The organism is Epilithonimonas sp. 33E, assembly GCF_059372615.1.
In genome coordinates, this window is sequence record NZ_CM182009.1 from 2,537,542 (window position 1) to 2,595,212 (window position 57,671).

Annotated in this window: 51 protein-coding genes, 1 pseudogene and 1 riboswitch (2 of these 53 only partly in view); of the genes and pseudogenes, 27 read left to right on the top strand and 25 right to left on the bottom strand. The window is 35.7% G+C overall.

Annotation, left to right across the window (positions count from 1 at the left end):
* Positions 1 to 898 carry the 5' portion of a pyruvate dehydrogenase (acetyl-transferring) E1 component subunit alpha gene (gene pdhA / locus AC5P2S_RS11645; protein WP_283418102.1) on the bottom strand. The gene continues 104 nt to the left of window position 1, outside the view, so the window shows 898 of its 1,002 coding nt (coding positions 1–898); the start codon lies at positions 896 to 898; its stop codon lies beyond the left edge, outside the window.
* Positions 899 to 1,217: 319 nt separating this feature from the next.
* On the opposite strand from pdhA, the gene AC5P2S_RS11650 reads away from it, so the two are divergent.
* Entirely contained in the window at positions 1,218 to 1,817 is a 600-nt protein-coding gene (locus AC5P2S_RS11650; RefSeq protein WP_283418046.1) for a phosphatase PAP2 family protein, read from the top strand.
* 10 nt (positions 1,818 to 1,827) lie between these two features.
* The gene (locus tag AC5P2S_RS11655; protein WP_494554958.1) at positions 1,828 to 2,307 is read left to right on the top strand and encodes a BlaI/MecI/CopY family transcriptional regulator; all 480 of its coding nucleotides are present in this window, start codon (positions 1,828 to 1,830) and stop codon (positions 2,305 to 2,307) included.
* Between the two features lie 48 nt (positions 2,308 to 2,355).
* Here AC5P2S_RS11655 and rbp read toward each other — a convergent pair whose 3' ends face one another.
* The gene (rbp, locus tag AC5P2S_RS11660) at positions 2,356 to 2,685 is read right to left on the bottom strand and encodes an RNA-binding regulator (RefSeq protein WP_283418044.1); all 330 of its coding nucleotides are present in this window, start codon (positions 2,683 to 2,685) and stop codon (positions 2,356 to 2,358) included.
* Positions 2,686 to 2,863: 178 nt separating this feature from the next.
* Positions 2,864 to 3,724 carry an aldo/keto reductase gene (locus AC5P2S_RS11665; RefSeq protein WP_283418043.1) on the bottom strand — a complete coding sequence of 287 codons (861 nt, stop codon included), beginning with the start codon at positions 3,722 to 3,724 and terminating at the stop codon, positions 2,864 to 2,866.
* 74 nt (positions 3,725 to 3,798) lie between these two features.
* On the opposite strand from AC5P2S_RS11665, the gene AC5P2S_RS11670 reads away from it, so the two are divergent.
* The 9 genes from AC5P2S_RS11670 to AC5P2S_RS11710 all read left to right on the top strand — a co-directional run bounded on the left by AC5P2S_RS11670 (position 3,799) and on the right by AC5P2S_RS11710 (position 14,543).
* Complete coding sequence (locus AC5P2S_RS11670; RefSeq protein WP_494554959.1) at positions 3,799 to 5,253, top strand: T9SS type A sorting domain-containing protein; 1,455 nt, start codon at positions 3,799 to 3,801, stop codon at positions 5,251 to 5,253.
* Positions 5,254 to 5,879: 626 nt separating this feature from the next.
* Positions 5,880 to 6,530: a response regulator transcription factor gene (locus AC5P2S_RS11675; RefSeq protein ID WP_283418040.1), complete on the top strand. Its 651-nt coding sequence runs from the start codon at positions 5,880 to 5,882 to the stop codon at positions 6,528 to 6,530.
* A 1-nt stretch (position 6,531) separates the two neighbouring features.
* Positions 6,532 to 8,283, top strand: coding sequence for a tetratricopeptide repeat-containing sensor histidine kinase (locus AC5P2S_RS11680; RefSeq protein WP_494554960.1), 1,752 nt, complete (start codon positions 6,532 to 6,534; stop codon positions 8,281 to 8,283).
* Between the two features lie 32 nt (positions 8,284 to 8,315).
* Entirely contained in the window at positions 8,316 to 8,876 is a 561-nt protein-coding gene (locus AC5P2S_RS11685) for a helix-turn-helix domain-containing protein (protein ID WP_283418038.1), read from the top strand.
* 69 nt (positions 8,877 to 8,945) lie between these two features.
* Positions 8,946 to 9,095, top strand: coding sequence for a hypothetical protein (locus AC5P2S_RS11690; RefSeq protein ID WP_494554961.1), 150 nt, complete (start codon positions 8,946 to 8,948; stop codon positions 9,093 to 9,095).
* Positions 9,096 to 9,098: 3 nt separating this feature from the next.
* Positions 9,099 to 9,641, top strand: a complete 543-nt coding sequence (locus tag AC5P2S_RS11695) for a helix-turn-helix domain-containing protein (RefSeq protein WP_494554962.1) — start codon at positions 9,099 to 9,101, stop codon at positions 9,639 to 9,641.
* An 88-nt stretch (positions 9,642 to 9,729) separates the two neighbouring features.
* On the top strand, positions 9,730 to 10,644 hold the full coding sequence (locus AC5P2S_RS11700) for a hypothetical protein (protein ID WP_494554963.1): 915 nt from the start codon (positions 9,730 to 9,732) through the stop codon (positions 10,642 to 10,644).
* 85 nt (positions 10,645 to 10,729) lie between these two features.
* Positions 10,730 to 11,620 carry an EamA family transporter gene (locus AC5P2S_RS11705; protein WP_494554964.1) on the top strand — a complete coding sequence of 297 codons (891 nt, stop codon included), beginning with the start codon at positions 10,730 to 10,732 and terminating at the stop codon, positions 11,618 to 11,620.
* A 295-nt stretch (positions 11,621 to 11,915) separates the two neighbouring features.
* Entirely contained in the window at positions 11,916 to 14,543 is a 2,628-nt protein-coding gene (locus AC5P2S_RS11710) for a copper-transporting P-type ATPase (RefSeq protein WP_494554965.1), read from the top strand.
* 188 nt (positions 14,544 to 14,731) lie between these two features.
* Here AC5P2S_RS11710 and AC5P2S_RS11715 read toward each other — a convergent pair whose 3' ends face one another.
* On the bottom strand, positions 14,732 to 17,551 hold the full coding sequence (locus tag AC5P2S_RS11715; RefSeq protein ID WP_494557028.1) for a TonB-dependent receptor plug domain-containing protein: 2,820 nt from the start codon (positions 17,549 to 17,551) through the stop codon (positions 14,732 to 14,734).
* A gap of 115 nt (positions 17,552 to 17,666) precedes the next feature.
* A riboswitch (SAM riboswitch) is annotated at positions 17,667 to 17,769 on the bottom strand.
* Positions 17,770 to 17,918: 149 nt separating this feature from the next.
* Here AC5P2S_RS11715 and AC5P2S_RS11720 point away from each other — a divergent pair.
* From AC5P2S_RS11720 to AC5P2S_RS11735, 4 genes are all read left to right on the top strand, one after another.
* A complete protein-coding gene (locus AC5P2S_RS11720) occupies positions 17,919 to 18,653 on the top strand; it encodes a DUF72 domain-containing protein (RefSeq protein WP_494554966.1) in 735 nt (244 codons plus the stop codon).
* A gap of 1 nt (position 18,654) precedes the next feature.
* Positions 18,655 to 19,347: an SIR2 family NAD-dependent protein deacylase gene (locus tag AC5P2S_RS11725; RefSeq protein WP_494554967.1), complete on the top strand. Its 693-nt coding sequence runs from the start codon at positions 18,655 to 18,657 to the stop codon at positions 19,345 to 19,347.
* A gap of 137 nt (positions 19,348 to 19,484) precedes the next feature.
* Entirely contained in the window at positions 19,485 to 20,996 is a 1,512-nt protein-coding gene (locus AC5P2S_RS11730) for a carbon-nitrogen hydrolase family protein (RefSeq protein WP_494554968.1), read from the top strand.
* A gap of 66 nt (positions 20,997 to 21,062) precedes the next feature.
* Positions 21,063 to 21,857 carry a DUF4197 domain-containing protein gene (locus AC5P2S_RS11735; RefSeq protein ID WP_494554969.1) on the top strand — a complete coding sequence of 265 codons (795 nt, stop codon included), beginning with the start codon at positions 21,063 to 21,065 and terminating at the stop codon, positions 21,855 to 21,857.
* Between the two features lie 66 nt (positions 21,858 to 21,923).
* Here the strand turns inward: AC5P2S_RS11735 and AC5P2S_RS11740 are convergent, their stop codons facing one another.
* Entirely contained in the window at positions 21,924 to 22,577 is a 654-nt protein-coding gene (locus tag AC5P2S_RS11740) for a CoA transferase subunit B (protein ID WP_494554970.1), read from the bottom strand.
* Positions 22,578 to 22,696: 119 nt separating this feature from the next.
* On the opposite strand from AC5P2S_RS11740, the gene AC5P2S_RS11745 reads away from it, so the two are divergent.
* Both AC5P2S_RS11745 and AC5P2S_RS11750 read left to right on the top strand, forming a co-directional pair.
* On the top strand, positions 22,697 to 24,484 hold the full coding sequence (locus tag AC5P2S_RS11745; protein ID WP_494554971.1) for an ABC transporter ATP-binding protein: 1,788 nt from the start codon (positions 22,697 to 22,699) through the stop codon (positions 24,482 to 24,484).
* 63 nt (positions 24,485 to 24,547) lie between these two features.
* A complete protein-coding gene (locus AC5P2S_RS11750; RefSeq protein ID WP_494554972.1) occupies positions 24,548 to 25,147 on the top strand; it encodes a hypothetical protein in 600 nt (199 codons plus the stop codon).
* 9 nt (positions 25,148 to 25,156) lie between these two features.
* Here AC5P2S_RS11750 and AC5P2S_RS11755 read toward each other — a convergent pair whose 3' ends face one another.
* Together AC5P2S_RS11755 and AC5P2S_RS11760 are read right to left on the bottom strand one after the other, a co-directional pair.
* The gene (locus AC5P2S_RS11755) at positions 25,157 to 25,858 is read right to left on the bottom strand and encodes a CoA transferase subunit A (RefSeq protein ID WP_494554973.1); all 702 of its coding nucleotides are present in this window, start codon (positions 25,856 to 25,858) and stop codon (positions 25,157 to 25,159) included.
* 256 nt (positions 25,859 to 26,114) lie between these two features.
* On the bottom strand, positions 26,115 to 26,510 hold the full coding sequence (locus AC5P2S_RS11760) for a hypothetical protein (protein ID WP_494554974.1): 396 nt from the start codon (positions 26,508 to 26,510) through the stop codon (positions 26,115 to 26,117).
* A 143-nt stretch (positions 26,511 to 26,653) separates the two neighbouring features.
* Between AC5P2S_RS11760 and AC5P2S_RS11765 the strand changes: the two genes are divergently transcribed.
* Positions 26,654 to 26,839: a hypothetical protein gene (locus AC5P2S_RS11765; RefSeq protein WP_494554975.1), complete on the top strand. Its 186-nt coding sequence runs from the start codon at positions 26,654 to 26,656 to the stop codon at positions 26,837 to 26,839.
* A 55-nt stretch (positions 26,840 to 26,894) separates the two neighbouring features.
* Here the strand turns inward: AC5P2S_RS11765 and uvrA are convergent, their stop codons facing one another.
* Positions 26,895 to 29,723: an excinuclease ABC subunit UvrA gene (gene uvrA, locus AC5P2S_RS11770; RefSeq protein WP_494554976.1), complete on the bottom strand. Its 2,829-nt coding sequence runs from the start codon at positions 29,721 to 29,723 to the stop codon at positions 26,895 to 26,897.
* Positions 29,724 to 30,003: 280 nt separating this feature from the next.
* Between uvrA and AC5P2S_RS11775 the strand changes: the two genes are divergently transcribed.
* Positions 30,004 to 30,798, top strand: a complete 795-nt coding sequence (locus AC5P2S_RS11775; protein ID WP_494554977.1) for a S1/P1 nuclease — start codon at positions 30,004 to 30,006, stop codon at positions 30,796 to 30,798.
* A gap of 2 nt (positions 30,799 to 30,800) precedes the next feature.
* On the opposite strand, the gene AC5P2S_RS11780 is transcribed toward AC5P2S_RS11775, so the two are convergent.
* From AC5P2S_RS11780 to AC5P2S_RS11825, 10 genes and pseudogenes are all read right to left on the bottom strand, one after another.
* Positions 30,801 to 31,289 carry a GNAT family N-acetyltransferase gene (locus AC5P2S_RS11780; RefSeq protein WP_494554978.1) on the bottom strand — a complete coding sequence of 163 codons (489 nt, stop codon included), beginning with the start codon at positions 31,287 to 31,289 and terminating at the stop codon, positions 30,801 to 30,803.
* 13 nt (positions 31,290 to 31,302) lie between these two features.
* Positions 31,303 to 32,220, bottom strand: a complete 918-nt coding sequence (locus AC5P2S_RS11785) for a UbiA family prenyltransferase (RefSeq protein WP_494554979.1) — start codon at positions 32,218 to 32,220, stop codon at positions 31,303 to 31,305.
* 165 nt (positions 32,221 to 32,385) lie between these two features.
* On the bottom strand, positions 32,386 to 33,312 hold the full coding sequence (locus tag AC5P2S_RS11790; protein ID WP_494554980.1) for a mevalonate kinase family protein: 927 nt from the start codon (positions 33,310 to 33,312) through the stop codon (positions 32,386 to 32,388).
* 94 nt (positions 33,313 to 33,406) lie between these two features.
* Positions 33,407 to 34,123: pseudogene (locus tag AC5P2S_RS11795) on the bottom strand (alpha/beta hydrolase).
* Positions 34,124 to 34,227: 104 nt separating this feature from the next.
* Positions 34,228 to 35,709 (bottom strand): MFS transporter, encoded by a 1,482-nt coding sequence (locus AC5P2S_RS11800; protein ID WP_494554981.1) that lies wholly within the window; start codon positions 35,707 to 35,709, stop codon positions 34,228 to 34,230.
* Positions 35,710 to 36,126: 417 nt separating this feature from the next.
* Complete coding sequence (locus AC5P2S_RS11805) at positions 36,127 to 37,308, bottom strand: thiolase family protein (protein ID WP_494554982.1); 1,182 nt, start codon at positions 37,306 to 37,308, stop codon at positions 36,127 to 36,129.
* A gap of 321 nt (positions 37,309 to 37,629) precedes the next feature.
* Positions 37,630 to 38,037 carry a hypothetical protein gene (locus tag AC5P2S_RS11810; protein ID WP_494554983.1) on the bottom strand — a complete coding sequence of 136 codons (408 nt, stop codon included), beginning with the start codon at positions 38,035 to 38,037 and terminating at the stop codon, positions 37,630 to 37,632.
* Between the two features lie 108 nt (positions 38,038 to 38,145).
* The gene (locus AC5P2S_RS11815; protein ID WP_283416863.1) at positions 38,146 to 39,222 is read right to left on the bottom strand and encodes a hypothetical protein; all 1,077 of its coding nucleotides are present in this window, start codon (positions 39,220 to 39,222) and stop codon (positions 38,146 to 38,148) included.
* 7 nt (positions 39,223 to 39,229) lie between these two features.
* Positions 39,230 to 39,955 carry a hypothetical protein gene (locus tag AC5P2S_RS11820; protein WP_494554984.1) on the bottom strand — a complete coding sequence of 242 codons (726 nt, stop codon included), beginning with the start codon at positions 39,953 to 39,955 and terminating at the stop codon, positions 39,230 to 39,232.
* Complete coding sequence (locus AC5P2S_RS11825) at positions 39,936 to 40,496, bottom strand: RNA polymerase sigma factor (RefSeq protein ID WP_494554985.1); 561 nt, start codon at positions 40,494 to 40,496, stop codon at positions 39,936 to 39,938. Before AC5P2S_RS11825 ends, AC5P2S_RS11820 begins: the two co-directional genes overlap by 20 nt.
* A 540-nt stretch (positions 40,497 to 41,036) precedes the next feature.
* Between AC5P2S_RS11825 and prfB the strand changes: the two genes are divergently transcribed.
* Complete coding sequence (prfB, locus tag AC5P2S_RS11830) at positions 41,037 to 42,149, top strand: peptide chain release factor 2 (protein ID WP_283416860.1); 1,113 nt, start codon at positions 41,037 to 41,039, stop codon at positions 42,147 to 42,149.
* Positions 42,150 to 42,237: 88 nt separating this feature from the next.
* On the opposite strand, the gene AC5P2S_RS11835 is transcribed toward prfB, so the two are convergent.
* Positions 42,238 to 43,566, bottom strand: coding sequence for a dihydrolipoamide acetyltransferase family protein (locus AC5P2S_RS11835; RefSeq protein ID WP_494554986.1), 1,329 nt, complete (start codon positions 43,564 to 43,566; stop codon positions 42,238 to 42,240).
* Between the two features lie 126 nt (positions 43,567 to 43,692).
* Here AC5P2S_RS11835 and AC5P2S_RS11840 point away from each other — a divergent pair, with 126 nt between their 5' ends.
* The 3 genes from AC5P2S_RS11840 (at position 43,693) to lolA1 (ending at position 47,530) form a co-directional block, all read left to right on the top strand.
* Entirely contained in the window at positions 43,693 to 43,983 is a 291-nt protein-coding gene (locus AC5P2S_RS11840; RefSeq protein ID WP_283416858.1) for a putative quinol monooxygenase, read from the top strand.
* Between the two features lie 142 nt (positions 43,984 to 44,125).
* Positions 44,126 to 46,747 carry a T9SS-dependent M36 family metallopeptidase gene (locus tag AC5P2S_RS11845; protein WP_494554987.1) on the top strand — a complete coding sequence of 874 codons (2,622 nt, stop codon included), beginning with the start codon at positions 44,126 to 44,128 and terminating at the stop codon, positions 46,745 to 46,747.
* 141 nt (positions 46,748 to 46,888) lie between these two features.
* A complete protein-coding gene (gene lolA1, locus AC5P2S_RS11850; RefSeq protein WP_283416856.1) occupies positions 46,889 to 47,530 on the top strand; it encodes an outer membrane lipoprotein periplasmic chaperone LolA1 in 642 nt (213 codons plus the stop codon).
* Between the two features lie 52 nt (positions 47,531 to 47,582).
* On the opposite strand, the gene AC5P2S_RS11855 is transcribed toward lolA1, so the two are convergent.
* On the bottom strand, positions 47,583 to 48,302 hold the full coding sequence (locus AC5P2S_RS11855; protein WP_379953609.1) for a DUF4294 domain-containing protein: 720 nt from the start codon (positions 48,300 to 48,302) through the stop codon (positions 47,583 to 47,585).
* A 38-nt stretch (positions 48,303 to 48,340) separates the two neighbouring features.
* Between AC5P2S_RS11855 and chrP the strand changes: the two genes are divergently transcribed.
* From chrP to rpe, 3 genes are read left to right on the top strand one after another with little or no spacing between them, the layout of a single operon-like run.
* Positions 48,341 to 49,417, top strand: coding sequence for a chryseobasin maturation metalloprotease ChrP (gene chrP, locus AC5P2S_RS11860; RefSeq protein ID WP_494554988.1), 1,077 nt, complete (start codon positions 48,341 to 48,343; stop codon positions 49,415 to 49,417).
* A 1-nt stretch (position 49,418) separates the two neighbouring features.
* Positions 49,419 to 49,874, top strand: a complete 456-nt coding sequence (locus AC5P2S_RS11865; protein ID WP_494554989.1) for a DUF4440 domain-containing protein — start codon at positions 49,419 to 49,421, stop codon at positions 49,872 to 49,874.
* Between the two features lie 9 nt (positions 49,875 to 49,883).
* Positions 49,884 to 50,534: a ribulose-phosphate 3-epimerase gene (gene rpe / locus AC5P2S_RS11870; RefSeq protein ID WP_494554990.1), complete on the top strand. Its 651-nt coding sequence runs from the start codon at positions 49,884 to 49,886 to the stop codon at positions 50,532 to 50,534.
* A 148-nt stretch (positions 50,535 to 50,682) separates the two neighbouring features.
* Here rpe and AC5P2S_RS11875 read toward each other — a convergent pair whose 3' ends face one another.
* The 3 genes from AC5P2S_RS11875 to purC form a co-directional block, all read right to left on the bottom strand.
* Positions 50,683 to 51,102 (bottom strand): nucleoside-diphosphate kinase, encoded by a 420-nt coding sequence (locus tag AC5P2S_RS11875; RefSeq protein ID WP_283416852.1) that lies wholly within the window; start codon positions 51,100 to 51,102, stop codon positions 50,683 to 50,685.
* Positions 51,103 to 51,480: 378 nt separating this feature from the next.
* Complete coding sequence (gene purF / locus AC5P2S_RS11880; RefSeq protein WP_494554991.1) at positions 51,481 to 53,001, bottom strand: amidophosphoribosyltransferase; 1,521 nt, start codon at positions 52,999 to 53,001, stop codon at positions 51,481 to 51,483.
* Positions 53,002 to 53,019: 18 nt separating this feature from the next.
* On the bottom strand, positions 53,020 to 53,742 hold the full coding sequence (purC, locus tag AC5P2S_RS11885) for a phosphoribosylaminoimidazolesuccinocarboxamide synthase (RefSeq protein WP_494557029.1): 723 nt from the start codon (positions 53,740 to 53,742) through the stop codon (positions 53,020 to 53,022).
* A gap of 197 nt (positions 53,743 to 53,939) precedes the next feature.
* Here purC and AC5P2S_RS11890 point away from each other — a divergent pair, with 197 nt between their 5' ends.
* A complete protein-coding gene (locus tag AC5P2S_RS11890; RefSeq protein WP_494554992.1) occupies positions 53,940 to 54,638 on the top strand; it encodes an SMUG2 DNA glycosylase family protein in 699 nt (232 codons plus the stop codon).
* 47 nt (positions 54,639 to 54,685) lie between these two features.
* Here the strand turns inward: AC5P2S_RS11890 and AC5P2S_RS11895 are convergent, their stop codons facing one another.
* Together AC5P2S_RS11895 and AC5P2S_RS11900 are read right to left on the bottom strand one after the other, a co-directional pair.
* Positions 54,686 to 56,539, bottom strand: coding sequence for an endonuclease (locus AC5P2S_RS11895; protein ID WP_494554993.1), 1,854 nt, complete (start codon positions 56,537 to 56,539; stop codon positions 54,686 to 54,688).
* Positions 56,540 to 56,687: 148 nt separating this feature from the next.
* Positions 56,688 to 57,671 carry the 3' portion of a DUF349 domain-containing protein gene (locus AC5P2S_RS11900; protein WP_494554994.1) on the bottom strand. Its footprint extends 831 nt past the window's final position, so 984 of the gene's 1,815 nt are visible here — the last part of the coding sequence; its start codon lies off the right edge, out of view — the gene reads right to left on this strand; its stop codon occupies positions 56,688 to 56,690.

Genomic DNA, 57,671 nt, shown 5'->3' on the forward strand with positions numbered 1-57,671 from the left:
ATTCTTCTACGAATTCTCTTGACTTTTCGTCAATAGCTTCCAATTCTTGTTCTGTAGCCCAATTGTTTTCCAAAAGTCTGCTTTTCACAATCTCGATTGGATCTTCCAACTTGTATTGTGCTACTTCTTCTTTAGTTCTGTAAGGCTCGGCATCTGACATAGAGTGACCTCTGTAACGGTATGTTCTAGCCTCGATGAAAGTTGGTCCGTCTCCTCTTCTTGCTCTCTCGATCGCTTCGTAAGCAGCTTCAGCTACTTTTTCCGGATCCATTGCATCTATAGGAAGACAAGGCATTTCATATCCTAATCCTAATTTATAAATGTCTTCGTGATTGGCTGTTCTCTTAACAGAAGTTCCCATTGCGTAGCCGTTGTTCTCACAAACGAATACTACAGGAAGCTTCCAGTTCATTGCCATATTGAAAGTCTCGTGAAGTGAACCCTGACGAACAGCGCCATCACCCATAAAACAGATGTTAACGGCTTTTCTGTCAAAATATTTGTCTGCGAAGGCGATACCAGCTCCCAAAGGAATCTGTCCACCTACGATACCGTGTCCACCATAAAAGCGGTGCTCTTTGCTGAAAATGTGCATAGAACCACCCATACCTTTGGATGTTCCGGTTGCTTTACCACAAAGCTCAGCCATAATTCTTTTAGGATCAACGCCCATTGCCATTGGATGGATGTGACATCTGTACGCAGTAATCATACTGTCCTTTGTCAAATCCATTGCATGGGTAAAACCTGCCGGAATCGCTTCCTGACCGTTATATAGATGTAAAAAACCTCTGATTTTTTGTTTTAAGTAAAGAGAACGGCATTTGTCTTCAAACCTTCTCCACATCGTCATTTCCTCATACCATTTAAGGTAGACTTCTTTAGAAAATTCTTTCATTGTTTTTTCGAAATATGTAGCAAAAATAAGAAAAAAATCCTTTTTTATTGTCAGCATAGAATTATATTTTTGTAATGCCTAATAAATATCACATTGGCGCGCATTTTCTGTGAAAGGGAAATTTTTCTACCAGAGGCAGTGCGTGAGCGATGGCAGCGGCTATCCTTTTTGTTTTTTGGGAACTATGTTCCTGAAAAACAAAAAGATAACAGCGGACAGCGCGGCCCGCTTGTTTTTCTGCGATGGAAAATGCGGTGGAAAAACAAAGGGACACGCCCCAATATTTATTTTTTGTATATTGACGCCGAAACTTATCTGAATGGAAATCAATAGTCCTTTTATTCTCAAAATATCGAAAGTTATTTCGAATTTTTTTAACCCGTTGGTTTCTCTTGTGATCTACTTTTTCTATTACAGTTACAGGAATTATACCTGGGAAGAAGCATCGAAGAAATTTATACCGATTTTGCTGTTGCTGATTATCCCAATCGCAATCTGGATCTACAGGAATGTGAAGAAGGGAAACTATACGAATATGGATGTTTCTAACCGGAAACAGCGCCACTCTCTGTACATTTTCATCATTGTTGCGACGATTGTTTTCCTTGCCGTGGATTATTTTCTGCACCGGGAGATCGACTGGACAATTCTGATGTTGTGCATCTTACTAATCCTGATGCAGGTCAGTAATTTTTTCATCAAAAGCTCGATGCATACAAGTCTGAACATCTATGTTGCGGCTCTGTTTTTTGCTATTAATCCAATGATTGGAATCTTCTGGTTTCTACTGTCTGTAGTTATTGGAATTACCCGGATTATTCTGAAAAGACATACACCTCAGGAAGTGATATCGGGCGCTGTGATTGCGATTTTTGTATCTTTGGTTTATCTGATAATGGTAAAAGCGATTATCTTCTAAAAAAATATTTATGATGTTACAAACTCTAACGCCTTCTGAAGAAGAAGTGATGCAAATCGTCTGGAAGGAAGGTCAAATCTACTTCCGCGACCTGATGAACGCCTTTCCGGAACCCAAACCTCATCAAAATACGGTTTCCACATTCCTGAAAATACTTGTAGAAAAGCATTATCTGAATGTAGAAAAGCAAGGCCGAATCTACCTGTACTCTCCTTCTATAAGATTAGAAGATTATAAAAAATCGGTCCTGAAAAAATTCCTGAAAAACTATTTTGATAATTCTGGGAGCGAACTGCTTAAAATTTTGATGGATGAGAATCTGATTAAAGCCAAAGATTTTAACCAGTTTTTTGAAGTGAAAACAACAGTTGTTCCTTTGCAGGAGAATATTGAAAAATCAAATCCAATCAAAGACTTGGTGAAAGAGCTGACTATCGACAAGAAGGACAAGAAAAAGGATAAGGACAAAAAAAAGAAAAAGAAGAAATAAAAAAAGCGATCAAAATATTGATCGCTTCTATTTTTTAGTAAAGGGATATTACCAACGATTTCCACCGCCACGGTTTCCACCTCTATCTCCTCCGTAACCACCACCACGGTTGTTATCGAAAGATCTTCTTGGTTTTTCTTCTCTTGGTCTTGCTTCTGTTACGTTAAGAATTTTACCATTAAATTCTTTCTGGTTTAATGCGTCAACAGCCTGTTTTCCTTCAGCATCACCCATTTCTACGAAACCGAATCCTTTTGATCTCCCGGTTTCTCTGTCTGTAATAATTTTGGCAGAAGATACTTCTCCATAACCTTCGAATAGTTCTTGCAACTGGTAATCCTTAGTTGCGTAATTGATGTTTGAAACAAAAATGTTCATTTTAAAAAAAAATTAAATTAAAGTTGTTTTGAAATTATAAGAGAAAAACAACAAGACGAATGAACAAATTATTGATTCCGATATAATAATGCTGCAAGATACAATTAATTTCAATATATCATTAATGAATTATTATTAATATTAAAATAATCTCAAAATCAATATGTTAAAAACAATACTAATCCACCTCTCTTCCTTTGACTGCTTCAAGAATTCCAAACCAGTCCGTAAGATCCATATCAATATATAGAGACTGTTTTAATTCCCTGATTGTCTCGGTTCTGGAAGTTCCGATCACTGGAATGATCCTCGAAGGATGTTTTAAGATAAATGCTAATAAGATTTGATTTTCCTCGGCATTATACTTCTGACAAAGATTTTGGATTATACTTTTTAATCTGGAATTCTGTTCAGATTTTTCAGTGAAATAATTCCCTAATACCGACCACGCTGTTGGTCTGAGGCTTTTCATCATCAGTTGATCCAACGTTCCGTTTTCAAAAGCTGAAATTTCATTGACAGAAACTTCAATTTGATTAGTAATCAATGGAAAATACTGGTCGATTAATTCAAATTGGGAAACAGAAAAATTACTTACGCCAAAATGCTTCACTTTTCCAGTGTCTTTCAAAATTTGAAATGTATCAGCAATTGTTTCAGGATTCATCAGTGGTGACGGACGATGCAATAATAATACATCCAGATAATCAGTTTTTAAATTCTTTAAACTTTCATCAACACAACATTGAATGTAATCAGAATTGTAATTGTAATATTTGAGAGAAGAAGGTTTCTTTTCAGAATTCATTACGATTCCGCATTTGGAAATAAACTGAACTTTGTCCCGCTCAATATTCATTTCTTTCCATGCGTCTCCGAAAAGCTCTTCGGTTGTATGACCTCCATAGATATCGGCATGATCAAATGTCGTAATCTTTTCTTCCAGACAAACTTCTATCAATTCCTGAATTTTTTTTGGAGTAAGATTCGCTCCCCAAACGCCCCAACGCATTGTACCGGCGATTATTTCTGAAAACATAAAATTTTTTTACAAATATATTATGTTAAAAATAAAATACATTAATACATTTGATACTAGAAAAATTTATGTTTATGAAAAAAATGACTCTTTTTTTTGTGGGTTGCGCTGCTTTTCTTAATGCTCAATTCACAAGTCCGAACAATGGAACAAACTACACTTTAACAAGTTTATCTGCAGCTGCACCAACAGTTTTAGTGAAAAACAGTACAGATTATACTTTGACCGCTGATCTTACACTTTCCGCAACGGACAAACTTCTTATTGATGAAAATACAACACTGAAAGTCAATCCGGGAGTTGCAATTTACATCTACGGACAATATAAAACTACAGCAACCAACTTTACTATTACCGCCAGTACAATCGGAAGCCCTTACAGAGGAATCAGATTTGAAGAAGGATCAGTAGCTGAAATGAAAAATACAAGAGTTGAATATGGTGGCGGTGTCCGTGTATTAACAACAGGATTCCTGATGGACAATTGTATTCTTTATAAAAATAATAATTCTCTTACTGGTTCCACTGGCAGCCTTGCAAGTAGCGCAGCATTAGCACTTTTTCAAGGTGGAGGTCACGTAGTAAAAAATTCACAGTTTTTGGAAAATTCCAGAGCAGGCATCAATTCCGGTGCATCCGGAGCTGTTTCCATAGACATTATTAATAATTACTTCTATGGAAATAATACGGATAATGGCAACTATCCACAGATCAATATGGGACCTGCAGGTATAGATTCTACAAGAGTTATCAATAATCAGATTATCGGAAACAGAGCTATTACCAAATCCGGAGGGATTTCTGTTTCCGGCTTATTGGGTGGAACAAACAGATTCCGTATAGAAGGAAACACTGTTAAAGATAACCGTTACGGGATTACACATCAAGGTGCCGGAAGTTCCGGAATTATCAAAAATAATATTATTGAAAACAATAATACCGAGAATAATCCTAACCTTGGAGGAAGCGGGATTTCTTTGACAGGAACTCAGAAAGTGATCGTAAGAAACAATCAAATCCGAGGCAATCTATGGGGAATCACCATTTTGAGCAACGCGGTAATCGATTTGGGTACTACTGATGACCACGGAAACAATGTTTTCAAAAACAATATAAACGCAGGGAACACTGTTGCTTTTTTCAACAACACGTCTGCTACTGTCAATGCTATCGGAAACTGCTGGAGAGAAGATGAACTTTCCAATGATGCAATGGTACAATCTGTCATCGGGAGTTTGAATCCGAATACAGTTAATTTCAAGCCATATAACTGTGCGGAAACTTTAGCGGTCTCTGATGTTTCGAAATCAAAAATCAACGTTTATCCGAATCCTAGCAAGAACCATTTCTTTTTGGAAACTGAAAATACTGGAAACATTGTGATACAAGACATTAGCGGAAAAGTAGTTTTCTCTTCTATTGTAAATAAAGGTAAAAATGAAATTAATACCAATCTAAAACCAGGTGTTTACATCATCACACAACAATCTGAAGGTAAAAAATCAAATACTAAATTGATTATTAAATAATTAATCTAAATAAATAATCTTGGAAAGCATCACAATTCGTGATGCTTTTTCTATTAAAATACGTCAAATGTCGTATTGTTTGAGCTTCGATATTACAGGAATTTTGGACAACCGTAAACACTAAACTTCTAAATATCATGAAAACTCAAATTTTTAAATCCGATAATATAATCAACAAATATAATCTGATGAGGTAAGTTTACCGTGACTTCTCTCTTCCGTTAAAAACGAAGCCTATTTTGTTTGAAATATGATACAGATTATTTATAGCAGCATTATTATCATTCTGATTCTTATCATTTTTACTTTGATGAGAAAAATCCGGCGGATAAAAAAAGAACATCGGCTCAGGTTGGCCAATTTGTATAAACTTTTGTCGAAACTCACATCAGATGAAAAAATTTACCGTGACAAAATAAAACTGGACAATAGCCTGGCTAAGAAAATATCCGAAGCCAAAGCTCAATTAAATACGGATATTTTTGATCTACAAATTAATATTTTCAAAAAAATAATAGAAAAATAATCTATTCAAATGAAAATAATTTTAATTTTATTGAAAACTAAACTAATGAAAAATCATATTAATGGTTTTTTGTCAATTCTAATTAAATATCAAATTAATTATGATTACGAAAATTGCCATAGCAGAGGATAACTTCCTTCTTGCAAAATCTGTTCAGGAAAGACTATCTTTTTATGATGAATTCAAAATCAAATTTTTATCCGTGAATGGTAAAGACCTGATTGAAAAACTTGAAAAAGATCCTAATGTGGATTTGATCCTGATGGATATCGAAATGCCGAAAATGAACGGCATAGAAGCAACACAATTTGTGAAAAACCGTTATCCGCAAATCAAGATCCTGATCCTGACGGTTTTTGACAATGATGCCAACATCTTCAATGCCATCAAAGCAGGTGCGGACGGTTATCTCCTGAAAGAAACCTCACCACAGGAATTAAAGAAATCAATCTTGGAAGTGCTGGAAGGCGGTGCTGCAATGAGTCCTTCAATTGCTTTTAAAACACTGAAATTATTACGGAATCCTCAGGAATTTGAAAATAGAAAATGTGATGAAGATATCAAACTGTCCACAAGAGAAATTGAAGTTCTGGAACAGCTAAGCCGCGGACTAAATTATAATATCATTGCAATCAATCTTTTCCTTTCTCCGAGTACTATCAGAAAACACATAGAAAATATTTATACAAAACTTCAGGTTCACAATAAACTGGAAGCGATTGAAAAGGCCAGGACAAGCAGACTTATTTGAAATGTACAGATTCATTTTATTTTTCATATCATTTTTATACCTCAATGGTTTTGCTCAATCAAAAAAACGGATTGACTCTATTAGCAATTTGCCAATGACTTATGTGCAAACCAATTCAAAAAAAATTATTACCCTGCTTAAAAAAAATGCTTCTGACGCCATCAAAACTAAAAACCCAAAAGCAGAAGCCAGAACTTATGCTCTTTTAGCTTTAGCTCTTTATTACAGTGGAGATTATGATGAAAACATCAAATATTCTCTGAAGGCGATTGAACTTTTTGAAAAACAAAATGACCTTGAAAATGTATCATCAGTCTATGGAGAACTGGGCTTTCGGCTAAAAGCAACCAATCTTCCCGATGCAGAAAAATATATGATGAAAGGTTTGAGAATAGCAGAAAGAGAAAATTTTGTAAAACCTCTTTTAAGCATTTACAATAACTATGGCGTTATAAAAGACAATCTGAAACAGCAAGACAGCGCACTATTTTATTATTTCAAAGGCCTTGATATTAAAGTAAAAGTTAAGGACGCTGTCGGGATTCCGTATAGCCTGAATAATATCGGAGAAATTTACATCCATCAAAAAAAATTTGATCTTGCTAAAGAATATTTTGACAAGGCAATGAAACAACGAATTGCAATGAAAGATGAATATGGAATTGCTGACAATTACGCTTATAATGGTGATTTATATTTTGCAATGAAAAAATATCCGATGGCAATCCATAATTTTGAAAAATCTTTAGAATTAGCAGAAAAATATAAAATTACTAATCTGCTGAGACATGACTACAACATGCTAAGCCAGTCTTATGAACTTAATAAGGATTTGCCAAAAGCTCTTGAATATTATAAAAAAAACCAAGCTCTTAAGGACAGCATTATCAACAAGGAAACTTATGATAAAATGGCTGAATTGCAAATAAAATTTGACACAGCTAAAAAGGAAAAACAAATTCTAGAGCAAAAAAACCTTGAAAAGAAAAGAATGAATACCATTAAAATTCTTGGTATTCTTTTCTGTTTCGGAATCATCATTTCCTTTCTTGTTTACAGAACGCTGAAACTCAAAAACAAACAACAAAAGCAAGAATATGAACTCAAATACGCAATAGAAGAAATTGCCCATCAAAACAAGCTTCAGGAGCAAAGATTATCAATTTCCAGGGATTTACACGACAATATCGGTGCACAACTGACCTTCATTATTTCTTCCATAGAAACTTTGAAACAGGCTTTCAATATAAAGGATGAAAAAATCAATAATAAACTGACTTCGACTTCGAATTTTACAAAGGATACAATTACAGAATTGCGGGATACGATTTGGGCCATGAATCATTCCGAAATTGATTTCAACGAGATTAGGAACAGGATTCTGAATTTTGTGGAAAAAGCCCGAAAATCAACCGAAAATATCAATATTGCTTTTGAGAGAGATCCGATTCTGGACAACCTGCATTTTTCGTCTGTTGATGGGATGAATATCTACAGAATTACGCAGGAAGCTGTGAATAATGCTATGAAATATGCCGAAGCCAAGAACATTTTACTCAATGCCAAAAGTGTTGACCATCAAGTTCAAATTACCGTTACAGATGACGGAAAGGGTTTTGATATCGATGAGACAGAACTCGGAAACGGAATCCGGAATATGGAGAAAAGAGCATCAGAACTCAATTCAACACTCTCTATAAATTCTGAAACCGGTAAAGGAACTATGATTACTTTGGTTATTCCGAAAACTTAAAAACTTGTCAAAATTTAAGTATTTTTGAAGATATGAAAATCTCTATCAAAAATATGGTTTGCAACCGCTGTATTTCTGCAGTGGAATCGATATTGGAGGATTTGAAAATTGAGGTCAATCAAATTTTATTAGGCGAAGTCGAAACAAAAAATCAGATCTCTGACAAGGAACTCGAAACGCTAAACTTAAAACTGAAATCTACAGGATTTGAAATCCTGGAAGATTCTTCTAAAAAGCAAATTGAGAAGATCAAAACCTTGATCATTCAGAAAATTGCTGAGGAAGATTTGGATGATGATTTTATTTTGTCAGAATTCTTAAGTTCCGGATTACACAAAGATTACAGTTCTATTTCCAAGCTTTTTTCTCAAAATGAAAATGTAACACTGGAGCAATATTTCATTCTTCAAAAAATTGAAAAAGTGAAAGAATTACTGCTTTATAAAGAATTGAATCTGACCGAGATTTCACAGAAATTGGGTTACAAAAGTGTTCAGCATCTTTCCAATCAGTTCAAGAAAATTACAGGCTTCTCTCCTACTCAGTTTTTGAATTCTAAGGAGAAAAAGAGGATCGCGTTGGATAAGGTTTGAAGTGAGATTTTGAAATTTGAATTTATTTCTTTATATTTTATTTATAAATAAATTTTTAAATAATTGAATATGTCCGAAAAAATTAAAAAATTGCTTTCAGATTTAGCAAGAGAATATGACAACACTCCAGAAGGAAAAGAAAAAGAAAGATTATGGAGAATAATTGAAAAAACAGCAGATATTATTTCTGGAAACATAATTATTGAAGAAATAGAATAAAACTTGCAATCCAAAGTCAAAACCCTTCGCGAAGCAAAAAACCTAACTCAAACTGAGCTAGCGGAAAAATCCGGACTTTCGTTAAGGACCATTCAGAGAATTGAATCCGGACAAAGTCTCAAAGGTTTTACTTTGAAAGCCATTGCGCAAACTTTGGAAACCGAACCGGAAAATCTATTTTCAAAGAATGAAGAAATTACCCAAATCGACAGGGCAAAACTCATTAATTTATCAGCTTTAGCAGGATTAATTATTCCGTTTGGCGGGATAATTTTCCCAGCGATTTTGACTTACAAAACTAAAGATTCCAAGAATAGAGAATTAGGAAAAAGTATTATTTGTGTTCAGATTATTTTGGCATTTTTTGTTTCGGTTCTATTGATATTAAGCCCATTTATTCAGCATTGGTTTTCTATTGGATTTCCATTATTTATAGTTCCTTTGATGGCATTTATCATCATCAAACTCTGGATTGTCATCAGAAACGGAATCAGTCTCAACCAAAAAAATCAACTTTCTATAAAGCTGATAAACAACTTTTTATAAGCTTAGTCACAAAACTGACGTAAAATTGTCATATTATTTTCGCAGCAAATTCGATTTCAAAGACCGAATGTTGCAGAAAAATTAGACAATGAAACTTTTTAAGAAATTAGCTTTAGGATTTTTAGCCATTTTGGTTTTGATATTGGTTGGCGGTTATATTTATTTCGACCAAAAATTTACGCCTGAAAAAAACTATCTAACTGTCAAAAACGAAAGCGGAAATATCCCAATTACATGGCTAGGAAATGACAAAAATGTTTTGCTGCTTCCTATTTATTTTCCCGGAAATCCCGAAACTTATTATTTACAATTTGATACCGGTTCACCTTACACCGTATTTTATTCTGATCCGATAAAAAATATCGAAGAAATCTCAATTAATGACGAAAAGGCAAAAACTGCTTTCTTTGTTGGAAAAACAGAAATATCATCAGAGCAATTCAAAATTTTTAAAAGCAATAAAAGTGGTGAAAAAGATTCAATCCAAATCATTGGAACGATTGGCGCTGACATCCTGGAAAACCGAAAAACCTTGATTAATTTCAAAAGCAATCAGGTTGTTTTCAATTTAAATCAGATTCCAAAAGAATCCAAAAACCAACTTTTCGATTTCAAATTCAGGAAAAGGAAAATCATTATTCCGGGAATCCTAAAAGGTGAAGAACGAAAATTCCTTTACGATTCCGGAACCAGCGCTTATGAACTATTGACCTACAAAGAGGAATGGCAAAGTCTGAAATCTCAAAATTCAAAAATCAATATCGAAAAATCACAGTCCTGGAACAATGTTTTGACAACCTATACAACCGATTGTAATGAAAATATCCAATTCAAAAACCAACAAATTCCTGTTAAAAAGGTGACTTATGTGGAAGGCTTTTCCAATCTGCAGTTTTCTATGATGAAGTATTCCGGAATGACGGGAATGCTGGGTAACAAAATATTTTTAAATCGTAATATTTTCATTGATTGTGTTGATAAGAAAATTGCAATTACAGATTGAGAAAATCAATAAATTTGTAGGAAAGTTCGGGTAAAAGTTGCCTATTTTTGCACAGCAATTTATTGATTCAAAAAGAAACAACGTCTTGAATAATCTCAAACATTATCTCGCTGCTATTTTAGCATTTTCTATTTGGGGAACTTTTAGTTTGGTGCTGAAACCCCTTCATTCTTATGCATCTTCGGACATTCTTTTTTACAGGGTTTTCAGTTGTGCATTGATAATGTCGCTAGTTTCGATTCTTTTCAAAAGAGAAAAACTGAAACAGAACTTAAATTATTTCAAATACATTTCTAAAAAAGCGAAAAGAAAAACGATTATTGTTAATGTCGGAAGCAGTATTTTGTTGACCGCGAATTGGTTTTCATTTATCTATGTGATGAATCACGTGAGCGTTCGTGCAACGTCGGTCGCCTATTTAGTTTGTCCGATTATCACAACAATTTTGGCTTATTTTATATTGAAAGATAAGTTGAGTAAACTCCAATGGTTGTCGGTTTTTCTGAGTTTGTTTGGCTGTATTTTGTTGTCTTACACCAATATTTCGGATATGTTTTACAGCAGCTTGATTGGCTTCACTTACGCTGCATATTTGGTTTGCCAAAGTCAAAATAAACAATTCGATAAGTTTCTGATTCTTAATTTTCACATCGTTTTATCTGCTTTGATTTTGTTACCATTTTTCCCTTCTTATTCCGGAACGGTTCCAACGGAATTAAAGTTCTATTTCTTTGTCGAGATTATTGCAGTGATATACACGATTGTACCATTGTTACTCAATCTATTTGCATTGACAGGAATTGCCTCTTCAAAAGTCGGAATGATACTGAACATTAATCCCATCATCGCATTTATCTTAGCCAGTACAGTTTACAAAGAACCATTGAACCTCATTCAAATCTGTTCTTATGCACTGATATTCTTGGCAGTGATTATTTTCAATGCGAAGGAGATTTTCAGGTTGAAGACAGAATAATCATTATAAGTTTCATTTAAAGTTTTGTGAATGAAAATGGCTGCAAAACAAGCTATATTTAACATTCTAACTTTTAACAATGAAAAACAATTATTTCTTAATTCTAATCTTTCTTTCAGGTTTTATTTTCGGATAAAAAAATAATTTCTCTAACAATAGAAGTTTAAGTTATTAGAGAATTAAACCTTCAGTAACTTCTGGAGTTTTCTGTTTTTAGTATATATAACATCTTTCCATTTATTTATAACTGATTGGCATCTATTTTTCAGAAATTTGTATTATTAAACATCTGAAAATGGAAAACCACAATCATCATAATCACGACAATCTACATCCTAGTCAAAGAATTTCACCAAGCTCGGTCTATTATTGCCCGATGGAATGTGAAGGCGAAAAACTGTATTTCAAACCCGGAAGATGCCCGGTTTGCAATATGTTCCTTGTTCCGATAGAAGAACGCGATGATCATAAAAACAAGCCTCAAACCTATTCCAAAACTAACCTCCCGGAAAGTTTCAAAGATAAAATCGGAGATTATTTTTGCCCGATGTTTTGCGAAGGCGACAAAACTTATGAATCAGATTCAGGTTGTCCGGTTTGTCATATGCATTTGGAGAAAATTACTGAGGACTTAGTAAAAAGTTCAGCAAGTCACTCGCATCACCATCACCAACATGAGACGCCCACAATTAATCAGGCAAAAAATGCAGGCAAATACTACTGTCCAATGTTTTGCGAAGGTGACAAAGTTTATGATTCCAACGTCGGCTGTCCTGTTTGCGGAATGGACCTCGTGAAAATACCGGAGAAAAAAGCTGTTGAGTATACTTGTCCAATGCACCCTGAAATTGTGCAAAATGAACCCGGGAATTGCCCAATATGTGGAATGGATCTCGTTCCAAAACCTTCAAAAGATAACGATCACGAAGATGAAACTTATAAATTATTAAGAACAAAATTCTGGACAGCTTTGGCATTTTCTATTCCTGTTTTCATTTTATCCATGAGCGGAATGTTTATTGATTGGCCATTTTCTCATAAAGTTCAGGGGATTTTGGAATTGATTCTGACATTGCCGGTTCTGTTTTATGCAGGTTGGTTTCTGATGAAACGTGGCTGGGTTTCTTTCAAAACATGGAATCTTAATATGTTTTCATTGATTGCTTTGGGTGTTGCTGCGGCTATGATTTTCAGTTTAATTGCATTATTCTTCCCGAACATTCTTCCTCACGAATTGGCACACGGAAGCAACACTCCACTCTATTTCGAATCCGTTTGCGTGATTCTGACATTAGTCATAATGGGACAGATGATGGAAGCAAGAGCACATATGAAAACAGGCAAAGCCATAGAAGCATTGATGAATCTCTCGCCTGACACTGCCAATCTGGTTGTTGAAGGAAACGAGAAAAAAGTATCATTGGCAGAAATTAAAATCAACGATATTTTGAGAGTAAAACCAGGTGAAAAAATTCCTGTTGATGGAAAAATAACTGAAGGCAATTCTAATGTTGATGAATCGATGATTACAGGAGAACCTATTCCTGTCGAAAAAAAGACCGGCGACAGAGTGACATCAGGAACGATTAATGATAACGGAACATTTCTAATGAGAGCCGAAAAAGTTGGCGATGAGACATTGCTTTCTCAAATCATCAAGATGGTCAACGATGCAAGCCGAAGCAAAGCTCCAATCCAGAAATTGGCGGATAAAATTTCCAAGATATTTGTTCCCACAGTGATTGGAATTGCTGTTCTGACATTCGTTTTATGGTCCGTTTTCGGTGGCGAGAACAAGCTTATTTACGCTTTTGTGAATGCTGTAGCCGTTTTGATTGTTGCCTGCCCGTGTGCACTTGGTCTGGCAACTCCAATGAGCCTGATGGTCGGAATCGGAAAAGGCGCTCAAAACGGAATTTTAATTAAAAATGCGGAAGCCCTGGAAGAAATGCACAAAGTCAATGTTCTTATTACAGATAAAACAGGAACTTTAACAGAAGGAAAACCAAGTCTAGACCACATAGAATCATTTGAAAATACTGATAAAAATGAAATTTTGAAATTAGCCGGTTCATTGAATCAGAATTCGGAGCATCCATTATCCAATGCGGTTTTAGACAAATTTAAAACTCAAAATTTACAATTTGAAAAAGTTCAGGACTTCGAAAATATTTCCGGAAAAGGCGTAAAAGGAAGAATCAATAATGAAGAAATTTTACTTGGAAATGAAGCATTATTAAAACACTTCAATATAGAAATTCCTGAATCATTAAAACAAAAAGTCATTGTAAAACAAGATGAAGCTAAAACGATTTCTTACCTCGGAAAAGACGGAAAAGTTCTTGGATTCTTAAGCTTTTCAGATAAAATAAAAGCGACTTCAAAACAAGCTATCAATTATCTCCATTCTCAAAACATCGAAGTGATAATGATGACCGGCGACAACGGACACACCGCAAAAGCAGTGGCAACAGAACTTGGAATCACAAACTTCAAAGCCAATTGTCTTCCGGAAGATAAAATGAACGAGATCAAAAAACTTCAAAATGAAGGGAAAATCGTAGCAATGACAGGAGACGGAATCAATGATGCACCTGCTTTGGCTCAATCCAATATCGGAATTGCAATGGGAACGGGAACAGATGCAGCAATTGAAAGTGCTGAAATCACACTATTAAAAGGCGACATTCTTGGAGTTGCAAAATCAAAAATACTAAGTGAAAAACTGCTTAAAAACATTAAAGAAAATTTATTCTTTGCTTTTATTTATAATGTTTTAGGAATTCCGTTAGCTGCTGGTCTGCTCTATCCTTTCTTCGGAATTTTGTTAAGCCCAATGATTGCGGCGGCGGCGATGAGCTTCAGTTCTGTTTCCGTCATTCTGAATTCTTTGAGGTTGAATAATGCGAAACTGGATATTTAAGTTAAACACAAAGGCACGAAGCCCAATTTATTTTCGAAAATGTTTTAAGATTTTTATTTTTAATGATGAAATGCTTTGTGCTTTAAAGCTTAACTTATATTTTTTGTCCTTGTGTTAAACAAAAAAAGGCATCTGGAAAATTCCAGATGCCATTCAAAACAAAATAAAAACCTTAAAAAAATTTCATGTTAAAAAGAAACGGTCAACTTGCTAAACACATATCTGCCGTTCTGTCCGAACTGTGATGTTGATCTAGAATAGATAAATTGATCATTATTCGTAGAGCTTGTTACATTTTTAGTCGGATAAATATCAAATAAATTGTTTGTTCCAATAGTTAAATTAAAATTCTTGTTGATATCGTAACCTATAGACAAATCGGTAATAATCTTATCTGAAATTAATTGATGTTCGTAAGCATTTCCATTGATACCATCTGCACCATAAACTTTTCCGTAGTAAGTATTTCTCAGATAGAAATTGAAATCATTCCATTTTAAATTATTAGACAAACTCGCTTTCACCTTTGGAACCGAGTCCTCTAGATAAACTCTTGATTTCTCTCCGAAATAGGTGTTTTCCAACCCTGCATTCTTCAACAAATCGGAAGCGTGGATATCGCCGACTTTTTTGGTTCTATTAAAATTGATGGCAAAATCGTTATTCAATTTTATAGCGCCAGTTCTGTAATTATGACTGATGACCACATCCAGACCTTTTGTTTCTGTATCAATAGAGTTGGCAAAAAACTGAGCAGCATTGACATTAGCAGCATCCATCGCATCCCGAACCGGGCCAAGATTCGGATTATTTTGAATTTGTAAATCCGTAGGTCTTGAAAATTGGTCGGTTAAAGCAATTCTATCATCGATTCTGATAAAATACGCATCCGCAGTAATATTCAAATTCAAAGCCGGGATTTTATAAGTAAAACCAGTGCTTACGGATTTAGAAGTTTCTTGTTTTAATTTATTGATTCCCAATCCTGTTGCAATAGTGGAGTCATTACTAAAAGTTCCAACTTCTACCAATTGCGGCAGATTACTTCCCGGAAGAGACGTAAATAATGTTGATGTTGTATTGTAATAAATCTGATGTATAGACGGTGCTCTGAAGCCTGTGGAACCTGCAAATCGGAAATTAAGATCATCCGTTAATTTGATTCTTGACGCCAGTTTGTAATTGAAAGTCGAACCAAAATCCGAATAATCCTCGTAACGAACCGCTGCATCTACCAAAATCCAATTGGTAAAATTGAATTCCAGATCAGCATAAGCCGCATAAGCATTTCTGTTTTTGTCAGTTCTGTTAGCTTCCCGGAAACCTGCAAAAACCTGAGAACTTCCCGGCAATGCTGCACCAAAAAAATCGGTTGGTTTATCAGAACTTGATGTTGTCGGTGTCTGTGGATTACCATAAATATCGTAAGCCGTGTAAGAAGCTTCTTCACCTGGATTTTCTTTAAAATTCTCGTGACGCTGCTCTGCTCCAAAAGCGACATTCAGACCTTCAAAAACATCAAATTGTTTGCTGAAATCCAAATTAATTGTATTCTGCAAAAATTGCAATCCACCGGCGTTGAAGGAACTTGGAGAATTGAATCTCAAACTTGTATTCCCTGTATTTTCAATCGTATAATCAAAACTGTTCTGTCCGAAGGTGTTACTGAAGTCCACATTCCAGCCGTTCCATTTTCCTTTGATTCCGGCAGACAAAGATACATCCTGAATCTTGGTATGAATCTCCGGCAAATAACCATCGATATACAATCCGGTAAACGTTCTTGCCTGTGTCGGTCTCCTGTAAAATCCACCTGACGCACCATCTCTAATAGAATAACCACCGAAAGTGTAGACTTTCCAATCGTCATTTAACGGTACTTCTACATTTGCAAACAGCTGATGATTGTTCAGTTTCGATTGCCCAACCTGTTGGTTAAAATCTTTTCTGGTTTGACCTCTGTATGCCAGCTCCTGATCTGTTAAATAGTTTAACTGATCTGTCGTAAATGCTGATGTTTTAAGAACATTTTGCAAAGCCGTTATGCTATTTGCAGACTGGATGTTAGACTGAAGATTTGGAGAAATCGAATTAAAATAACTAATACCTTGCGCATATTGATGGATCAGATTGACGAAATCCTGTTCACCAGCCGTTCCTTTCAGATTATTGATGTTATTGAAATAAGAAGAAAGATTCACGCCATTTTCCGCAGCTCTTTTTTCGATGGAATTATAAGCATTATATATTGGAGCACTTTCTGTTCCGGCTCTTCTGGTCGGATCACGAAACTGCGAAGACCACGTAATATTATAAAAACCTCCTCTTTTTCCAATTTTGTTTCCATAATTCAAATCTAATTGAAATTGCTGTCCATCATAATTTCCCGTGTGGTCATTGGCTGCAGGCGTGAGATAACCTCCATAATTCAGTTGGCCTGTCAGTTTTCCTGTATCTCTTTTCAATTGCAGGTTCATAACTCCGGCAATGGCATCAGAACCATACTGAGCCGAAGCGCCATCTCTCAAAACTTCAATTCTGCTCAAAGCAAAAGCCGGAATGGCATTAAGATCCGTTCCCACTGTTCCTCTTCCCGGCGTCCCGTTCACATTGACAAGTGCTGAGGTGTGTCTTCTTTTTCCATTCACCAAAACCAGAGTCTGGTCTGGACCCAAACCTCTTAACTGAGCAGGATCAAGATGGTCAGAACCGTCTGCATTGGTTTGTATGGTTGATGTAAAAGATGGTGCAATCGTATTAAGGATCTGATTAATATTAGTTTGAGGCAAAGATTGTTGAATATCTTTCAGGTTGAAAACATCCACAGGAACCGGGCTGTCCGCTTTGGAACGTCCACCGCTTCTGGAACCAACTAAAACCACCTCTTCAATTTGTTTATCAGAAGTAGAATCTTTCACAGGCTTTGTTTCCTGAGCCTGAGTTAAATAAATTCCCGAAAAGAAAACAACTGCAGTAGACAACACAGCTTTTCTCCCGGATCTGTTCATAGTTTTTTGAATCATATTTTTAAATTTTACGTTTTATATAAAAAAGAAAACTTCTCCCAGACAAGTCTGAAAGAAGTTATATTGAGACGGCATTACAACCGCAATTAACATTTTCAACTTATCTTTCCTTTTTTCAAAGGCTGAATGTAACACCTTACCAAATCGGCAGGTTGTCAAGACTTCAATGGGTCAGTTCCCTCGGTCTTTCTTAATAAGTATGACAGCAATTCATTATCACGAGGCAAAAGTATTAACTAAAATCATTATATCATACTATTTTGGTATGATAAATATCATATTTGATTTTAATGACTCAAAAAAGTATTGACAAACTGCTATTTGGCACAAAAATTATTTTTAAATTTTCATGAAAAGTTCTAAACAGAAATATCATATTGGTTGCTCCGGATTCTATAATACAGATTGGAAAGGCTCACTATACCCTGAAGATTCTCAGAATAAAGATTTTCTGAAATTATATTCCAAAACATATAATACGGTAGAAATCAACAGTACATTTTACAGAAAGCCAACAGCAAAAACACTTAAAAAATGGAATGATGAAACGCCAGATGATTTTAAATTCTTTATTAAAATCCCTAAAGCTATTTCCCATTTCGGTTATTCGGAAAGTAAAAAAGATGAATGTTCAGATTTTTGTAAACTGATTGATGAAAATATGGGACACAAATTAGCCGGATTTCTGATTCAATTTCCATCATCTTTTCATTGCACAGAAAACAACATCAACTGGCTCAATAAAACTTTACCTGGCGAGTTTCTAGTTGCAGTTGAGTTCAGACATCAATCCTGGTGGAATGATGAAATTTTCAATTTATTCAAGAAATATCAATGGATTTTTTGCGGCGTTAGTTTTCCCGGAAAAATCCCTGAAGATGTGATTATTACAAATTCCAAAATCGGATATTATCGTCTGCATGGAAAACCGACACTATACAAATCGCTTTATTCGGAAGAATTTCTTGATAATCTCGCACAAGAAATCAGTAATACCAATCAAGAGTTTTACATCTATTTTAATAACACCTGGGGAACTTCTGCAATAGAAAATTCATTATATTTAAAGAAAATTCTTGAATAAGTTGAAAAAATTAGTGGTGTTATCAGGAGCGGGAATTTCTGCCGAAAGTGGTATTAAAACCTTCAGAGATTACAACGGACTTTGGGAAAATCATCGCATCGAAGATGTTGCATCACCCGAAGGCTTTGCAAGAAATCCTAAGTTGGTACTGGATTTTTATAATGCCAGGCGAAGACAATTGAAAGAAGTAGAACCCAACGAAGCACACAAAATTTTAGCCGAACTGGAAAACCATTTTGACGTTCATATCGTCACACAAAATGTAGATGACTTGCACGAACGCGGCGGCTCTACAAAGATCATACATCTTCATGGTGAACTCAGAAAAGCAAGATCTTCTTCGGATGAAAATGAAATCCTGGATTGGGAAGAAGACATAATTATTGGTAATTTACATTCCGATGGCTCGCAACTTCGTCCGCATATCGTCTGGTTTGGAGAAATGGTTCCGGAAATGGACAATGCAATTAAAATCGCTTCAGAAGCGGATTTATTTTTGGTTATCGGAACATCTATGCAAGTTTACCCGGCCGCTTCGGTTATTAGATATGTGCCGCGGCATTGCGAGATTTTTGTCATCGACCCTAATCTTGACAATCCGAATGCATTTACCAACAACGACAATTATTTCAAAACTTCGGCAACGGAAGGGATGAAACAACTGAAAGAAATATTAATCAAAAAATATACATAAAACTACAAAAGACACAATTTTTTTGATAAGATAAATGCTTAAAGAAAAATAATTTACTAAAAGTTCATTTAATTAACTTAATAATTTAAAATTCTTCTTTTGTAACTTTTGTGGTTAATCAATAAAAAATATAGGTAATGCAGATAGAAATCAGAAAATTAAGCATTGACGATTACGACGAATTGACAGAAGCAATGCAGAAAGCCTATCCGGAGATTGATGACAATGTCTGGAGCAAACGTAACATCCAGAAGCTAACTTCAATTTTCGCAGAAGGTCAGATATGTATCTTAGTGGACGGAAAATTAGCAGCAGCGGCATTATCAATCATTGTTCAATACGAACTGTTCGGAGACCAGCATACTTATAACGAAATCACCGGTAATGAAACATTTAATACCCACAGCAACAACGGGAATGTTCTTTACGGAATCGAAGTTTTTGTCGACCCGGAATTCCGTGCGTTAAGATTAGGACGACGATTATATGATGCCAGAAAAGAATTGTGCGAAATCCTTAATCTCAAATCCATCATCATTGGCGGAAGAATCCCGAATTACCATCTTTACAGCAAAGAATTATCACCAAGACAATATATAACCAAAGTCAGGAATAAGGAAATCTACGATCCGGTTCTGAGTTTCCAGATCGGAAATAATTTTTCGCCGGTCAAAATCCTGAAAGGTTATCTGAAAGGCGATTCTGAGTCGGAAGAATATGCAGTCCTTTTACAATGGAATAATATCTATTACACTGCAAAGAAGAACACGATGCAGGACAGTGTCATTCGCTTGGGATTAATTCAGTGGCAGATGCGGTCTTTGAAAAATCTGGAAGATTTCTATAAGCAAGTTGAATTTTTCGTGGACGCCGTTGCGGGTTATCAGTCGGATTTCTGTCTGTTTCCGGAGTTGTTCAACACACCCTTACTGGCACCTTTCAATCATATGAATGAACGCGAATCGATGGAGAAACTGTCGGAATTAACGGAAGAAATCAAGGAAAAAATTTCAGAATTTGCCGTCAGTTATAATGTGAATATCATTTCCGGAAGTATGCCGATCCTGGAAGAAGAAAAGTTATATAACGTCAGCTATCTGCTTCACAGAGACGGAAAAATTGACGAGTACCGGAAAGTTCATATCACACCAAACGAACGCAAATATTACGGTATGACCGGCGGCAATGAAATCAAAGTTTTCGATACGGATTGCGGAAAAATCGGAATAGTTATTTGCTACGATGTAGAATTTCCGGAACTTCCAAGACTGCTGGCAGATCAGGGAATGAAAATATTATTCGTCCCTTATCTCACGGATACCCAAAATGCTTACATGCGCGTCCGTAACTGCGCCTCTGCAAGAGCTATTGAAAACGAATGTTACGTTGCCATTGCAGGCTGTGTCGGCAATCTGCCCGGTGTTAACAATATGGATATCCAGTTTGGGCAAGCAGCGGTTTTCACGCCTTCGGATTTTGCGTTCCCTTCCAACGCTATAAAAGGTGAAGCAACACCGAACACCGAGATGACCCTGATTGTGGATGTGGATCTCAACCTTCTGAAAGAACTACATCACAACGGATCGGTGAAAACAATGTCCGACAGAAGGCAGGATCTTTATGACGTAATTTTGAGGAATCAGAATTAATTAAATTTTAAATAAGTATTTAACATCAATTCAATTTGCTCATCTAATTTGATATAACAAAACTTAATGAAAAAGAATTATTTAATTATTGCGGGATTATTGCTTTCAACATTTACTCAAGCCCAGATTGGTGATGTTCTCAACAGCATCATCAAAGAGAAAACCGGCGTAGATCTTACAAAAACAAAGCCTACGAATTCCAGCTCAACCAATACAACAACTACATCGAATTCCAATATTAATCTTGGTAATCTGACTCAGACCGAAATTTCGTCAGGCTTGAAGCAAGCCTTGAATATTGGTGTCACTGAAGGTGTCAAAAAACTAGGCGTTACGGACGGCTTTTACAAAAATGACATGGTGAAAATCCTGATGCCGGAAAAACTAAGAAAAATCGATACTACACTTAGAAGCCTGGGAATGGGAAGTCTGGCCGATCAAGGTATCAAGTTATTGAACAGAGCTGCGGAAGATGCCGTTACAGAAGCTACTCCGATTTTTGCCAATGCCATAACTTCAATGACGATTACGGATGCAAAAAATATTCTTCTCGGCAACAATACGGCTGCTACCAATTATTTGCAGACCAAGACTCAAAGCCAGCTATTCACAGCATTCCAGCCAAAAGTCAAAGCTTCGCTTGGAAAAGTAGGCGCAGACACGGTTTGGAAAAATTTGATTTCGAAATATAATCTATTGACAGGTCAAGCCGTCACTACTGACCTGAATGAATATGTAACTACAGAAACCATCAACGGCGTTTTCAAAATGGTGGCAGAAAAAGAAACAGGAATCAGAAATAATTCGGCGCTCAGGACGACTACGCTTTTAGAGAAAGTTTTTGGAGCAGTAAAGAAGTAAATATTTTATAAACCACAAAAGTCACAAAAGATAAAGTAATTCTTTTGTGACTTTTGTGGTTTATAGTTAAAATTGCATCTCCGGAATTTCGCCTTCAATAATCAATTCAGCTTCTGTGGCTTTCACAATATCTTCAACAGAAATTCCCGGCGCTCTTTCCAGAAGTTTGAAACCTTTATCCGTAATTTCCATAACCGCTAATTCCGTTACCACTTTTTTGACGCAATTGACGCCTGTCAAAGGCAATGTACATTTTTTGAGGATTTTTGATTCACCGGCTTTGTTCACGTGCATCATTGCCACAATGATATTTTCTGCCGAAGCTACCAAATCCATTGCGCCGCCCATTCCTTTGACCATTTTACCAGGGATTTTCCAATTGGCAATATCACCGTTTTCAGAAACTTCCATTGCACCCAAAATTGTCAAATCCACTTTTTGACTTCTGATCATCCCAAAACTGAAAGCAGAGTCAAAAAACGAACCGCCGGGAAGAATAGTAATCGTCTGCTTTCCTGCGTTGATGAGGTCTGCATCTTCTTCGCCTTCGAAAGGAAAAGGTCCCATTCCCAAGACACCGTTTTCACTCTGGAATTCCACCGAAATATCCTCCGGAACATAGTTGGCCACCAAAGTCGGAATCCCGATTCCAAGGTTGACATACATCCCGTCTTTCACTTCTTTTGATATGCGTTGTGCGATTTGTTCTTTTGTCAGCATAGTAAAAATTGTTGTTGCAATATATCAATATTTCATCTCATAGAAAAATGCTTTTTTGCCGATACAAATTATTATTAAAAACTATCGGATTTATATCAGTAATTTTGCAGTCAACAATTATGAAAACATTATTACATTACCTCAAACCACACAAATGGCTGATCATTGCCTCGTTGGTTTTAGCCGCTATAAATCAGGTATTTTCATTATTTGCACCGGCAATTACAGGAAATATCCTTGACCAATTGGTAACACACCCACACTTTTTTGATAAAGAAAAGCTGATTCCCAGAAATCTGAATCAATTTCTTTACGGAACCGATATTTATCATGGTGCATTTTACTTTTTAGGATTGCTGATTGGGACGGCAATGGTCAGCAGAATTGCAAAAGCGTTTCAGGATTACGCCGTGAATGTTATTACTCAAAAATTCGGGGCCAATATCTTTACGGATGGATTGCAGCATTCTATGGCGTTGCCTTATCAGGAATTCGAAGACCAGAGAAGTGGCGAGACTTTATCGATTCTGACCAAAGTAAGAGAAGACTCAGTGAAGTTTATTACCAATTTCATTAATGTCTTTTTTGGGATTTTGGTAAGTATCATTTTCGTTTCGGTTTATGCAATTAGACTGCATTGGTCTATAATGCCGGTTTATATTGTTGGAATTTTCCTGATTGCATTTGTAACGAATCTTTTAAGTAAAAGAATCAAAAATATTCAGAAAACCATTGTTCTTGAAACTACAAGTCTTGCTGGAAGCACTACCGAAAGTTTAAGAAACATCGAGATTGTAAAAAGTTTAGGTTTGACCAAACAGGAAATCAACCGACTGAATAACAATACTTATAAAATCCTCGGACTGGAACTGAAGAAAGTAAAAAGTATCCGTTCATTGAGTTTCATTCAGGGAACGATGGTTAATTTTCTTCAGCAGTTGATTACTTTGACACTTCTGTATTTGATTTTCAGAGACGTTGTAACGCCCGGACAATATCTGTCATTGATGTTTTACGGATTTTTCATTTTCGGCCCGATGCAGGAAATCGGAAATATCATCATTTCTTACCGTGAAGCCGAAGCATCATTGAAGAACTTTGATAATCTGATGAAAAAACCTGTGGAAGAAAAACCACACACGCCGAAACAAATCGGTTCAATCAATGAGCTGGAGTTCAAGCACGTCTCTTTCAAACATCAATCCGCCCAATATAAAGCTTTAAATAACATTTCATTTGATGTTAAAAATGGAGAAACGATTGCGTTTGTTGGCCCGAGTGGTTCCGGAAAAAGTACGCTTGTAAAATTGTTGGTTGGATTGTACAGACCTCAGGAAGGGAATATTTTCTATAATCAAATCAATGGGAAAGAATTTGACTTTGATGAACTGAGAAATCAAATCGGGTTTGTAACTCAGGACACGCAACTTTTTGCAGGGACTATCAAAGAAAATCTACTTTTCGTCAATCCAAATGCCAGTGAAGAAGACATCCAACTCGCTTTGAAAAAATCCAGCACTAAAACGCTGCTTGAACGTGCTGAAAAAGGCATCGAAACGGTTATCGGCGAAGGCGGACTGAAATTAAGTGGTGGCGAAAAACAGAGAATCGCGATTGCAAGAGCTTTACTCAGGAAACCGCATCTCTTGATTTTTGACGAAGCCACTTCTGCTTTGGATAGTATTACCGAAGAAGAAATCACTACAACCATCAAAGATATTTCACAACAAAAAGAACAAATCACCGTTCTCATTGCCCACAGATTAAGCACCATTATGCACGCAGACCGAATTTATGTTCTGGAACGCGGACAAGTTATAGAAACCGGTTCCCACGAAAACCTGATTGCAGAAAAAGGTTTGTATTATGCGATGTGGAGACAGCAGATTGGGGAGAGGAAGGTTTAATGTAAATTATAATTATGTACATTTGATAGTTAGCACTAACATCTGCCAAAAACCCTACATAAAATGTCTTTGAGAAAATTTAAGTTCATTATACTCCTTGTTATTTTACTAATAATTTCTATTGTAATTGTTTTTATTATAAACTTTAAAAATCAGACTATTTCAGAAAACATTCAAGATTGGGCGTCATTTGGAGATTACATTGGAGGAACACTCAATACATTTTTGTCATTATTAACTTTGTTGACTACTATTTTTATAGCATTTACTTTGAATAATTATGATAACATTAGGAATGAAAAGAATACTTTATTTGAAAAACAAAAACTGATTCGTGAATTAAGAGAAGCAGAATACAAAGAAATAAGCAAGGAAATTAATAATATTTGGGATATTGTTTCAAATCCTGATAGAATAATAGGTTTAAATGGCTTGTTCTTAATCTACCAAAAATATACAGATTTTCTAAAATATAAAACACATTTATTCCCAAATTTAACTGACGTTGAGTTTATTGAATTACAAGATTTTTTTGAAAATGCTCACAAATATTATTGTGAAAATGAAATAATTATTTTAACAAAAATTCCACAAATACATCGAATGTCAGAATTAATTGATAAATTTCACTTCAGATTACAACAATTTCTGATAGATGGATAAAATAAAAAATTAATTTCTCTTCCTCACAGTCCTCTGCTCTATCCTTTTCTCATAATTCTCACCTTGGAAAATCCGTTGAACCATAATTCCGGGAATATGGATTTCGTTTGGGTCTAGTTGTCCTGGTTCTACCAATTCTTCTACTTCCGCAATGGTAATTTTTCCTGCTCCAGCCATTGGAAAATTAAAATTACGAGCCGAACCTTTGAAAATCAAATTTCCGGCGTGGTCGCCTTTCCAGGCTTTTACGATAGAGAATTCAGCGTTGTAAGCGTATTCCAGAATATGAGGTTTTCCGTTGAACTCTTTGACTTCTTTACCTTCAGCAACTTCAGTTCCGTAGCCTGCTGGCGTATAAAATGCCGGAATCCCGGCTTGTGCTGCTCTGCATTTTTCTGCCAATGTTCCTTGTGGCGTCAGCTCAACCTCCAATTCTCCGGATAACATCTGACGTTCGAATTCTGCATTTTCTCCAACGTAGGAAGATATCATTTTCTTGATTTGTTTTTTCTGTAAAAGCAATCCCAAACCGAAATCATCAACGCCTGCGTTGTTGGAAATACAAGTAAGATTGTTGACATTTTTCTTTACCAATTCTGAAATACAATTCTCAGGAATCCCGCAAAGACCGAATCCACCAAGCATTATCGTCATTCCATTTTGTATATCTTTTACCGCTTCCTGAGCGTTTTTAACCCTTTTATCAATCATAAAACTGAGTTTTCTTTTGTTCAATTTGTTGGCTTATAAATATAGAAAAATCCCTTTATTAGAAGAAAGAAAATAGAGAAAATATTATTTCTTTTGAAAAGGCTTCGACTCCGCTCAGCCTGACAATGTATTAGTAAGATTTGTAGTATTAAATTTGTCACACTGAGCGAAGTCGAAGTGTTTATGATATAAAATTTACACCACAAAAAAAGCCACACACCAAAATGTATGACTTTTCACTAACAATTTTAAACTTTTATCGGTTGTCTATGGTAACGCTCACAGGCATTACATAAGATGATGCCACCATTTTCTGGCTCAGTTTCTCCATATCTACTTTGTAGATAAGGTGTGACAACACATTTTCGATTTCTTTGCTTACGTTTTTGCAGTCACCATTAGCGTGAACATTAGTGATTTTTCCATCTTCTGAAAGACTGAACCTAACATCGGAATTCACCACGCCTTCTTTATAATCCTGGTTGGTAAAATCGAAATTATCTTTCAACAATTTCCTTAACTCTCCGAACCCGTCTCCGGAATTGATGAAAACTTCCTGTATTTTGTTGTCTGTAGCTTGAGCTCTTACTAAGTTTAGCGTTCCTAAAAATCCAAACAAAAATATTGATAACGCTAGCATTTTCTTTTTCATAATCAATTGATTTTAAGTTATTACTTATCTAATGTTACGACAAAGTTACATAAAATTTATATTCAGTTAATATTAAATTAACATTGAAAGTGAAAATTTAATATTGAAAAAGAAAAAAGGATTTTGAAATTTCAAAATCCTTGATGTTTATTTATTTGTTTTGTCCAGGAGCGAAAGGTTTTGCAGATTTGGTTCCAAAGACTTTTTTGGCTTGTCCCGGTGGCATTGGTTTGAGTGCCGAACGGTTTGAGGGATGCGGTGGTCTTGGAGGTCGTGGTGGCGCAGCACATTCTATAAAACTTAAAGAAAAAACAACTATCGCCAGATAAATTCTAATATATTTCATAACAGATTTTATATACAGAATCACAAATTTGATACCAACTACAATTCCTTCTTCAAAAATTTAGCCGTCAAACTCTTCTTAGATTTAATTACTTCTTCCGGCGTTCCTTCTGCAATAATTTGTCCGCCGTGCTTTCCGCCTTCTGGTCCAACATCGATAATATGGTCAGCAAGCTTGATTACATCCATATTATGTTCGATAATGATGAATGAATTTCCTAATTCCACCAATTGCGTAATCGCTTCCATCAGGATTTTCACATCTTCGAAATGTAGTCCTGTGGTTGGTTCATCTAAAATATACAATGTATTTCCTGTCTGTTTTTTCGACAATTCAGTTGCCAGTTTCACACGCTGTGCTTCACCTCCACTTAATGTGGTCGATTGTTGGCCAATTGTGATATAACCCAAACCAACATCTTTCAAAGTCTTGACTTTGTTAAATATTTTCGGAATCGGCTGGAAAAATTCTACCGCTTCATTAATCGTCATATCGAGAACATCGGAAATTGATTTTCCTTTGTAGCGGACTTCCAGCGTTTCGCGGTTAAAGCGTTTGCCATGGCAGGTTTCGCAATGAACATAAACATCCGGAAGGAAATTCATTTCAATCACTTTCAAACCGCCTCCCTGACAGGTTTCGCATCTTCCGCCTTTGACATTGAAAGAAAACCGACCGGCTTTGTAACCACGGATTTTACTTTCCGGTAATTCAGCGAAAAGATTTCTGATATCGGTAAACATTCCTGTGTAAGTCGCCGGGTTGGAACGTGGCGTTCTTCCAATCGGACTTTGGTCAACATCTACGATCTTGTCAATATTGTCAATGCCTTCGATACTTTTATAAGGTAACGGTTCCTGAATGGCACGGTAAAAATGACGGTTCAGAATCGGGTATAAAGTTCCGTTAATCAAAGATGATTTTCCACTTCCCGAAATCCCTGAAATAACGACCAATTTTCCAAGAGGAATTTCGAGTGTTACATTTTTAAGGTTATTTCCCGTTGCACCTTTCAGAACTATCGATTTTCCGTTTCCTTTTCTACGTTCAGAAGGAATTTCGATTTTACGTTTTCCAGTGATATAATCGGCTGTGATTGTGTTGGCATTGGTAATATGTTTTGGATTTCCCTGCCAAAGAATTTCCCCACCGAATTTCCCCGCTTTGGGACCAATATCCAGAACGTGATCAGCTTCCATAATCATATCTTTGTCGTGTTCTACAACTAAAACCGAATTTCCGATATCACGTAATTCTTTCAGAGACTTAATCAATCTTTCGTTATCACGCTGATGAAGACCAATTGAAGGTTCATCCAAAATGTAAAGAACATTCACCAATTGAGAACCAATTTGAGTTGCCAGACGAATCCTCTGAGATTCTCCTCCGGAAAGTGTCCTAGAACTTCTGCTGAGACTCAGATAATCCAAACCGACATCTAAAAGGAATTGTAATCTGGTTTCGATTTCTTTTAGAATTTCGTGCGCAATCAGTTTATTTTTATCACTGAATTTATCTTTGACTTCCGCCAACCATTCTTTGAAATCGAGCAAAGACAATCCGTTGACTTCCGCAATATTTTTCCCATCGATTTTGAAACTCAGACTTTCCTGACGAAGACGTGCGCCTTTACAGGTCGGGCAAGTTTCTTCGGTGGTGAAATTTCTTTCCACTAAAACCGCATCATAGTTTTCTCTTTCTTCAACAATATCTTCAAGGATTTTGACCAAACCTTCGAAGTTAATTTTGATTTTTTTCGAGATTCCGGCATGTTTCAGTTCTTTGGTCACATCACTGCTATAACCGTAATAGATGCACTCCAAAGCTTCTTTCGGAATATCTTTGAACGGTGTTGTCAAACCTAAATCAAAAACTTCAAGAATCGATTTGATCTGAGACAGAATCCATTTGTTGGATTTGATTTGTTCCAAAGGCAACAATGCGCCTTGGTTAATTGATAATTTATCGTTTTCAACAAAATAATCCGTATTGACTTTTTTTATCGTTCCAAGACCCTTACAAGTCTCGCAATGACCTTTCGGAGAGTTGAAAGAAAAAGTGTTTGGTTCAGGCAATGCTAAGGAATCTCCTGTGGAATCATCCATCAGATTCTTACTGAAAAAGTGAACTTCATCCTGCCCCATTTCCTGGATCGCGATAATTCCTTCTCCCATTTCCAATGCTGTTTTCAGCGATTTTGACATTCTGGCTTCAGAAGCATTTTCGCCGATAATCCAGCGGTCAATCACCACTTCGATGTCGTGCGTTTTGTAACGGTCAAGTTTCAAATCGTATTCGATGTCTTGTAAAACACCATCAATTCTAGCTTGTGAATAACCTTTTTTGGAAAGATGAATGAACAATTCGTGGTAATGCCCTTTTCTGGAACGCACAACCGGAGCCAGCAAATACACTTTTTTTCCTTTGAAGCTATCTTTGATAGTTTCCAGAATTTGCTCTTCGGTATAACTTACCAACTTTTTCCCAGACGATAACGAATAAGCATCTGAAACCCTTGCAAACAAAAGTCTCAGGAAGTCATATAACTCCGTAATGGTTCCAACGGTTGAACGTGGATTTTTGTTCGTCGTTTTTTGTTCGATGGCAATAACCGGCGACAAGCCTTCGATTTTATCAACATCCGGACGTTCCAATCCGCCCAAAAACTGCCTTGCGTAAGCCGAAAACGTTTCGATATAACGGCGTTGTCCTTCGGCAAAAATTGTATCAAAAGCCAAAGAGGATTTTCCACTTCCGGAAAGCCCTGTGATAACAACCAATTCGTTTCTTGGAATTTTTACGGATATATTCTTGAGGTTATGCTCTCTTGCACCGTAAACTTCGATAAAGTCCTGATTATCTTTCATTGAAAAGTCTCATTCTGGGAAAACGCAAAATTACGGAAATTAACTTGTTTTTTAATCATCAGATTGAGTTTAATTGATCATTGCAAAGGCGCAAGATTTTGATAATTAATCTTAATTTAAAAGTCGCAAAGTTTGATTTTGTGACTTTTAACAACATTATAAATTAATTTATCTGTGTCATTGCGATAAAAATCATCACAAGTTTAATAATATTTAACACTGTTTTTTAGAAGAAAAAAGTTGAGCTAAAACTATCTTTGCAGCTTGAAATTAATTAAAAATGAAAAATATTTTATCCAGATTTGTGCTCACTGTTTTTATATTATCTTCGTTCTATTGCTTTGCATGGGGATTAACAGGGCATCGTGTAGTGGCAGAAATTGCGCAACATCATTTAAGTTCAAGAGCGGAAAGAAAAATCAGGAAGCTTCTGGAAAACGAAAAGCTGGCTTACTATGCCAACTGGCCGGATTTTATCAAATCTGACACGACCGGCGTTTGGAAGGAAACATCTGCATGGCATTATGTTAACGTGAATCCTCAAAAGAATTTTGCCCAATTCAAGGATACATTATCTATTCAAAAAGCACCGAATATCTATACTCAGATCAGAATCTTATCAGACAAAATCAAAGATAAGAACGCTTCTGATACTGATAAAAAAACAGCCTTGATTTTCTTAGTCCATTTAATCGGTGATTTACATCAGCCTTTGCATGTTGGAAGATATTCTGACTTAGGCGGAAACAAAATCAATGTGACTTATTTCGGACAGAAAACCAACCTGCATTCGGTTTGGGATTCTAAACTGGTTGAGGACCAAAAGTATTCTTACACTGAGTTTGCCAACCTTCTGGACATTAAATCCAAAGATGAAGTCAAGCAAATCCAGAGCGGAACTCTGGAAGATTGGTTGTATGACAGTCACAAAATTGCCAATTCAATTTATTATCAAACGCCGAATGACGCAGTATTAAGTTATGATTACAATTATCGTTTTGAACCCACTATTGAGAGACAATTGCTGTATGGTGGATTAAGATTAGCAAAAGTTCTGAATGATATTTTCGGATAGAATTAATTCAATTTTTTAATCATCCAAAGATTGCAACCAGAATGTCCTGAATTTCCCAAAGCTTTTTCCAAATACTGAAATCCTTGTTTTTCGTAAATGGAAACAGCTTTGCTGAATTCCGGCAAACTTTCCAAATAAACTTGTTGATAGCCTAATTCTTTCGCCTTATCAAAGCATTTTTCCATTAATAACTTTCCGATTCCTTTTCCTCTGGCTTCTTTTGTAAGATAAAACTTGACTAGTTCTGTTGTATTTTCAGGAAGATTTTCTGTTGGAAAAATACCGCAACACCCTAAAATAACATCATTCTCTTCCGCAACAAACAATGCAGATCTTTCAGTTTGAAATAGAGAGAACAAGTCATCTGTCGTTGGATCTGTGTAAACCGTTCCGCAAGTCGCCTTAACATCAAAATCGTGGAAACTGGTTCTGATAATTTTTGCTAGTATTTCGTTATCTTCCCGCTTGTTTTTTCTAATTGTTACTGACATTTTTGAATTTATTTTAAATGAGCCAAGGATATTTGTGGAAAATACCGTCAAATAACATTGCTAAAATCCCAAAGAAAATCCATAATCTAAGAAGATTCAGGGATTTGAATTTATCATTTTTCTGATTTCGGAACAACATAAAAATGGTTCCAATAATGACCAATGTTGTTGCTAAAAAATACCAGGCCATTATATTTTTGAACCCGATTCCTATACTTAGAATGACGGAAACTGCTAATGTAATTATCAAAAGAATTAAAAGGATTGACCTTGTATTCTGATATCCCAATCTGTTCGCAAGTGTGTCATAACCGAACATTTTGTCTGCGTTCTTTGTCAATGTATCTTTCGTAACATCGATAATAAACAACATCAGAAAAAGGAAAATGGCCAGAAACAAAATCTTAAGTGAAAATGTCTGGTAATAAATCAACATTCCGAAGAACGGATAAAGTGTTAACGATACAAAAGTAAAATTGTTAAGAACGATAATTTTGCTGAGTTTGTGACTGTAAAACCACATCAGAAACTGATATATCAGAAAGAAAATAAAAACTCTGTGTGATACAAAAAATGCCAATCCAAGCGATAATGCGTTGAGAACGACATAAGCTGTCAGGAAATATTTTTCTTTCAAAAAGTTTTGTAATCTGGAACGAAAAGGCTTTGTAACCTGGTCTTTTTCTTTATCATAAAACCGATTGATAATTCCGCCAGCTAAGATGCTGAGAACAGAACAAATGATAATGGAGTGAACTTTGTAATCGAAAACAAAATTTCTGAAACTTTCTTCCCTATTAAACAGAAAAAATGTCGAAACATACAATGCAAAAAGAAGCAGAACAGCCACAAAAAAACGAGCGCCCAAAAGAAAACCCATCAACTGAGAAATACGGTAAAGAGCATTTCGTGAAGTCGGTTTTGCTACCATTTTTTTAGTTTAAATAAATATCTTGGCTAGAAACTCTGAATTTAAACACAAGGCTCACAAAGTTTTTTAATTTATGTTTTAAGGTCACAAAGATTTGACTTCGTCAAATTTCGAATGCAAATAATTGTGTGCTTTGTGAGAACTTTGTGACTTTTGTGGTTCAGACTAAAATCTGTAAATCACTTCTTTGTGGAATCCCTCCAGCATCTCTTCCGCTTTTGCATAATCTTTTGCAAAACCAAGGATATAACCTCCACCTCCGCTTCCGCAAAGTTTAAGGTAATAAGCGTTTGAATCGAGACCTTTTTTCCAAACATTGAAAAGATTTTCCGGAATCATCGGGCGGAAATGCTCGTATGCCCAAACCGATAATTTCTTCAGATTACGGAAAAACGGATTCATATCTTTTTTCAGGAAAGCGTCGATACAAGCGTTATTGTAACGGATAAATTCTTCTTTCAAAGTCTTACGGAAACCTTCATTCTTCAACTTTTCAAAGAAAATCTGAATCATTGGCCCTGTTTCGCCGGTAACACCAGAATCAATCAAGAAAATGGCACCTTTGCCCAATTCTTCTTTCGGGATAGAAACTTTGTCCACACTTTCTTTACTTTCTATCAGAATCGGAAGGTTCATAAAGCAAATCAATGGATCGATTCCTGAACTTTTTCCATGGAAATAACTTTCCAATTGTCCGAAAATAACTTTCAGGTCTTTCAACTCATCTTTTGAAATCGTTTCAGGATTTTTTTTGATAACAGAATATTTTTCGAAAATCGCAGCTACCAAAGCGCCAGAACTACCAACGCCATAACCTTGCGGAATATTAGAATCGAAGAACAAACCTTTTGCAATATCTGATTGGAACGATTTAACATCCAGTTGATAGTCGGAAGGTAATTCTAAATCTGAAAGATAATTGGAATATTTTTCCAGAGATTGATTAGATTTTTTTTCAAAATCGTTATCCAGATCTGAGAATTTCAAGGTTCCTTTATAAAAACTGTAAGGTAAAGTAAGTCCCTGAGAATCCTCAATGATGCCGTACTCACCGAACAAAAGAATTTTTGCGTAAAATAAAGGGTTGTTCATATCGTGTTTTGATATTGCAAATTTACAAAATATTTTCTTTCAAAAATTATCAATTTTAATACCGAAAATTTAAATTTTTATTAATTAATCAAAATTAATCTTTTGGAGGAAATAATTTCAGAAAACCTTCGTAAACACTTTTATGCAAAATGGTCGCGTGGTCATCGTCGGTCATTAATTTATATTCTAATTTTAAATTCTTTTTTCCGGAATTTTTAAGAATCTGATATAATCCGTCCGCTTCTTTTACCATCATCGAATGTTCCTGCTTCCCGACAGAAATATAAACGAATCGCTCGTCATCTTTCTGTTGAGAAATCAATTTTGCTGCATTATTATAAAGACTTTCGTCATCCCACCAAAGACTTGGACTGATGATGAAATAATGTGTGAAAAGCTGTGGTTTATTTAGCAAAATCTCTGTTGCAACCAGTCCGCCTAATGATTGTCCAATAATATACTTCGTTTTATCCGTCTTATAATTTTTATTGATCTAAGGCTGTAATTCTTCTTCAACAAACTGGATGAATTTATCCGAATGTCCCGTCGTAGGATAATCTTTTTGCAGATCCTTCAAATCTGTATGAAAAGTAAAATCTCTTTTCCTGTCAACATTCTCAATCCCGACAATAATAAAATTGGGCATATTGAATGACAAATTAAAAAACTGCTGAAGTCCGACCAAATGAAGAAAATCCTCGTTTATACTTCCGTCTAGGATATACATCACAGGATAGGATTTGGTCTTATCATAATCCTGTGGAAGATAGATGTTCAGGATTCTTTTTTCTTTCAGAACCTTAGAAGTCATTGTTACTTTTTGTCCGATTTTCAAATCCTCAACGACTGGTTTTTGAGCACTTAAAATCGAAAAAATAAATAAAAATGCGAAGCTTAACTCTTTCAAAACAGCGATTATTTAGTATTATTTTTAACTTTAAGAAAACGGATGAATATCAATCCTAAAGCAAAGAAAATACTCATTGATAATGCTGCGAATCGCATATTATTATAATGTTCAATCAACGTTGCGAAGATGAATGTTCCCAAAATAATCGCAATCTTTTCCAAAACATCATAGAAACTGAAATACGTTGTATTATCCATAGAATCCGTTGGAAGCAACTTTGAATAAGTTGACCTAGACATCGCTTGTAAACCTCCCATTACCAGACCAATCACAGCAGCAACACCGTAGAATTGATATTCAACATTCGGATTTTCTTTGTTAAGATAATAAGCTGCAAGACAAGCACCGATCCACATTGCAACGGTGATACTGATGACATTTTTGTTGCCGATTTTCTTAGATAACCAGGAAAAGAATAATGCACCGATAATCGCTTCAATTTGGATTAATAACAATGTCATTATCAGTTTGTCCTGAGCCATATTGATTTCGCTCTTTCCAAATAATGTCGCCATCAGGAAAATCGTCTGCATCCCAACACTGTAAAAGAAAAAGCTGGTAAGGAAATATTTCAGGTTTCTGTCTCCGAAAAGATGATTTCCAACTTTGAATAATTCTTTGAAACTTTGTTTGATGATGTCGATATAAAAACTGATGTTATCTTTGAAAACCTCAACAAAACCGCCTTGCTCAGCGTGGCTTTTGAAGATATTCTTATAATTAAGCAACACCAAATCTTTCGGTAATTGCTCTTTAACCTGACCAAATTGAGGCAAATGTTTGAAAGTATATTGTGAAAATCCAAACCACCACGCTCCGGTTAATAAGAAACTAACTCTTGTATAAATCGCTGCCTGTTTTGGTGTTTCAGCGCAAACCTGAATCAGAACAAGACAAATCACAACCAAAATCACAGAGCCGATATAGCCGTAAACATAACCTTTCGCTGATAAAGCGTCCTGTTTATCAGGCGTTGCAATATCCGGTAAAAAGGAATTGTAAAAGACCAAACTTCCCCAGAATCCGACACTCGCTGTCACACTAAATAATAGTCCTAGCCAAACCGTTCCCATTCCTGTAAACATCGCCAATCCCATACAAGACGTCGCTCCCAGATAACAGAAAAACTGAAGGAAAGATTTCTTATTCCCAATCGTATCTGCTAAAGATGACAATATCGGCGATAATAAAACCACAATTACAAACGAAAGCGTTAATGAATAACCATAAACCGCATCCGGCTGATATTCTTTCCCGAAGATTTTAACCAAATTTCGTACAGGTACTTTTATCCATTGTCCTGTTTCTTTCACATACTCATCTTTTTCATAAGCTGTTGTGAGAATCGAGTAATAAATCGGGAAAATTGTAGATGTAATGACCAGCGAATAAACCGAGTTGGCCCAATCGTACAATGCCCAGGCACGCATTATTTTCGGATTATTCTTGATTGAGTTTTCTGTCGTCGTTGTTTCTATTTCTGACATTGGAAATATATTATTTAGACAAAAATAAAAAAACCATTAAATAAAATGATTAATTAATGGTTTTATTTGTTTCAAGTTTAAAGTTACAACTGGTTTGAAGTAAAGTCCGGCTTGCAAATCTTTAGGGAGGGCTGCAAAATTAGCAGGTCCGCCTGCCTTAATCTCAGCTCGATCTGTTGAAAAGACAGGTCAGCCTATGAAAAGTATAGGCCGACCTACAAAAAGTATAGCTTTACCTAAAAAATAGATAGGCTGACTTAACAATTATGTAGGTCAGCCTAAAAAAAAGTATAGGTTAAGCTACAAAACAGATAGGTCGACTTACCAATTGGGCAGGTCGACCTAGTAAATTACAAACTCAAAATCCTTTCAGAGTTTCAACTCTGAAAGGGTTCTTAAAATTATATTGCAAAATTATTATTGCAAATTTTCAATTACAATCGCTGTTGCACCACCGCCACCATTACAGATTGCAGCTGCACCGTATTTTCCGTTATTCTGTTTCAAAACATTGATTAAGGTAACAATAATTCTGGAGCCGGAACTTCCCAGTGGATGTCCAAGGGACACTGCCCCACCGTTCACATTCACTTTAGAATCATCTAAACCAAGTATTTTATTATTTGCTAAACCTACAACCGAAAACGCTTCATTGAACTCAAAGAAATCAATATCATCTTTGGTTAGGTTTGCTTTTTTAAGAGCAATTGGTAAAGCTTTAGAAGGTGCCGTTGTGAATCTTTCCGGCTCAACCGCTGCATCGGCATAAGAGATAATTTTAGCTAATGGTTTCAATCCTAATTCTTCCATTTTTTCTTTTGACATCAGGATCAAAGCAGAAGCGCCGTCATTTAAGGTTGAAGCATTAGCTGCTGTCACTGTTCCGTTTTCTTTTTGAAAAACCGTTGGTAATGTTGGGATTTTATCAAATTTAACTGCTTTATATTCTTCATCTTCTGAGAAAACAACTGGTTCTCCTTTTCTTTGAGGAATGGTTACAGGAACCACTTCATCTGCGAATTTGCCGGCTTCCCAAGCTGCAGCCGATCTTTTGTAAGATTGAATAGCAAAAGCATCCTGTTCTTCTCTTGTGATATCATTTTCTTTTGCACATAGTTCCGCACAAACACCCATATGAACTTTGTTGTAAACATCCGTCAAACCGTCTTTCAAAAGTCCGTCCTGCATTTTGATTTCGCCTAATTTCACGCCGTTTCTCCCATCCAAATAATGAGGAACACTTGACATATTTTCCATTCCTCCAGCAACAATAACATCCACATCGCCTGCTTTAATTGCCTGAGCTGCCATTGTTACGGCTTTCATTCCGGAAGCGCAAACCTTATTGATAGTTGTAGAAGGTGTATGATTAGATAAACCTGCACCCAAAGCGACTTGTCTTGCCGGTGCTTGTCCTTCACCAGCCTGCAAAACGTTCCCCATATAAATTTCCTGAACCAAAGCAGGGTCAAGATTGATTTTGTCTAAAGCTCCTTTTACCGCAGCCGTTCCCAATTGTGTTGCAGGAATGCCTGATAAGCTTCCCATAAAACTTCCCATTGGTGTTCTGACCGCTGATACAATGAATACTTCTTTCATAATATTTTTAATTTTTTGTATTGATATTTTTTTTTAAACACAAGGTTCACAAAGATTTTTCTCTAAGTTCACAATGTCCTTTCATTAATTCTAAAGTTAGTTGTGCTCTTTGAGCCTTTGTGGTTCAACTTTTTCAAACAAGGTTACAAAATCTTTTTCTCTAAGTTCACAATGTCCTTCATTAATTCTAAAGTTAGTTGTGTTCATCGTGCTAATCTTTGTGCCTTTGTGGTTCAACTTTTTCAAACAAGGTCACAAAGTCTTTTTCACTAAGTTCACACTATCCTTTCATTAATTCTAAAGTTAGTTGTGCTCTTTGTGCTAATCTTTGAGCCTTTGTGGTTCAAATCTATTTTTTCTTGATGCGATTAAAATTAAAGCAACTCCTAAAAATTCGATGAGCCAGCCCCACGACAATTTTACAATTCCCGCAAATGTAGATTGCCAGGATTTGAAGGGTAAAAAGCTGAAATAATCCAAAGATTTTAATTTAATAGCAACAATTGTGAAAACAAAAAGCAAAATCATTAAGAATGTCATTATTTTCACGAATTTATTTTTGTTAATTAGAATGAAAACCAGCATTAATAAAGAAAATCCCCAAACTGCAATCGCAAGTGTATGATCAACTTTCCAATAGTTCCAGTTTCCAACAATTGGAATATGAACCAACGGCAAAAAACTGCCTGCCACAACCAGAAACAAACCGATTAACTGTAAATTTTTCATTCTTAATTCTTATTCGCCAATGTAAATAAAAAAAAACACACCTACAAAAGATGTGTTTCGATAATAAGAAAATAGTGTATAAGAATGTTCTATGAAAAATTTATAGTTTTAAAAATCAATATTGGCAATTTCGATTCCGATTTGGATTCCGTTTTTATTTGGTAGATTAGCTTTGCTATTGAAAATTGGAGTGAAATCTTTTTTGATAAATAAGTTAACGCCACCATAACCCAGACTGAATTTCCCACCAAACAAGAAAGCATTCACACCGTCATCCAAAGTGTAATCGTACTTTTGGAATTTACTGCCTTCATCATAATATTTCACTTTTACAATGCTTCTGGTGTTGATTCCTGCATAAGCACCTACGCCGATTTTCCACATTTTTTTTCTCACATCCAGATATTGTTTCCCGTCATACTCGGTGTATTTAGGATTAAGATAAAGCTGAAATTCTATTGGCAAGGTCAAATAAACATTTCTCAATTTGGAACGTTTCAATCTGCCTTCTTCAAAATTCTCAAGAAACAATTGCGAATTTTCCTGAACAAAAACCTGCGGACGTTTCGGCATATAGGTATCAGTTCTGTAAGCTAATCCGTATCTTAGAATCCAGGGACTTGTGAAACTTCCAAGTTGCTTATCTTGCCTGAATTGCACTTCCACACTATGTGAGTTCCCGATCCTCATTTCCGAATCATTTTCAAAAGGATTGAAACTACCTTTATCCTTAGTAAGGTTTGTAAATGCATAGCCCACGCTGATAGTGCTTGTATTGATATATTCTGTAGGTTGTTTTTTATCCTTTCTGATGTTGATGGATACACCGGAATTCTTAAAAACCATCACATTTTTATTTCTGATTGTATCACTATTGTAAACCGAATTTTTAACAGCGCTTTTAGTAATCTCCTCCAACTGCTGACGTTCATTTTCAATTTTATCATTGATAATAGTTTCATATCGTTTGGAAACCGTTTCTTTTTGCGCAATTTGCTCAGCTTTTGTAATTTTTCCAGAACTGAAAGCTTCATCAATTTTATCCGTTTCTGCTTTCATATTCGCTTTCTCTGTTGATACGATTGAATTGACTTTATCAGTGTAAGATTTCATTTGATTATCAAGCGTAGTCTGTGCTGTAGCAAAGCTTGAAAGCATTGCTAAAAGTAGAATTTTGAACTTCATAGTTTAATTATTTAGTTGTTATAGAATCTTTTTCGTAAAGTGTAATTCCAAAGAGTTTGATACGTTTTGGGTTAGGAAAATCAGAGTCATTTTTTTTCAGCGTATTGATTCCCATTGCAGATTTTGGTGTTTCCGTTTTAGCTTTGTCAATTTCTACTCCGAAAAGTAGGTCAGACGATGACACATATTTTACTTTTTCTCTTGGTTTTTGAATATCCGTGTGAGCCAATTGCTCTTCTGGTTTAGAAACAATTTGAGGTTCTTCTTTTTTTATAATTAATTCTTTTTCCGGAGTTTGATTTGAGGCAAGTTTTTCTCTCCTAATTGAATTTTTCATTCTGGGCGTTTCCACTTCGTTCAATGTAAACCTAGTAGAAGAATCTTCATTCTTAACAGCAAATTTTTGATTATCAGAATCCAAAATAGGATTAATAGGATTTGATTTCACGGCCTCTGCATTTTCTGACTTTTTAACTGAAGCCGGAATTGATTTTTCATTTTCTGATTGGCTGGCAAACTGTTGATCACCATTAACTTCAGCTTTATTGTTAGTCATCCATAGAATTCCTCCCAAACCAAATAAGAAAATAACAGCCGCAGCATATCTCAACCAAATCATGTTTGGCTTTTCTTTTTTTGCAGGAGATTGGTCCAGTTTCTCTTCCAATCTGTCCCAAAAACCTTCGGAAACTTTCATTTCCTGTTGTTCATATTTAGATTTCAGACTCTGCATTTTGTTTAGTGTTTTGTTGTTGATTAAAATAATCTTGCAGCCATTTTTTTGCTTTGCTTAGCTGGCTTTTGCTGGTACCTTCTGAGATATTAAGGATTTCCGCAATCTCCTGATGTTTCTTTTCTTCAAAAACAGCAAGGTTAAAAACCAGTTTGTAACCAACCGGCATTTCTTTGAAGACAATTTCCAAATCTATATCCTGAGAAAGTTCTGAAACATCTTCCCTCTGGTCTGCAATCGCATCAGTAAATTCGGTTTCCGCGTACAGAACATGTTTATTTTTTCGGACGAAAGTAATGGCATCATTCACCACTATTTTTCTCAGCCAAAACGGAAACGATTCGTAATTTTTACAATCTTCAATCTTGGTAAAGGCTTTATAAAAAGCATTCATTAAGACATCTTCCGCATCATCCCGATTATTGATGTAAGAATTCGCAACAGACAACATTTTCCCAGAAAACATCTCGAACAAACTCTTTTGAGCCAGCCGGTCATTTTTCTTTGCTTTGGAAAAGATATGTTGTAAATCTTGTTTCATTTTCTCTTTCTGACTATAAGACGGTAAAAATCGGAAATGGTTGCCTCAATTTTTAAAATAAATAAAAATAAATTTAAAAATAACTGATTATCAATCAAATAAATTTAAATAAACTCTTGCAGGTTTTTTTAATTTCGCAGATTATATAAAACAAAATGAGCTTAATCTGTAAAAATCAGCGAGAAACAAATTTAAATTATGGCAATCCCCTCGCCTTCCTGAAGCCATAGCTCGGGTCGGGCTATCCGCTACAATCTTTTTTGTGGAACACGTTTCCAGCTTTTGATTAAATTTTTCAAGCCACAAAAAAGGATTTCCACTACTATCCCTATTGCAGCTTCGCAAGAAATAAAGTTTCGCCAATCATAACACGCAACATCATAATATTGTAAAAAAAGATTCTTTCCTAAGCAAAGCGACTTTGTGAAACCTAAAATATTTTCAATTAGATAAATGACCTTTGTGTTAAAATTTTTGAATTAAATACGAATCATCAGTATTCATTATTTTCTCCTTATTTTTGCAAAAATTAAAACAAACGTGGTAAACACAGACCAAATAAAAGATATACAATCCAGAATAGAAGACCTTCACAAATTTCTCGGCATCGAGAAAAAGAAAATCGAGATTTCTAATGATGACGAAAAAACTGCCGCTCCGGAATTCTGGGAAAAACCAAAAGAAGCCGAAGTATTCCTCAAACAACTCCGTTCCAAGAAAAAATGGGTGGAAAGTTATGAGGAAATCAATGCTCAGTTTGAAGACTTACAGGTTCTTTTAGAATTCGCAAAAGAAGACCCCGAATCAGAAAAAGAATTAGACGAATCTTTTCCTGAGTTGGTGGAAAAAGTAGAGAATCTGGAATTCAAAAATATGTTGTCCAACGAAGGCGACGAATTATCTGCGGTTCTTCAGATCACAGCCGGAGCCGGCGGAACAGAATCCTGCGACTGGGCCAGTATGCTCATGCGTATGTACACAATGTGGGCAGACAAACAAGGCTACAAAATCCGTGAACTGAATTTCCAGGAAGGCGATGTTGCCGGCGTAAAAACGGTAACTTTAGAAATCGAAGGCGAGTTTGCTTTCGGTTATCTGAAAGGTGAAAATGGCGTTCACCGATTGGTAAGAATTTCACCATTTGACAGTAATGCTAAGCGTCATACGAGTTTCGTTTCTGTTTATGTTTACCCTTTGGTTGATGACACGATTGAAATCAACATCAACCCTGCTGATATTAGTTTCGAAACCATGCGAAGTTCCGGTGCTGGTGGACAAAATGTAAACAAGGTGGAAACCGCAGTTCGACTTCGTCACGCACCAACTGGAATTATTATTGAAAACTCAGAATCGCGTTCTCAGCTTCAGAACAAGGAAAAAGCAATGCAACTTCTACGTTCCAGACTTTATGAAATCGAACTCGAAGAACGAATGAAAGCCAGAAACGAAATCGAAGCGGGAAAAATGAAAATCGAATGGGGTTCTCAAATCCGAAATTACGTGATGCATCCTTACAAATTGGTAAAAGATGTTCGTTCCGGATACGAAACGTCTGATGTGGACAGCGTAATGAATGGGAACCTGACGCCTTTCCTGAAAGCTTACCTGATGAATGAAGGACAAGGTTCTGCAGATGAATTGGATGAGTTGTAGTAAACTTGAATTCTCGCAGATTCAGCAAATCTGGGAATTTGGAAAGTCTTTAAATAATTAAGCCTCAGAATATTCTGAGGCTTTGATTTTATATTTCTGTATTGAGATCCCAATTTTCGAGATAATCGTTGACGTGTTTCAGGAACATCCCACCTAAGCTACCGTCCACTACTCTATGGTCATAAGAATGTGACATAAACATCTTCTGACGGATTGCAATCACATCTCCAAATTCAGTTTCGATAACTGCCGGCTTCTTAACAATAGCTCCAACAGCCAAGATCGCCACCTGAGGTTGAGGAATAATCGGTGTTCCCATCAGGTTTCCGAAAGTTCCGACATTTGAAATCGTGTAAGTCGCACCTTGCGTGTCGGCCGGTGTCAATTTTTTATTTCTTGCTCTGTAAGCCAAATCATTAATTGCTTTTGCCAATCCTGACAAACTCAACTGGTCTGCATTTTTGATAACAGGAACAATCAGGTTTCCGTCCGGAAGCGCCGTTGCCATTCCAATATTGATGTTTTTCTTTTTGATAATTTTGTCGCCATCAACAGACACATTAATCATTGGGAAATCCTGAATCGCTTTCACAACCGCACGAATGAAAATCGGCATAAACGTCAATTTTTCACCATCTCTCTTCTGGTAAGAATTTTTGTTGGCGTTTCTCCAGGTCACAACATTGGTTACATCAGTCTCGATGAATGAAGTAACGTGCGGCGAAGTATGCTTGCTGTTCACCATTGCATCCGCAATGATTTTGCGAACACGGTCCATTTGGATAATCTCATCGCCATCATTTACACTGATTGGCTGGGCTGGAGCAGGTGGAGATTTAACCTCAGAAACCGGTAGAGAAATAGTTTGTTGAGCAGGCGGTGATTGAACTGTCGCTCTATTTTTCACAAATCCAAGAATATCTTCTTTTGTAATCCTTCCTTCTAATCCACTTCCTTTTATCGTTTTAAGTTCAGATTCAGAGATATTTTCCTGCTGAACAACAGATTTTACCAAGGGCGACAGATATAAATCTGAATTTTGATGATTGAATGAGTCAGAATGATTGGATAAAGGTTGTTCAAGCGTTTTTACCACTTCCGGCTCAGGCTGAACAATTTGATCTTTCACTTCTTCATAAGATTTGGGTTCAGGTGCTTCAGAATCCCCAGAACCGCCTTCTGTTTCCAAAATCGCAATGGCTTCACCAATTTTAGCAACTTCGTCTTTCTGTTTAAGAATTTTGATGATTTTTCCGGAAACAGGAGTCGGAACATCAGAATCTACCTTGTCCGTTGCAATCTCCACTACAGATTCGTCTTCTTTTATAAAATCGCCTTCATTAAACAGCCAGCTGATAATTGTCGCTTCCATAACTCCTTCGCCCATACTCGGGAGCAATAGTTTATATTCTGCCATTTTTTGGTTTTTTGAATTTTTCCAAAAGTACATTTTTTTTTATTAATTATATAATTCTATTTTTTTAAAATTTATGAGGGTCTATTTTTTATAAATTTGTTAATCAAAATGTTTTAGAATTATACAATGAATATCTACTTAAGTGCCATCATCCACATCAAAGAAAACTCTATAATGGATGCTATCGAATTATTAAAAAAACTGGTAATAGAAACCCGTAAAGAAAAGGGCTGCGTGCAGTACGATCTCTTTGAAGACAATAGGAATAAAGGTGTGTTTTTCATTCATGAAAACTGGGAAACCAATGAGGATCTTCATCACCATCAGGTTTCTGATCATATGATGATATTCCGTGAAAATATTGCACCTCTGTTAGAAAGTGCCAATAAAGTTTACGTTGGAAACAAACTTTTTTAATTTAAAAAATTAATAATTATCAACTTAAAATATTAACAAATATTCAATCTATCGGATTTTATTTGTGTTTTATTTATAAAATAAGAATATTTTCAATATTTTTGCTAATCTTTAGTTGTAATAAAAATAATAAATTTTAAATATGAAAATAAATCAACTTACTAAATCTGCAGGAATAGGCGTTTTCTTTTTATTTGCCAACTTAAATGCACAATCCAACGAAAAAATCATCAGAAATTTTATCAAAAATGATGTAAGTTTCAAAAACAACTCAACTGCTGATTTTAAAATTCAAAACGAAGATAAATCAGCTAGTTTAAAATCTGAAATTGTCAACGTTCAGCAATATTATAATAATACTCCTATTTATAAATCTTTAGCAAAAGCAGTTATCAGAGATGGAAAAGTTCTTTCTTTCAATAATAACTTCAAACAAATAATTAGCAACAAAAGTATTGTCGCTGACAAAATTGATAAATCAGAGGCATTTTCTACAGCTCTAAGATTTCTTGGAATAGTTGATTCTGGTTTTGAAGTTGTAGATGAAAAAAAGGAAATGGTGAATTTACCTGATGAAAAAGTAGCTAATCTTCGTTTTTATTTTGAAAGAAATAATAATTTGATCCCAGCACAGTTATTTTTCATCAACCAGGCTAAGTCTAATCAGTCTTATGCAATACTGGTAAGCCTTTCTGATGGAGAGATTCTGGAAAACAACAATATGATTATTGATTGTACTTTTGATACTAATCATAATTCTGGAGAATCTTCTGAAACACCTAATGACCATTTATTAAGTCATTTCAATATTTCAACGTCAACCAACAACTTGAATAAGGCTGCTACAGATGCAACATACAATGTATTTCCATTTCCAATAGAAGCACCAACTTTTGGCTCAAGAAGTCTTGTAACTAATCCTTGGGATCTTACAGCATCACCAGAAGGTTGGCATTCTAATGGATCGACAACATATTCGAATACATACGGAAATAATGTCTTAGCATATGTAGATAACAATGCATCAAATACATTTGGATTTTCCCCGAGCAGTACAACAACTGGAAGTTACACCTTTGATTTCCCTTTCGCAGAAAGTACAACTTTAAGCGCTTACGATAATAAGAGCGCTGCGGTAACTAATCTTTTTTATGCAAACAACATGATGCATGACATTATGTATAAGTTTGGTTTTACAGAAACTAGTAAGAACTTTCAAACCAATAACTTTAATAATGGAGGAATAGGAAATGATGCTGTAAGAGCAGAAGCTTATGACGGAAGTGGATATAACAATGCAAATTTCAACTCAGGATATGAAATTTCTCAAGGTAATGTTCAAGCACCAAGAATGCAAATGTTTCTTTGGAACTACGGAATTTCGCTTAAGCAAAGATTATTTTACACAGATGCAACTCTATCAACGAGAGCAGCAGTTAACACAGGTGTCGTATACTATTATCCCACAACAGTTGTAGCAACTGGTTATTACACCGGCAAATATTTAATGGAAACAGGAGTAACAGGAGACGTTGCAGTTCCAACTATTGAAAATTTGTGCACCGCTATACCAGCTGGAGAATTAACAGGAAAAATAGCTATTACTACAACTACTGGTGGTTGTGGATATGATGTAAAGGTGAGAAATGCTCAAACAGCAGGTGCAGTTGGAGTAATTGTACATAGATCTGTTAGTACAGCTATTGACCTAAGTGTCAGCAATTCAACATCTAGCGATATTCACATCCCAGCACTCGTAATTCCAAAAAATGAAGGTGATTTTATTAAGTCTGAACTTACCGCTGGGAGACCAGTTAATGTTAATTTGAAAGATCCTGGATTTGGGTATAAGAACTCCAGCTTTGACAACGGAGTAATGATCCATGAATACGGTCATGGTATCTCTAATAGACTTACAGGCCAAGGATATAGCTGTTTAATGAGTCTGGAGCAAATGGGAGAAGGATGGTCTGATTTCTTTGCTTTGATGTTAACTAATTCTCCTAATGCTACAGCGGATGTTCCTAGAGGAATAGGTACTTATTCAACTAACTCTTCTACAACATCTGGAGGAATCAGACAATATAAATACAGTCCAAATATGAGCATCAATCCTCACACTTATGCTGATACCAATTCTACAGGAGGACAAGTTCATGCGATAGGTGAAATCTGGGCAACCATGCTTTGGGATCTTCATTGGAAAATGGCTGAAAAATATGGCTACAATTCTGATGTAACAGCTGATCCGAATTCAGGTAGCGCAAAAGTTCTACAGTTGGTTATGGATGGGCTTAAATTGCAGCCTTGCAATCCTGGTTTCATTTCCGGTAGAGATGCTATTCTACAAGCAGACCAATTAGCTGGAGGTGCAGACAACTGTCTTATCTGGAATGTATTTGCCAGAAGAGGATTAGGCGTTAACGCATCTGCCGGAAGTTCAAGCAGCATTACAGATCAAGTCAACGGATTTAATGTTCCTGAAGCTTGTATTCTTGCAACAGAAGATATAGCTAAAAATAAAGCTTTTGGTATCTATCCAAATCCTGCAAAAGGAGAATTCTTTATCAAAACCGCACCAACTGTTGGTAATGCGACAATTAAAGTAGAAGTTCTTGACATGAATGGAAAATTGGTTAAATCTATTGAAAGAAAGAAAAACACTTCAGATTCTATCTCAACAAAAGGACTAATCAAAGGAACATACCTTGTTGTAGTTACCGAAAACGGAAAATCTAATACCGAAAAACTGATTGTAGAATAAAATACAATTACATAAAAATAAGACCTTCTCAAATGAGAAGGTTTTTTTTGTAATAAAATGTTTAACAAAATTTTATATCCAAGGATTATTGGCATCAATATTGAAAAACTACCTTTGTTCAAAATTTAATCTGATTAGTAAATGAAAAATTATTTAAAGACATTATTGACTTTAAGCTTTATCGGAAGTAGTTTTATTGCCTATTCTCAATCTATTGACAGTAGGTCAAAAACTATTTTGGATGATATTACAAAAAATTATAAAAGCAAAAAAAATTCCTATTTCAAGTTTTCTTATGGAACAGGAGCTTCAAAAGTGACTCAAAACCAAACAGGAATTTTTTATTCTGACAATAATAAGTACAAGTTGAAAATCATGGGTGTAGAACAGATTTTTGACGGAAATAAGGTTTATAATATTAATGATGAAGATAAGGAAATAACGATATCGAAGCCAAACGATAATCAGGCTCATTTTTCACCTTTAAGTTATCTGGATTCATACAAAAACGAATACAATGTATCCTATTCCGGTAAAAAGACAATCAGTGGAATTCCTGTAGATGTAATCAAAATGACACCAGTTAAAAGCAATGGACTGAAAACTGTTACTCTATATGTCAATACACCTCAAAAAAAGCTGATCAAGCTTGAACAGGTTTCAACGAATAATGATATTGCAATTATCACAATTAATAATTATAAAGAAAACCAAAACTTACCTGCCAATTTGTTTAGCTTCGACAAATCAAAATATCAAAATTACTTGATTACTGAATTATAAGTTAATGATTAATTAAAATAGAAAAAGAGCATTAGAAATTTCTAATGCTCTTTTATTTATTAACTTTATATTCGTTTGCGCCAGGATAAGGTTGTAAGTAACCTAAGTTCCAGTTAGATTGCAGCAAAGATTCAATAAAAAGATCATCTCTGTATTTATGCGGATCGTAAGGTGTTTTTAGGCTAACATCAGCAATATTTCCTTTTACATTCCACCAGAAAGCACTCCAGCCACCTCTCAGTTCTTTGATGATTTCATAAACTGTTTTGCCGGTTGCCCTACTCATTAATTTTGCAAAAACCTGACCTTCCGTTGTCGTTAGCGCTCTTAGCTGCTTCTCATAACTTGCAGCTAATTCAGTTTGTCTCTGTTTCATATATCTACTTCTTTCTGCACCTTTCATATTAGCGCTTTCTTTCTGAATAGCCCTATACTGTTCTAACGCATCAAGAAATAGCGGGTAAACACGATTCAGCTTCTTATTTAGAAAAAAATAAAAATTCCTGTCCAGTTGATTATTAAAATGTGGGTTAGCCCTCAAAGTCAGCTCATCCATTACAATCACCTGTTCTCCGTTTATCTTATATATTTTTGCTTTTTGAACTTCGTCATAGTAATACTCATTTCCATATTCATCCTTCTGTAATTTACTTTTCGGTATGTCATCAAAAGATTTTACCTGAATCGTATCTTGTTGTGAAAAACAATATACTCCAATAAACAGAAAAAGAATCGGAATCAATTTATCAAAAATCATTACTTTTACTTTCATAAATCAGCATAAATTTACATCAAAAATCATTCCTTTATATGAAGTTTGAAAAGAAATCAATTAAGTTTTTAGAACAATATTTAAATACCGCTTCGCCAACAGGGTACGAACATAACGGACAAAGAATATGGATGGATTACATCAAGCCCTATGTTGATAAAATTGAAGTTGACAATTATGGTACAGCCTATGGAATTATTAATCCTGAAGCAGAATTCAAAGTAGTGATCGAAGCTCATGCTGACGAAATCAGTTGGTACGTCAATTATATTACAGATGACGGATTAATCTATGTGATAAGAAACGGAGGCTCTGATCAAACCATCGCACCTTCCAAAGTGGTAAACATCCACGGCGAAAAAGGCATTGTGAAAGGCGTTTTCGGCTGGCCGGCAATCCATACAAGAAGTGCCAATCAAAACGAGCCAACACCTAAAATAGACAATATCTTTATTGATTGCGGTGCAACTTCAAAAAAAGAAGTTGAAGAATTAGGGATTTTTGTTGGATGTATGATAACTTATCCCGACGAATTTTTTGAACTGAATGACAGATATTTCGTTTGTCGTGCTCTTGATAATAGAATCGGTGGGTTTATGATTGCTGAAGTTGCGAGACTTTTGAAAGAAAACGAAAACAAACTGCCTTTTGGATTATACATTACCAATTCTGTACAGGAAGAAGTCGGACTTTATGGCGCGGATATGATTGCCGACACGATCAAACCAAATATTGCCATCGTGACAGATGTGACACATGACACAACAACACCAATGATCGAAAAGAAAAAAGAAGGTGACCAAAAATGTGGAAACGGACCTGTGATTTTCTTTGCACCGAGCGTTCATCATACCATTAGAGAACTGATTATCGACACAGCAAAGTCCAAAGAAATCCCTTTTCAAAGAGCAGCCGCAAGCAGGGCAACAGGAACAGACACCGATGCATTTGCCCACTCAAACGGAGGCGTACCAAGTGCCTTGATTTCTTTACCTTTGCGATACATGCATACAACTGTGGAAATGGTTTCGAAAGAAGATGTCTATAATGTCATCAAATTAATTTATGAAAGTCTTCTGAAAATCGAGCCTGCTATGAAACTAAAATACCATTAACATGAAAAAGTTTTTCATAACATTCGCGATTTTTTCTTCTCTGATTGCACTTTCACAAACTCAAAGCGAAAAAGAACTTTTAGAAACCGATAAAACATTAGCAAAACTATCAATTGAAAAAGGAATTAAAGCAGCTTTTGATGAATATCTAGCGGATAATCCAACTACATTTCCATTCAATAAAGATGTATTAACAGATAGAGTTAAAATCCTGAACAGTTATGCTGGTTTGAAAAGCTTGGAATGGGTTCCTCTCAAAGCAGAAGTGTCACAATCCGAAGATCTGGGATACACCTATGGTATTGGAAAGATTACGGTTGAAGAAGCAGGGAAAACTAAAATTAGCTATTCACATTACATCAGTATCTGGAAGAAAAATAATGTTGGTCAATGGAAATTGATTTTAGATACCGGAAACGATTGCTCAGAAGAAGTTGGCAAAAAATATTTTAAATAAATCGTAAAAATGAAAAACAAACTAATAGCACCTTCGCTTCTTTCTGCAGATTTCGGAAATCTACAGAGAGATATAGAGATGCTTAATCATTCCCAGGCAGACTGGTTTCACGTTGATGTTATGGATGGACGTTTTGTCCCGAACATCTCTTTTGGATTTCCCGTGATGAAAACCGTTCAGCAGCACGCAAAAAAATTTATTGATATCCACCTGATGATTGTGGAACCTGAAAAATATGTTGAAGAGTTCATAGAATATGGTGCAGATCTGGTTTCTGTACATTTTGAAGCCTGTACTCATCTTCACAGAACCATTCATCAGATCCAGGACAAAGGTGCAAAAGCAGGCGTAGTTCTCAATCCGGCAACACCTGTTTTGATGTTAGAGGACATTATTGCGGATGTCGATTTGGTTTTATTGATGAGTGTGAACCCGGGATTTGGAGGACAAAAATTCATCCAGAATACATACAAAAAGATCAGTGAAACCAAAGATTTGATATTGAGTAACAATTCTACCGCATTGATTCAGATTGATGGCGGTGTTAATTTGGACAACGCATCCAGGCTTTTTGAAGCAGGCGCAGATGTTCTGGTTGCAGGAAACGCCGTTTTTTCTTCAGACAATCCGGAGAAAACCATTGAACTTTTGAAAATTTAGGAGCTTAATCCCGCTATCCGCTATATCTTTTTGCCAAGGCTTTTCCATTGCAAAAAAGGATGCCGCTACTATCGGGGCTAATGATAATATCACAAAAAAATAGGCTATCAGATTTGATAGCCTATTTTATATTTAATTTCAGAAGAAATTAGAAAATCTCTCTCCCTGAAAAGTGGAATTGCGCTTCGATAAGAGCGTTCTCATCAGAATCAGAACCGTGAACAGCATTTTCGCCAATGCTTCTTGCGAAAAGTTTTCTGATAGTTCCTTCAGCTGCTTCAGCAGGATTTGTAGAACCAATTACAGTTCTGAAATCTTCTACCGCATTTTCTTTTTCAAGAACCGCTGCTACGATAGGACCGGAAGACATAAATTCTACCAATTCTCCATAGAAAGGTCTTTCGGCGTGTACTTCGTAGAATTTTTTTGCATCAGCTACAGTCAATTGAGTTAGCTTCAATGCTTTAATTTTAAAACCAGCTTCGCTGATTTTTCCAAGAATCGCACCAATGTGTCCATCTGCAACCGCATCTGGCTTAATCATGGTGAAAGTGATTTTTCCTGACATTTCTTATTATTTTTTTTTAAAGAGTTGCAAACTTACAATAATTTTTGCTTATGTTTGCAAACGGAAATTCTTTTTCAAAGAGTCGTTTTTTTTGGCACAGTATTTGTAACATTATTTACGATTCTCATGTTTAATTTGAGTTTTCATGGTTATTAGTTTTTACCCCAACTTCGGTTGGGGTTTTTATTTTATTATGGCTATCACCATTATAAAAAACCGCCAAAAACATGTTTTTGGCGGTTTTATCATAAATTAGTTGATTCTTATCAGCTTGATTTTTATCACACGATCGATCAGCAAGTCATGCGACAGCCCGGTATGGTATTCTTAGAAAGTCTCATAATAGCAACAAAGAACAGATTAAAAGTTGCCTGCTTTTTAATCGCCTTGGTCTACAAACGCTAATTCATCCGGATTTTTCACAGGATATTTCTCTGTGAAGCATCCAAAACAATGGTTAGGTGACCCTAAAATATCAATCAAATTATCGACACTCAAAAACTCCAGGCTGTCCACAGCAAGATAATCTTTGAGTTCGTCTTTGGTCATATTGGCAGAAATTAAGTCATCTTTTGTTGGCGTATCAATTCCTAAGAAGCAAGGTGCAACAATCGGAGGCGACACACTTCTAAAATGGATCTCCTTCACACCGGCATTTTTCAGAATCTTGACCAGACGTTTAGAAGTGGTTCCTCGGACGATTGAATCGTCGATAATCACCACTCTCTTGTCCTTCATTTCGGAAATAATCGGATTGAGTTTCAGGTTGACAAAATGTTCCCTCATCTCCTGAGACGGAATAATGAACGAACGCCCAATGTATCGGTTCTTAATCAAAACCGGCCTGAAAGGAATGCCCGAAGCTTTAGAAAAACCAATCGCAGCAGGAACTCCGGAATCCGGAACACCAATCACAATATCTGCATCTACAGGTGCCTGCTCCCAAATTTTCATTCCCGATTTTTCACGAACTTCATGAACATTAATCCCTTCCAAAGTAGAATCCGGTCTTGCAAAATAGATATATTCAAAAGCGCAGATTTTGTTGACACAATCGTCCTTTACGAGATAAGATTGCAGTCCATCCTCATTATCACTGGTATAAACAATCTCGCCTGGCAAAATATCACGTACATATTGCGCCCCTACTCCATCCAAAGCACAAGTCTCTGACGCTACAACAAATGTATTTTCGTCAATCGCACCCAAAACCAAGGGCCTGATTCCATTGAAATCACGGAAGGCGAAAAATTTATTTCTTGTAATCCCAACAACAGAATAAGCACCTTCGATTTTTTCCATCGTTGCTTTAATGGCACCACGAAGTCCAAGGTCTAGATTCTTTTGAATCAATCTCAAGATAACTTCGGTATCAGAAGTGGCACGAAAAACCACACCTTCATCTTCCAATTCTTTTCTAAGCTGTTTTGCATTGGTCAAATTTCCGTTATGCGCAATAGATAGTATGATCTGGTCATATTCGTTCTTGGCAAAAAACGGTTGAAAATTATATTTCTTTTTATCTCCTGCAGTCGTGTATCTTGTATGTCCGATAACAGTACTTCCCATGAACTGTTCCGGTTCCTCGATCGTTTTGAAAACGTCAAGAACCAGGCCTTCGTCTTTTACAGAAAATATTTTTCCTTTGTTTCCGACCGCAATTCCACAAGCTTCCTGTCCACGATGTTGCAACGCGAACAGTCCGAACTGTGCCAAAGAAAATGTGTCCAGATTTTCTGTAGAATGCAATCCGAAAACACCGCATTCCTCTTCCATCTTATCAAAAGGACAAGCTCCTAATTCTTCCCTGGAAAGATTTTTGGTTTCTTCAAACTCCTGATAACGGTTCTGGAAAGCATATTTTGGTAATGTGCTGTATTTTTGAAATTCTAAATCCATTATAAATTTTCTCGGATTTTATTTTTCTAAGGCGTTTTGTAGTCTGTCAAAAATCTCGACGTAAGCTTCGGTGATTTCGCCCAAATCTCTACGGAATCTGTCTTTGTCAAGCTTTTTCATCGTATCCTTGTCCCAAAGTCTGCAAGTGTCCGGAGAAATCTCATCTGCCAAGACAATCTTACCGTCAGAAGTTTTTCCTAATTCGATTTTAAAATCGACCAGAATCACATTCATTTTATCAAACAAAGCAATCAAAAGCTCATTGATTTTACCTGTCAAAGCGTACATCTCCTTCAGTTCTTCAAACGTTGCAGCGCCTAAAAAAACCGCATGATAATCGTTAATCAGCGGGTCGCCCAGTTCATCTTTTTTATAGCAGATATCGAAGATTGTCACCGGAGATTTAGTACCTTCTTCCACACCCAGTCTCTGAGCCATACTTCCCGCAGCATAGTTACGAACAACCATTTCTAGTGGAATGATGTCCACTTTTTTCACCAGTTGTTCCCTGTCATCCAGTTTTTCGATAAAGTGTGTCGGGATTCCGTTTTCGATAAGATAACCGAATATCAGTGTAGAAATCGCATTGTTCAATTCGCCTTTTCTATCGAACTGACCACGTTTCTGTGCGTTGAAAGCTGTTGCATCATCTTTGTAACGAACAACAACTTCGTCAGGTTTGTCTGTAGCAAAAACCTGTTTAGCCTTACCTTCGTAAAGCATTTCTTTCTTTTGACTCATAATTACTTTCATTTTTTTAAACAGAAATCGTAAATGAATTACAATTTCCATTTAAATTTTTACTATTAGATTTACGCACAAATTTACGAATTTTATATTTCTTTTCGTAAAATTTATAAAATCGTAAATTTCTATTAATTCATATTCTCTATTAGGTATTATATTTGGTAAGAAATAGAAACAAGACTCCCGAATTTATGCCCGAAACTTTTGGTGAAAAAGTAATTGAATTCAATCAACATCTTGAATATTCCGGTTTGCTTCCTGACGGATTCCGGGTTTTGAATCCTTATCTGGACAATCCGGAAACTATGGATGTGATGCAACGATTCTACAACAAATATTATAATGATCCGGAAGTGAGAAAATTCATTATCGGAATTAATCCAAGCAGACACGGCGCCGGTGTGACAGGAATTCCTTTTACAGACACCAAACGCTTGAAAGACGTTTGCGGAATCGAAATGAAATCCGCTTACACACACGAGATTTCTTCAGTCTTTATGTATGATATGATTGACGCCTATGGCGGAGCAAAAAGCTTCTATCAGGATTTTTATATCAATTCCCCACTTCCTTTGGCTATGATCAGAAAAACAAAAGAAAATAAATGGATTAATGCCAATTATTATGATGACAAGTTTTTATTTGAAATGGTAAAACAATTCATGATTGATTCTCTGAAAAAGCATATCAGTTTAGGAATCGATACTTCAAAAGTTTATGTTTTGGGAAAGAAAAACGCAGATTTCATCCATAAATTAAATTGTGAAGCTAAATTATTTGATGAATTAAAAATACTGGAACACCCGAGATTTATTCAGCAATACAAATCGAAAGAAAAGCAATTGTATATTGATAAATATATTCTCACTCTTAATAATCTTGACAAATAAAAAAAGCATTTCAGGTTTGAAATGCTTTTTTTATTTTTTTAATGAATTTATTTTTTAATAAACTTGACCGATTTTCCATCAATATTCAAAATGTAAGTATTTGGAAGTAATGACTGAACGTCAATCGATTTTTGATTAACAAAAGGATTATTGATTTCTTTTATCAACTTACCGGAAAGGTCATAGATCTTTGCCGATTTTGCCTTGCTGATTTCCCCATTGACATAAAGCTGATGAACAACCGGATTTGGATAAATATTGAAATCGAAAGTTCTATCCGTAATATCATTAATTCCCAAAACGCCCAAACCTTGACAATAATCAGATGCATAACTTGTCCATTCATTAATATCAAAAGTCGCTGTCGGATTAGTGATTTCTGGCTTTCTGTAAAGTGATTTGTTACCATTAGCATTATCCTGACCTTTAACACCAACTGCATCTACAGTTGATGATTTGTAAGATAAATCAACGTATTGTCCACCTGTAAAAGTAAGAGAAGGGGCAGCCGTTACAAATTTAGCATTAAGATTATTGAAACAGCTGAAATTAGCATTAGGATTAATCGCAACAAAGCTTTGATTGTTTTCTATCTCGCCTTCCAATTCAAATGGTTCTCCAAAATAATACACCGTTCCTTTATACTGTATGTACAACTTGTAGCCATTAAGATTGACTTTGTGGCCGGTTCTGTTGGCAATTTCGAACGCCTTATTATTTCCGGTTCCTTCCAGATATTTAACTATTTGCAAATCTTTTGCAAATATATCTGACTCCAAGGTTGTCACATTCATCGTATTGCTCTGCGCACTTTCCAGATATGACGTGTCATAAGCTTTAACCGTAAAGTTATAAGTTGTATTTGGGGTTAAATGGTCTGCCGAGAATGAATTGGTTTTTGAAGTTCCAATCAAGACATTATCCTGATAGATCCTGTAACCCAACACATCAGATTCCGGACTCGCCTGCCATTTTAGATTGACAAAATAAGCCGAATTTCTCTCCATAGATAATTGTGATGGCGTTGAAGGTGGAATGTTATCAGGTGTCTGATTCCAGATCAAATTGACCCATTCCGGGTGATCAATAAAAGGATTTCTGTTTTTCTGAATACTATAAACGGAGTTATTGCGGGTTATTTCTCTTGCTGAGACCGGATCTTGTTGATGCCAGTTAAGCAGCATTGCGATATACCAGTCGTCGTAAGCTTTTTCTTCTGTTCCATTGAGTGGGTTTTGATCCTTTGTCGGATCCGCATTTGTACTGTAATTAAAACCTCCTAATTTCCCCTCATATCTCACTACGAAATATAGTAGTGATCTTGCAACATCGCCTTTGAACTCATCAATTGGCTCATAAACTCTTCCTGTATAAATTGCACCGGGTGTACCGTTGGAAGCTTGTTTTGAACCATTTGTGAAATTATAATAAACTGTGGATCCTGCTTTCCCATAAGGATAATTGCTTCTTAACTGATTAATTCTTGCATCTGTGGGAACAACAAAAAACAAATCAGAATACATCGGATATGCACTATTAAAAGAACTTTGTGGCATCATATGCTCCCGGTTCCAGCCAAGGCCTTCTGCATTGGCACTGCTGATTATATTACTCAATGTATAATGATATGCCGTCGTCCCAGTTGGATTGTTGGAATAGATATCTAATAAATAAGTCGTATTGCTAGCATCATAATCGTAATACTTATCTATATCCGTCTGTCCATACAAAGTTTTCAGATCATCATAATGCCAGTTGTAATTCTTAGAAATAATATCGTGAAGTTTACTTTTCAGAGCATAACCAGAAAGACCTTCGGTTCCGGAATAGTAGCCTGCAGGTGCTTGAGCATAGGCCAAAACCGGAAGAATGGCTAATGTCAACAAGTACTTTTTTATCATATCTCAATTTTAAAAAGTGGAGGATAAAAGTATCATTTTTTTATCACATAACTTTTATTATTTTGAAATTGATTATTAATAATTGTTTATATTATTTTGAAAAATAAAAAATCCCTTTAGTCAAGGGATTTTTATTAAGTATACTTTCTTACTCTCCTGCGATGATATTGTGTAGTGTAAGCCTGAGACTTTCTAATTGCTCTTTTTTACCATCCAGTTTCTCATAGGTATCTTTCAAAAGTGGATTATCGCGTGTTGGCGAATTGAAGAAAGCCAAATTATTTTCCAATTGTACAACCTCAGCTTCCAGATCTGCAATTTGATTTTTGATTTTTCTGGCTTTATCGGTCAATTGGCTTTCTGACAGATTTTCTTCCTTCAAATCAAACTCATTGATTTTGTTGAGTTTTAACTTCTCTCTCAAAGCTTTGTTAAATTCCGTATTAATTGACAACTTATCTTTGGGAACTTTTCCGATAGCATTCCAGGAATTTTTGATATTCTCGATTTTTTCAACAGAACCGTCTTCGTCTGTCAAAGCTTTCAGCTCATCGAGAAGTGCTTTTTTGTTTTTATAATTTTCTTTCCAGTTATCGCCGGCTGCATTATTCTTTTCTCTATAATTTTTGAAAAACGTATTACAAGCATCACGGAAGTCATCCCAAACTTTATTCGCCTGACTTCTGGGAACGTGACCAATTTTTTTCCAGTCTTCCTGTAGTTTTTTGAATAATGGGACCACGGTATCCCAATCTTCAGAATTCATATTATCCTGAGCTGTTTTGATTAAGGCTTGTTTTTCTTCAAGATTCTGAATCTGAGATCCTTTTAGATTCTTATAAAAATCATTTTTAGCTGTATTGAAATCCCTAAGAGATTGTTTGAAATCTGTCCAGTTTTGATTGGATAATTTCTTTGGAACAGCGCCTAATTTCAGGAACTCGGATCTGATCTCTTCTACTCTTTTAATGGCTTGCTGCCAATAGGTATGATTGATGTTCTGAGGAGCAGAAAGTGTTTTCAACTCTTCAATGATCTTATTTTTCTTTTCAAGATTTTCAAGTTGTTCAGTTTCTATAACTGCAATCAATTCAGATTTTCTTTCATGAATTTTATTGGAAATCTCTTTGAA

Bases quoted from the DNA above. Each gene is read 5' to 3' on its own strand.
- AC5P2S_RS11650 (WP_283418046.1), top strand. From the start codon at position 1,218: ATGGAAATCAATAGTCCTTTTATTCTCAAAATATCGAAAGTTATTTCG.
- AC5P2S_RS11655 (WP_494554958.1), top strand. From the start codon at position 1,828: ATGATGTTACAAACTCTAACGCCTTCTGAAGAAGAAGTGATGCAAATC.
- rbp (WP_283418044.1), bottom strand. From the start codon at position 2,685: ATGAACATTTTTGTTTCAAACATCAATTACGCAACTAAGGATTACCAG.
- AC5P2S_RS11665 (WP_283418043.1), bottom strand. From the start codon at position 3,724: ATGTTTTCAGAAATAATCGCCGGTACAATGCGTTGGGGCGTTTGGGGA.
- AC5P2S_RS11670 (WP_494554959.1), top strand. From the start codon at position 3,799: ATGAAAAAAATGACTCTTTTTTTTGTGGGTTGCGCTGCTTTTCTTAAT.
- AC5P2S_RS11675 (WP_283418040.1), top strand. From the start codon at position 5,880: ATGATTACGAAAATTGCCATAGCAGAGGATAACTTCCTTCTTGCAAAA.
- AC5P2S_RS11680 (WP_494554960.1), top strand. From the start codon at position 6,532: ATGTACAGATTCATTTTATTTTTCATATCATTTTTATACCTCAATGGT.
- AC5P2S_RS11685 (WP_283418038.1), top strand. From the start codon at position 8,316: ATGAAAATCTCTATCAAAAATATGGTTTGCAACCGCTGTATTTCTGCA.
- AC5P2S_RS11690 (WP_494554961.1), top strand. From the start codon at position 8,946: ATGTCCGAAAAAATTAAAAAATTGCTTTCAGATTTAGCAAGAGAATAT.
- AC5P2S_RS11700 (WP_494554963.1), top strand. From the start codon at position 9,730: ATGAAACTTTTTAAGAAATTAGCTTTAGGATTTTTAGCCATTTTGGTT.
- AC5P2S_RS11710 (WP_494554965.1), top strand. From the start codon at position 11,916: ATGGAAAACCACAATCATCATAATCACGACAATCTACATCCTAGTCAA.
- AC5P2S_RS11715 (WP_494557028.1), bottom strand. From the start codon at position 17,551: ATGAACAGATCCGGGAGAAAAGCTGTGTTGTCTACTGCAGTTGTTTTC.
- AC5P2S_RS11720 (WP_494554966.1), top strand. From the start codon at position 17,919: ATGAAAAGTTCTAAACAGAAATATCATATTGGTTGCTCCGGATTCTAT.
- AC5P2S_RS11730 (WP_494554968.1), top strand. From the start codon at position 19,485: ATGCAGATAGAAATCAGAAAATTAAGCATTGACGATTACGACGAATTG.
- AC5P2S_RS11735 (WP_494554969.1), top strand. From the start codon at position 21,063: ATGAAAAAGAATTATTTAATTATTGCGGGATTATTGCTTTCAACATTT.
- AC5P2S_RS11740 (WP_494554970.1), bottom strand. From the start codon at position 22,577: ATGCTGACAAAAGAACAAATCGCACAACGCATATCAAAAGAAGTGAAA.
- AC5P2S_RS11745 (WP_494554971.1), top strand. From the start codon at position 22,697: ATGAAAACATTATTACATTACCTCAAACCACACAAATGGCTGATCATT.
- AC5P2S_RS11750 (WP_494554972.1), top strand. From the start codon at position 24,548: ATGTCTTTGAGAAAATTTAAGTTCATTATACTCCTTGTTATTTTACTA.
- AC5P2S_RS11755 (WP_494554973.1), bottom strand. From the start codon at position 25,858: ATGATTGATAAAAGGGTTAAAAACGCTCAGGAAGCGGTAAAAGATATA.
- AC5P2S_RS11760 (WP_494554974.1), bottom strand. From the start codon at position 26,510: ATGAAAAAGAAAATGCTAGCGTTATCAATATTTTTGTTTGGATTTTTA.
- AC5P2S_RS11765 (WP_494554975.1), top strand. From the start codon at position 26,654: ATGTTTATTTATTTGTTTTGTCCAGGAGCGAAAGGTTTTGCAGATTTG.
- uvrA (WP_494554976.1), bottom strand. From the start codon at position 29,723: ATGAAAGATAATCAGGACTTTATCGAAGTTTACGGTGCAAGAGAGCAT.
- AC5P2S_RS11775 (WP_494554977.1), top strand. From the start codon at position 30,004: ATGAAAAATATTTTATCCAGATTTGTGCTCACTGTTTTTATATTATCT.
- AC5P2S_RS11780 (WP_494554978.1), bottom strand. From the start codon at position 31,289: ATGTCAGTAACAATTAGAAAAAACAAGCGGGAAGATAACGAAATACTA.
- AC5P2S_RS11785 (WP_494554979.1), bottom strand. From the start codon at position 32,220: ATGGTAGCAAAACCGACTTCACGAAATGCTCTTTACCGTATTTCTCAG.
- AC5P2S_RS11790 (WP_494554980.1), bottom strand. From the start codon at position 33,312: ATGAACAACCCTTTATTTTACGCAAAAATTCTTTTGTTCGGTGAGTAC.
- AC5P2S_RS11800 (WP_494554981.1), bottom strand. From the start codon at position 35,709: ATGTCAGAAATAGAAACAACGACGACAGAAAACTCAATCAAGAATAAT.
- AC5P2S_RS11805 (WP_494554982.1), bottom strand. From the start codon at position 37,308: ATGAAAGAAGTATTCATTGTATCAGCGGTCAGAACACCAATGGGAAGT.
- AC5P2S_RS11810 (WP_494554983.1), bottom strand. From the start codon at position 38,037: ATGAAAAATTTACAGTTAATCGGTTTGTTTCTGGTTGTGGCAGGCAGT.
- AC5P2S_RS11815 (WP_283416863.1), bottom strand. From the start codon at position 39,222: ATGAAGTTCAAAATTCTACTTTTAGCAATGCTTTCAAGCTTTGCTACA.
- AC5P2S_RS11820 (WP_494554984.1), bottom strand. From the start codon at position 39,955: ATGCAGAGTCTGAAATCTAAATATGAACAACAGGAAATGAAAGTTTCC.
- AC5P2S_RS11825 (WP_494554985.1), bottom strand. From the start codon at position 40,496: ATGAAACAAGATTTACAACATATCTTTTCCAAAGCAAAGAAAAATGAC.
- AC5P2S_RS11835 (WP_494554986.1), bottom strand. From the start codon at position 43,566: ATGGCAGAATATAAACTATTGCTCCCGAGTATGGGCGAAGGAGTTATG.
- AC5P2S_RS11840 (WP_283416858.1), top strand. From the start codon at position 43,693: ATGAATATCTACTTAAGTGCCATCATCCACATCAAAGAAAACTCTATA.
- AC5P2S_RS11845 (WP_494554987.1), top strand. From the start codon at position 44,126: ATGAAAATAAATCAACTTACTAAATCTGCAGGAATAGGCGTTTTCTTT.
- lolA1 (WP_283416856.1), top strand. From the start codon at position 46,889: ATGAAAAATTATTTAAAGACATTATTGACTTTAAGCTTTATCGGAAGT.
- AC5P2S_RS11855 (WP_379953609.1), bottom strand. From the start codon at position 48,302: ATGAAAGTAAAAGTAATGATTTTTGATAAATTGATTCCGATTCTTTTT.
- chrP (WP_494554988.1), top strand. From the start codon at position 48,341: ATGAAGTTTGAAAAGAAATCAATTAAGTTTTTAGAACAATATTTAAAT.
- AC5P2S_RS11865 (WP_494554989.1), top strand. From the start codon at position 49,419: ATGAAAAAGTTTTTCATAACATTCGCGATTTTTTCTTCTCTGATTGCA.
- rpe (WP_494554990.1), top strand. From the start codon at position 49,884: ATGAAAAACAAACTAATAGCACCTTCGCTTCTTTCTGCAGATTTCGGA.
- AC5P2S_RS11875 (WP_283416852.1), bottom strand. From the start codon at position 51,102: ATGTCAGGAAAAATCACTTTCACCATGATTAAGCCAGATGCGGTTGCA.
- purF (WP_494554991.1), bottom strand. From the start codon at position 53,001: ATGGATTTAGAATTTCAAAAATACAGCACATTACCAAAATATGCTTTC.
- purC (WP_494557029.1), bottom strand. From the start codon at position 53,742: ATGAGTCAAAAGAAAGAAATGCTTTACGAAGGTAAGGCTAAACAGGTT.
- AC5P2S_RS11890 (WP_494554992.1), top strand. From the start codon at position 53,940: ATGCCCGAAACTTTTGGTGAAAAAGTAATTGAATTCAATCAACATCTT.
- AC5P2S_RS11895 (WP_494554993.1), bottom strand. From the start codon at position 56,539: ATGATAAAAAAGTACTTGTTGACATTAGCCATTCTTCCGGTTTTGGCC.